This window comes from Mycobacteroides franklinii, assembly GCF_002013895.1.
Lineage (GTDB): Bacteria > Actinomycetota > Actinomycetes > Mycobacteriales > Mycobacteriaceae > Mycobacterium > Mycobacterium franklinii.
Map to the genome: position 1 here is coordinate 1 of NZ_MAFQ01000013.1, position 57,671 is coordinate 57,671.

The 57,671-nt window shown below is 65.5% G+C and carries 52 protein-coding genes and 1 pseudogene; 26 read left to right on the forward strand and 27 right to left on the reverse strand.

What is annotated here, in order from left to right; genetic code table 11:
* Positions 1-68: 68 nt before the first annotated feature.
* The 5 genes from B4393_RS20845 to B4393_RS20865 form a co-directional block, all read right to left on the reverse strand.
* Entirely contained in the window at positions 69-566 is a 498-nt protein-coding gene (locus tag B4393_RS20845; RefSeq protein ID WP_078335714.1) for a nucleoside deaminase, read from the reverse strand.
* Between the two features lie 38 nt (positions 567-604).
* Positions 605-1,075, reverse strand: a complete 471-nt coding sequence (gene cynS, locus B4393_RS20850; RefSeq protein WP_078282149.1) for a cyanase — start codon at positions 1,073-1,075, stop codon at positions 605-607.
* Between the two features lie 153 nt (positions 1,076-1,228).
* Positions 1,229-2,113 carry a transcriptional regulator CynR gene (gene cynR, locus B4393_RS20855; protein ID WP_070937631.1) on the reverse strand — a complete coding sequence of 295 codons (885 nt, stop codon included), beginning with the start codon at positions 2,111-2,113 and terminating at the stop codon, positions 1,229-1,231.
* A 95-nt stretch (positions 2,114-2,208) separates the two neighbouring features.
* On the reverse strand, positions 2,209-6,114 hold the full coding sequence (gene hrpA / locus B4393_RS20860; RefSeq protein ID WP_078335806.1) for an ATP-dependent RNA helicase HrpA: 3,906 nt from the start codon (positions 6,112-6,114) through the stop codon (positions 2,209-2,211).
* A 46-nt stretch (positions 6,115-6,160) separates the two neighbouring features.
* Complete coding sequence (locus B4393_RS20865) at positions 6,161-7,585, reverse strand: carotenoid oxygenase family protein (protein WP_078335715.1); 1,425 nt, start codon at positions 7,583-7,585, stop codon at positions 6,161-6,163.
* 163 nt (positions 7,586-7,748) lie between these two features.
* On the opposite strand from B4393_RS20865, the gene B4393_RS20870 reads away from it, so the two are divergent.
* Positions 7,749-8,486 (forward strand): SDR family oxidoreductase, encoded by a 738-nt coding sequence (locus B4393_RS20870; protein ID WP_078335716.1) that lies wholly within the window; start codon positions 7,749-7,751, stop codon positions 8,484-8,486.
* Here the strand turns inward: B4393_RS20870 and B4393_RS20875 are convergent.
* Positions 8,483-9,703: a MinD/ParA family ATP-binding protein gene (locus tag B4393_RS20875; protein ID WP_078335717.1), complete on the reverse strand. Its 1,221-nt coding sequence runs from the start codon at positions 9,701-9,703 to the stop codon at positions 8,483-8,485. The genes B4393_RS20870 and B4393_RS20875 overlap by 4 nt on opposite strands.
* Before the next feature lie 205 nt (positions 9,704-9,908).
* Positions 9,909-10,223: a hypothetical protein gene (locus B4393_RS20880; protein WP_078335718.1), complete on the reverse strand. Its 315-nt coding sequence runs from the start codon at positions 10,221-10,223 to the stop codon at positions 9,909-9,911.
* 174 nt (positions 10,224-10,397) lie between these two features.
* Between B4393_RS20880 and B4393_RS20890 the strand changes: the two genes are divergently transcribed.
* From B4393_RS20890 to B4393_RS20900, 3 genes are read left to right on the forward strand one after another with little or no spacing between them, the layout of a single operon-like run.
* Positions 10,398-11,045 (forward strand): response regulator, encoded by a 648-nt coding sequence (locus tag B4393_RS20890; protein WP_078335719.1) that lies wholly within the window; start codon positions 10,398-10,400, stop codon positions 11,043-11,045.
* 5 nt (positions 11,046-11,050) lie between these two features.
* Entirely contained in the window at positions 11,051-12,238 is a 1,188-nt protein-coding gene (locus B4393_RS20895; protein ID WP_078335720.1) for a sensor histidine kinase, read from the forward strand.
* A gap of 49 nt (positions 12,239-12,287) precedes the next feature.
* On the forward strand, positions 12,288-13,691 hold the full coding sequence (locus B4393_RS20900; RefSeq protein ID WP_078335721.1) for a mycothione reductase: 1,404 nt from the start codon (positions 12,288-12,290) through the stop codon (positions 13,689-13,691).
* Positions 13,692-13,712: 21 nt separating this feature from the next.
* Here the strand turns inward: B4393_RS20900 and B4393_RS20905 are convergent, their stop codons facing one another.
* From B4393_RS20905 to B4393_RS20915, 3 genes are all read right to left on the reverse strand, one after another.
* Positions 13,713-14,627, reverse strand: coding sequence for an epimerase (locus tag B4393_RS20905; RefSeq protein WP_078335722.1), 915 nt, complete (start codon positions 14,625-14,627; stop codon positions 13,713-13,715).
* Between the two features lie 133 nt (positions 14,628-14,760).
* Entirely contained in the window at positions 14,761-16,029 is a 1,269-nt protein-coding gene (gene lipE / locus B4393_RS20910) for a lipase LipE (RefSeq protein WP_078335723.1), read from the reverse strand.
* Between the two features lie 33 nt (positions 16,030-16,062).
* A complete protein-coding gene (locus B4393_RS20915) occupies positions 16,063-17,208 on the reverse strand; it encodes an acyl-CoA dehydrogenase family protein (RefSeq protein ID WP_078335724.1) in 1,146 nt (381 codons plus the stop codon).
* Between the two features lie 277 nt (positions 17,209-17,485).
* Between B4393_RS20915 and B4393_RS20920 the strand changes: the two genes are divergently transcribed.
* Genes B4393_RS20920 through B4393_RS20930 form a run of 3 tightly spaced genes read left to right on the forward strand, consistent with a single transcriptional unit; the run spans position 17,486 to position 19,786 of the window.
* Positions 17,486-18,124: a GntR family transcriptional regulator gene (locus B4393_RS20920; protein ID WP_078335725.1), complete on the forward strand. Its 639-nt coding sequence runs from the start codon at positions 17,486-17,488 to the stop codon at positions 18,122-18,124.
* Positions 18,117-19,373 carry an MFS transporter gene (locus B4393_RS20925; RefSeq protein ID WP_462021663.1) on the forward strand — a complete coding sequence of 419 codons (1,257 nt, stop codon included), beginning with the start codon at positions 18,117-18,119 and terminating at the stop codon, positions 19,371-19,373. The genes B4393_RS20920 and B4393_RS20925 overlap by 8 nt, the downstream gene beginning before the upstream one ends.
* A 26-nt stretch (positions 19,374-19,399) precedes the next feature.
* Positions 19,400-19,786, forward strand: a complete 387-nt coding sequence (locus B4393_RS20930) for a DUF1304 domain-containing protein (protein WP_078282137.1) — start codon at positions 19,400-19,402, stop codon at positions 19,784-19,786.
* Here the strand turns inward: B4393_RS20930 and B4393_RS20935 are convergent.
* Together B4393_RS20935 and B4393_RS20940 are read right to left on the reverse strand one after the other, a co-directional pair.
* The gene (locus tag B4393_RS20935; RefSeq protein ID WP_078335727.1) at positions 19,783-20,619 is read right to left on the reverse strand and encodes a sulfurtransferase; all 837 of its coding nucleotides are present in this window, start codon (positions 20,617-20,619) and stop codon (positions 19,783-19,785) included. The genes B4393_RS20930 and B4393_RS20935 overlap by 4 nt on opposite strands.
* Before the next feature lie 26 nt (positions 20,620-20,645).
* A pseudogene (locus B4393_RS20940) lies at positions 20,646-21,162 on the reverse strand (SDR family oxidoreductase); the annotation flags it as partial.
* 84 nt (positions 21,163-21,246) lie between these two features.
* On the opposite strand from B4393_RS20940, the gene B4393_RS20945 reads away from it, so the two are divergent.
* Together B4393_RS20945 and B4393_RS20950 are read left to right on the forward strand one after the other, a co-directional pair.
* On the forward strand, positions 21,247-21,681 hold the full coding sequence (locus tag B4393_RS20945) for a MarR family winged helix-turn-helix transcriptional regulator (protein ID WP_078335807.1): 435 nt from the start codon (positions 21,247-21,249) through the stop codon (positions 21,679-21,681).
* Positions 21,682-21,723: 42 nt separating this feature from the next.
* The gene (locus tag B4393_RS20950; protein ID WP_236743204.1) at positions 21,724-22,803 is read left to right on the forward strand and encodes a DUF1254 domain-containing protein; all 1,080 of its coding nucleotides are present in this window, start codon (positions 21,724-21,726) and stop codon (positions 22,801-22,803) included.
* Positions 22,804-22,809: 6 nt separating this feature from the next.
* On the opposite strand, the gene B4393_RS20955 is transcribed toward B4393_RS20950, so the two are convergent.
* Positions 22,810-23,370, reverse strand: coding sequence for a TetR/AcrR family transcriptional regulator (locus B4393_RS20955; RefSeq protein ID WP_078282124.1), 561 nt, complete (start codon positions 23,368-23,370; stop codon positions 22,810-22,812).
* A 71-nt stretch (positions 23,371-23,441) separates the two neighbouring features.
* On the opposite strand from B4393_RS20955, the gene B4393_RS20960 reads away from it, so the two are divergent.
* Positions 23,442-24,374, forward strand: a complete 933-nt coding sequence (locus B4393_RS20960; RefSeq protein ID WP_078335729.1) for a TauD/TfdA dioxygenase family protein — start codon at positions 23,442-23,444, stop codon at positions 24,372-24,374.
* An 84-nt stretch (positions 24,375-24,458) separates the two neighbouring features.
* Here B4393_RS20960 and phoA read toward each other — a convergent pair whose 3' ends face one another.
* The 4 genes from phoA to B4393_RS20980 all read right to left on the reverse strand — a co-directional run bounded on the left by phoA (position 24,459) and on the right by B4393_RS20980 (position 29,125).
* The gene (phoA, locus tag B4393_RS20965; protein ID WP_078335730.1) at positions 24,459-26,018 is read right to left on the reverse strand and encodes an alkaline phosphatase; all 1,560 of its coding nucleotides are present in this window, start codon (positions 26,016-26,018) and stop codon (positions 24,459-24,461) included.
* A 204-nt stretch (positions 26,019-26,222) separates the two neighbouring features.
* The gene (locus tag B4393_RS20970) at positions 26,223-27,362 is read right to left on the reverse strand and encodes a PDR/VanB family oxidoreductase (protein WP_078335731.1); all 1,140 of its coding nucleotides are present in this window, start codon (positions 27,360-27,362) and stop codon (positions 26,223-26,225) included.
* On the reverse strand, positions 27,362-28,279 hold the full coding sequence (locus B4393_RS20975; protein ID WP_078335732.1) for a metal-dependent hydrolase: 918 nt from the start codon (positions 28,277-28,279) through the stop codon (positions 27,362-27,364). Before B4393_RS20975 ends, B4393_RS20970 begins: the two co-directional genes overlap by 1 nt.
* Positions 28,280-28,288: 9 nt before the next feature.
* Entirely contained in the window at positions 28,289-29,125 is an 837-nt protein-coding gene (locus tag B4393_RS20980) for an SDR family NAD(P)-dependent oxidoreductase (protein WP_070937603.1), read from the reverse strand.
* Positions 29,126-29,615: 490 nt separating this feature from the next.
* Between B4393_RS20980 and gltB the strand changes: the two genes are divergently transcribed.
* Both gltB and B4393_RS20995 read left to right on the forward strand, forming a co-directional pair.
* Entirely contained in the window at positions 29,616-34,220 is a 4,605-nt protein-coding gene (gene gltB / locus B4393_RS20990) for a glutamate synthase large subunit (protein ID WP_078335734.1), read from the forward strand.
* Positions 34,213-35,679, forward strand: coding sequence for a glutamate synthase subunit beta (locus B4393_RS20995; protein ID WP_078335735.1), 1,467 nt, complete (start codon positions 34,213-34,215; stop codon positions 35,677-35,679). The genes gltB and B4393_RS20995 overlap by 8 nt, the downstream gene beginning before the upstream one ends.
* Positions 35,680-36,194: 515 nt before the next feature.
* Here the strand turns inward: B4393_RS20995 and map are convergent.
* On the reverse strand, positions 36,195-36,962 hold the full coding sequence (map, locus tag B4393_RS21000; RefSeq protein ID WP_078335736.1) for a type I methionyl aminopeptidase: 768 nt from the start codon (positions 36,960-36,962) through the stop codon (positions 36,195-36,197).
* Between the two features lie 75 nt (positions 36,963-37,037).
* Between map and B4393_RS21005 the strand changes: the two genes are divergently transcribed.
* The 9 genes from B4393_RS21005 to B4393_RS21045 all read left to right on the forward strand — a co-directional run bounded on the left by B4393_RS21005 (position 37,038) and on the right by B4393_RS21045 (position 46,144).
* Positions 37,038-37,304 carry a helix-turn-helix domain-containing protein gene (locus tag B4393_RS21005; protein ID WP_070939113.1) on the forward strand — a complete coding sequence of 89 codons (267 nt, stop codon included), beginning with the start codon at positions 37,038-37,040 and terminating at the stop codon, positions 37,302-37,304.
* Positions 37,305-37,329: 25 nt separating this feature from the next.
* Complete coding sequence (locus B4393_RS21010) at positions 37,330-38,661, forward strand: glycosyltransferase 87 family protein (protein ID WP_078335737.1); 1,332 nt, start codon at positions 37,330-37,332, stop codon at positions 38,659-38,661.
* Between the two features lie 9 nt (positions 38,662-38,670).
* Entirely contained in the window at positions 38,671-39,681 is a 1,011-nt protein-coding gene (locus B4393_RS21015; RefSeq protein ID WP_078335738.1) for a PHP domain-containing protein, read from the forward strand.
* 44 nt (positions 39,682-39,725) lie between these two features.
* Positions 39,726-40,319, forward strand: coding sequence for a TetR/AcrR family transcriptional regulator (locus B4393_RS21020; protein WP_078282110.1), 594 nt, complete (start codon positions 39,726-39,728; stop codon positions 40,317-40,319).
* Complete coding sequence (locus B4393_RS21025) at positions 40,316-41,878, forward strand: flavin-containing monooxygenase (protein ID WP_078335739.1); 1,563 nt, start codon at positions 40,316-40,318, stop codon at positions 41,876-41,878. The genes B4393_RS21020 and B4393_RS21025 overlap by 4 nt, the downstream gene beginning before the upstream one ends.
* Positions 41,862-42,692 (forward strand): mycofactocin-coupled SDR family oxidoreductase, encoded by an 831-nt coding sequence (locus tag B4393_RS21030; RefSeq protein WP_078335740.1) that lies wholly within the window; start codon positions 41,862-41,864, stop codon positions 42,690-42,692. The genes B4393_RS21025 and B4393_RS21030 overlap by 17 nt, the downstream gene beginning before the upstream one ends.
* Entirely contained in the window at positions 42,689-43,924 is a 1,236-nt protein-coding gene (locus B4393_RS21035; RefSeq protein WP_078335741.1) for a cytochrome P450, read from the forward strand. The genes B4393_RS21030 and B4393_RS21035 overlap by 4 nt, the downstream gene beginning before the upstream one ends.
* A 7-nt stretch (positions 43,925-43,931) precedes the next feature.
* Positions 43,932-44,543, forward strand: a complete 612-nt coding sequence (locus B4393_RS21040) for a class I SAM-dependent methyltransferase (protein WP_078335742.1) — start codon at positions 43,932-43,934, stop codon at positions 44,541-44,543.
* A gap of 110 nt (positions 44,544-44,653) precedes the next feature.
* Entirely contained in the window at positions 44,654-46,144 is a 1,491-nt protein-coding gene (locus tag B4393_RS21045) for a flavin-containing monooxygenase (RefSeq protein ID WP_078335743.1), read from the forward strand.
* Positions 46,145-46,252: 108 nt separating this feature from the next.
* Here the strand turns inward: B4393_RS21045 and B4393_RS21050 are convergent, their stop codons facing one another.
* A complete protein-coding gene (locus tag B4393_RS21050; protein WP_157901301.1) occupies positions 46,253-46,906 on the reverse strand; it encodes a TetR/AcrR family transcriptional regulator in 654 nt (217 codons plus the stop codon).
* A gap of 84 nt (positions 46,907-46,990) precedes the next feature.
* Between B4393_RS21050 and B4393_RS21055 the strand changes: the two genes are divergently transcribed.
* Entirely contained in the window at positions 46,991-47,773 is a 783-nt protein-coding gene (locus tag B4393_RS21055; protein WP_078335808.1) for an enoyl-CoA hydratase/isomerase family protein, read from the forward strand.
* Positions 47,774-47,875: 102 nt separating this feature from the next.
* Complete coding sequence (locus tag B4393_RS27600) at positions 47,876-48,040, forward strand: hypothetical protein (RefSeq protein ID WP_157901302.1); 165 nt, start codon at positions 47,876-47,878, stop codon at positions 48,038-48,040.
* Here the strand turns inward: B4393_RS27600 and B4393_RS21060 are convergent.
* The 7 genes from B4393_RS21060 to B4393_RS21090 all read right to left on the reverse strand — a co-directional run bounded on the left by B4393_RS21060 (position 48,030) and on the right by B4393_RS21090 (position 53,733).
* Positions 48,030-49,316: a D-arabinono-1,4-lactone oxidase gene (locus B4393_RS21060; RefSeq protein ID WP_078335745.1), complete on the reverse strand. Its 1,287-nt coding sequence runs from the start codon at positions 49,314-49,316 to the stop codon at positions 48,030-48,032. The genes B4393_RS27600 and B4393_RS21060 overlap by 11 nt on opposite strands.
* Positions 49,313-50,500, reverse strand: coding sequence for an amino acid deaminase/aldolase (locus B4393_RS28515; protein ID WP_078335746.1), 1,188 nt, complete (start codon positions 50,498-50,500; stop codon positions 49,313-49,315). The genes B4393_RS21060 and B4393_RS28515 overlap by 4 nt, the downstream gene beginning before the upstream one ends.
* Positions 50,500-50,988, reverse strand: a complete 489-nt coding sequence (gene rraA / locus B4393_RS21070) for a ribonuclease E activity regulator RraA (RefSeq protein ID WP_078282100.1) — start codon at positions 50,986-50,988, stop codon at positions 50,500-50,502. The genes B4393_RS28515 and rraA overlap by 1 nt, the downstream gene beginning before the upstream one ends.
* A gap of 37 nt (positions 50,989-51,025) precedes the next feature.
* Positions 51,026-51,694, reverse strand: coding sequence for a hypothetical protein (locus B4393_RS21075; protein ID WP_078335747.1), 669 nt, complete (start codon positions 51,692-51,694; stop codon positions 51,026-51,028).
* 147 nt (positions 51,695-51,841) lie between these two features.
* Entirely contained in the window at positions 51,842-52,408 is a 567-nt protein-coding gene (locus tag B4393_RS21080) for a copper resistance CopC family protein (protein ID WP_078335748.1), read from the reverse strand.
* Complete coding sequence (locus tag B4393_RS21085; protein WP_070937584.1) at positions 52,408-53,073, reverse strand: YcnI family copper-binding membrane protein; 666 nt, start codon at positions 53,071-53,073, stop codon at positions 52,408-52,410. The genes B4393_RS21080 and B4393_RS21085 overlap by 1 nt, the downstream gene beginning before the upstream one ends.
* A gap of 3 nt (positions 53,074-53,076) precedes the next feature.
* The gene (locus tag B4393_RS21090) at positions 53,077-53,733 is read right to left on the reverse strand and encodes a DUF6474 family protein (RefSeq protein ID WP_078282096.1); all 657 of its coding nucleotides are present in this window, start codon (positions 53,731-53,733) and stop codon (positions 53,077-53,079) included.
* 316 nt (positions 53,734-54,049) lie between these two features.
* Between B4393_RS21090 and B4393_RS21095 the strand changes: the two genes are divergently transcribed.
* The 3 genes from B4393_RS21095 to B4393_RS21105 all read left to right on the forward strand — a co-directional run bounded on the left by B4393_RS21095 (position 54,050) and on the right by B4393_RS21105 (position 57,144).
* A complete protein-coding gene (locus tag B4393_RS21095; protein ID WP_078335809.1) occupies positions 54,050-55,474 on the forward strand; it encodes a hypothetical protein in 1,425 nt (474 codons plus the stop codon).
* Between the two features lie 66 nt (positions 55,475-55,540).
* Positions 55,541-56,032 carry an ImmA/IrrE family metallo-endopeptidase gene (locus B4393_RS21100; protein WP_005062809.1) on the forward strand — a complete coding sequence of 164 codons (492 nt, stop codon included), beginning with the start codon at positions 55,541-55,543 and terminating at the stop codon, positions 56,030-56,032.
* Positions 56,029-57,144, forward strand: coding sequence for a hypothetical protein (locus B4393_RS21105; protein WP_078335749.1), 1,116 nt, complete (start codon positions 56,029-56,031; stop codon positions 57,142-57,144). Before B4393_RS21100 ends, B4393_RS21105 begins: the two co-directional genes overlap by 4 nt.
* A gap of 105 nt (positions 57,145-57,249) precedes the next feature.
* On the opposite strand, the gene B4393_RS21110 is transcribed toward B4393_RS21105, so the two are convergent.
* The gene (locus B4393_RS21110; protein WP_078282094.1) at positions 57,250-57,648 is read right to left on the reverse strand and encodes a transcriptional regulator; all 399 of its coding nucleotides are present in this window, start codon (positions 57,646-57,648) and stop codon (positions 57,250-57,252) included.
* Positions 57,649-57,671: the final 23 nt, after the last annotated feature.

Genomic DNA, 57,671 nt, shown 5'->3' on the forward strand with positions numbered 1-57,671 from the left:
TACTAGCGTTTCAATACATAAGGGCCAGGGACTCTAAAGGTCTCTGGCCCTTATGTATTGAGTGACCCTCAAGCGGTGAGTGCTCCGGCGACGCGCCGGTTGCCGCCGTTGCGTTCCTGCCATAAGCGGTAGACGTCCACGGCATCATCGTGTGATTCATGACGCATGGGTAGCCGCCGCTGGTCCCACGGCTTGCCGAACTCGCCGTAGAAGGTGTTGAGCTCGAAGTACTTTCGATCGTCAACATAGTGCGGTTCATAGGCATCCCTGGTGGTCAGGAAGACGACTTCGTCGGGTGAGCAGTAGTAGAGCGCCCCCAGGCACATGGGGCACGGCAGGGCCAGGATGTAGATGGTGCTTCCGGCCAGATGCTCGGTGCCCAGCGTGGTGCAGGCGTCCCGGATGGCCAGGATCTCCGCATGTGCGGTGGGGTCGTTGGTCTGCGCAACCTTGTTCGGGCTTTCGGCGAGGATCGCGCCGTCTTTCACGATGACCGTGGCGAACGGGCGTCCACCCTCGTCGACGTTGCGGCGCGCGAGGTCAATGGTTCGTTGTGCGAAGTCCATCGGGGTTCCTTATGGGGTAGTTGAAGATTGGGGCACGATCAGAACGGCACGGTCGGCAGGTACTTGCCATCCAGGGTGATGACCGCGCGGTGTCCACCATCGGGATCGGGAACCTTCTGCACGTCGAGCTTGAAGTTGATGGCACTGATGATGCCGTCTCCGAACTGCTCGTGGATCAGTGCCTTGAGGGTGGTGCCGTACACCTGGAGCATCTCGTAGAAACGGTAGATCGTCGGATCGGTGGGCACCCCGCCGGGAATCGAGCCACGGGTGGGAATGGTCTGTAACGCGGCCGCCGCGTCGCCGCCGAGGCCGAGGAGGTCGGCGACGGCTTCGGCGGCCTGTTTCGGCAGGGGGTGCTGACCGAGTACGGCGGCGGTGACGAAGGCGGGCGAGTATCCGGCGGCGTCGGCGATCTGCTGCCAGCTGAGGTCCTTGGCGATCTTGGCTTCAACTGCTGCGATGGCCAATTCCTCGCGGCTGGTGGGATCGAATTGCGCGTGGACCATGGTGCGTCATTCCTCTCGGGGGCGGGACGTAGGCGGCGAGTCCGGTGTGGACGCGGGTGCCCGTCGGCAATTCCAGAGTGCGCTACCTGGCGCTATAGAGTCCAATACTTGTATTCAATAACGACGATTGGTCTAGTGAATAGTGGTTGAACTTCAATGCTCTTGGGCGGCCACACGAACGACCTCCGCGAACGCGCGCGCCGCCGCCGAGTGATAGGCGGTGTTGCGGCGCAACAACTCCACAGTTCGGGTGGGCAGCGGCGGTGACAGCGGCACCAGGTGCAGATCGGCGTGCTCATGCGCGATCGCATCGGGAAGCACCGTGGCCAGGGAGCCGCGCCGCACGAATTCCAGCAGCGCGCTGATCGAATTGGCCTCGACGGCAATGTGAGGTGCGACCCCAAGGCCGGCGAAGTAGGCGTCGATGTCCTGTCGCGTCGCGAAGTCCGGGCTGAGCAGACCCAGCGCCTCACGAGAGAGCTGGCGTACGGGTAGCGATCCGCGTCGTGCCGCCAAGGGGTGATCCGAGCCGACCACCAGTCGGAGCGTCTCCGTGAACAGTGCACGGTGATCGATGCCCACGGGATGCGCACCCGCGAAGGCGATGCCGAGATCCAGCCGATCGGCCAGCAGGTCGGCTTCGATGCGTTCCTGGGTGCTTTCCCGCACGGTAAGCGTGATGCCCGGGTGCGCGGTGCGAAATCGATGCACCAGTGGGCCAATGAAATACGTGGTAAAGGTCGGTGTCATCGCGATGCGCAGATGCCCGCGTGATAGGTCCTGTACGTCGTGGACGGCACGTTCGCCGGCATCCAAGTCGCGCAGGGCCAGGCGGGCGTGCTGTGCGTACGCCTCGCCGGCGTCGGTCAACCGGACCGTGCGGCCGGAGCGGTCGAGCAGGATGACCCCGAGCGTGCGTTCGAGCTGCTTGATCTGCTGCGACAGCGTCGGCTGGGAAATATGCAGGGACTCGGCCGCGCGGGTGAAATTCGCATGATCGGCCACCGCGAGCAGGTATCGAATATGGCGCAGCTCCACCGACGCCACTATAGGTCGCCATAGGCCGTACCAATCGTGGTGGGCGACCACCATAGTCCGAACGCCGGGCGATTCCCGGACAATGTGCTGCGTGGTCAGCGAGCAGCGTTGATGGCCTTGAGGATTCGCTGCTCGCTGACCGCCCGCGGGGTACCGAGCTGTTGAGCCCACAGGCTGACCCGTAGCTCCTCGATGAACCACGCGATATCGCGGACATCGGGATCGTCGGCCCGCCCGGCGGGCAGATCGCGCAACAGATCGTCGTAGGCGTCCTCGACGGTGTGTACGCGTTGCATCCGTTCGCGGTCGGCTTCGACACCTTGAGGCAGGCGTTCCAGCCGCTTGCCGATGGCGGTGACGTAACGTGCCAGATCCGTCAGCCGTGCCGCCCCCGTCGCCGCGACGAACCCTGTCTCCAGCAGCCTGTCGAGCTGATCGCGCATATCGGCGACGGCATCGGACTGTGCCGCAGGCGCTTTGGTGGGCAACGCCACCTGTACCTCGCTCCAGGCGGTCACCACTTTCTCGGCGCGGCGCACGATGTCTAGGGCGGTCGCCGCCAGACTCTGCGCGGCGCGGTCCCGTAGGGCGGCGAACTCCATGCGGGTCCAGACCGGTGCGGGTGCCAGCAGATCGGTGGCTGCATCGGCGCAGTCCTCGAGCAGCGCCGATAGCGAGCCGTCCGGATTTGACGAGAGCAGCAGCCGGGAGCGTGGATCGAGACCCCGCTCTACGGTTTTCATGGGCGAGGGAATCGACAGCCGCAGTAGACGCCGGGTGCCGGCGGCCATGGCGGTCCGCTGCTCGGCGGCGGTGGCGAACACGTGGATATCGACGGAGGCGCCCGCGTCCACCAATGCCGGGTATCCGCGAACGGTGTGCCCGCCGCTGACTTGCTCTATGGTGCTCGGCAATTCGGCGAGGTCCTCGGGCCAGCCGCGCAGCCCGCTGCGCTCCCACTCCCCCGCCACCGCGGCGGCCACGGCCTGACGGGTGGAACCCGCGAGCCGCTGCTGCAGCGCATCAAGATTCTTGTCGCGCGCGACCTCCGCGCCATCGGCGGATTCGACGACGAAGGTGACGCGCAGATGCGGGGGCACCTTGTCCAGATCGAATGCATCGGTGGGCACGCGAATGCCGGTGAGTCGATGCAGTTCCTGGCCCAGGGCATACACCAGCGGCTCGGCTCCGGGCTGGAGGTTCGCCAGCACCGCACGCGCCGTGTCGGGGGCGGGAACGAAGTTGCGGCGCAGGTCCTTGGGCAGTGACCGGATCAGCGCGGTAATCAGCTCTTCACGTAAAGCCGGTACATGCCAGGCGAATTCATCACCACCCAGTCGGGCGAGAACTTCCACCGGAATGTGCACGGACACACCGTCGTCGGCCGCTCCCGGTTCGAATCGATAACTCACCGGGAGCGCGACATCACCCGAGCGCCAGGTGTCGGGCATATCCGCGGCAGCGTCCTCGGTGCGCAGCAGATCATCGCGGGTGAACGTCAACAGCTCCGGTGTCTGATGCCGCTGCTTGCGCCACCAGGCGTCAAAATGCCGTGCCGACACCGCATCTTCCGGGATGCGCGCCGCGTAGAGGGCGTAGATCTCGTCGTCTCCCACCAACAGATCGCGCCGGCGGGCCTTGTCCTCCAGCTCGGACAGCTCCTGCAGCAGCCGTGCATTGTCACGCAAAAAGTGATGCTTGCTCTGCCAGTCCCCCTCCACGAGGGCATGCCGGATGAACAACTCGCGTGCCAGCTCGGGATCGACCTGTGCGTAACCGACCCGCCGGCGCGGCACGAGCGGCAATCCGTAGAGGGTCACTCGCTCGAAGGCCATGACGGCTCCGCGCTCGGCATCCCAGTGCGGCTCGCTATACGTGCGCTGCACCAGATCTCCCGCGATACGTTCTACCGATTGCGGCTCGACGCGCGCGGCGATCCGGCCGAACAGCCGACTGGTCTCCACCAGATCGGCGACGACAACCCAGCGCGGTGGCTTCTTGGTGAGCACCGAACCGGGAGCCAGGACGAACTTGGTATTGCGCGCTCCGGAGTAGTCACGGGTATCGCCCTCGCGTAATCCGATGTGGGAGAGCAGACCAGCGATGAGCGCGGCATGGACGAGCGCAGGATCGGCGCTCTCCCCCGACTCCCGGATACCGAGGTCGCGCGCGATGCTGCGCAATTGACCCACCAGGTCCTGCCACTCCCGGATGCGAAGGTAGTGCAGGAACTCCTCGCGGCACATGCGCCGAAAGGCACTGCCGGAGAGCTGGCTGCGCTGGTCCTGGATGTACCGCCAAAGATTCAGATAGGCAATGAAATCGGAATGGTCGTCGGCGAACCGGGCGTGCTTCTGGCGCGCGGCCTCCTCTCGGTCTGCCGGGCGCTCCCGCGGGTCGGGAATCGACAGGGCCGCGGCGAGCACCAGGACCTCTCCGACGCACCCCTCGGCGTCTGCCTGCAGGATCATCCGTCCGATGCGCGGGTCCAGGGGCAGCCGCGCCAGGCGTCGCCCTAGCTCGGTGATGGCGCCGTCGGCGCCGAATGCGCCCAGCTCCTGCAGCAGCTGTACGCCGTCGCGCACACTGCGCTTGTCGGGCGGATCCAGAAATGGGAAGTTCTCGATATCGCCCAGCTGCAGCGCCGCCATTTGCAGGATGACGGCGGCAAGGTTGGTGCGCAGAATCTCCGGATCGGTGTAGCGGGGCCGGGCCTCGAAGTCCTGCTCGGAGTACAGCCGGATGCAGATACCGGGTGCGGTCCGCCCTGATCGGCCCGACCGCTGGGCGGCCGATGCCTGGGAGATGGGTTCGATGGGCAGGCGCTGCACCTTGGTGCGTCGGCTGTAACGCGAAATGCGTGCGGTGCCGGGGTCGACGACGTACCGGATGCCAGGCACCGTCAGTGACGTCTCGGCGACGTTGGTGGCCAATACCACACGCCTGCCGGTGTGCGGCTGAAAAACCTTGTGCTGCTCGGCAGTTGGCAGCCGGGCGTATAACGGAAGTACCTCGGTACCAGCGCGGAGAATGTCCCGCAGTGCTTCTGAGGTATCGCGGATCTCACGCTCACCGGACAGGAACACCAGCACGTCCCCGGGCGGCTCGCTTTCCAGCTCGCGTACCGCGTCGGCGATGGCCTCGGTCTGGTCACGTATTTCGGTTCGGACAATCTCATGATCGGGGTCGTCCGGCTCGTCTTCGGCACGCGCGCCGGAGCTGCCGGACACGGGGACTTCCAGCGGCCGATACCGGATCTCAACCGGGTAGGTTCGGCCCGAGACCTCGACGATGGGCGCATCGCCGAAGTGTGCCGAAAAACGCTGCGGCTCAATGGTGGCCGATGTAACGATGACCTTCAGATCGGGCCGCCGCGGTAACAGCTCGCGCAGATAGCCGAGCAGGAAGTCGATGTTGAGGCTGCGCTCGTGTGCCTCGTCGAGGATGAGCGTGTCGTATCGCAGCAGCCGCCGGTCCCGCTGGATCTCCGCCAGCAGGATGCCGTCGGTCATCAGCTTGACGAGGGTGCGGTCGCTGGCCTGATCGGTGAATCTGACCGTGTACCCGACGGTTTCGCCGAGCGGCGTGCCGAGCTCTTCGGCGATGCGTTCGGCGACGGTGCGTGCCGCGAGCCGGCGTGGTTGGGTGTGGCCGACGGTGCCGCGAATTCCGCGCCCCAGCTCCAGGCAGATTTTGGGCAGCTGTGTGGTCTTTCCCGAACCCGTCGCGCCCGCGACGACCACGACCTGATGCGCGGAGATCGCCCGGGCGAGTTCTTCGCGGTGCGCGCTGACCGGCAGGTCCGGATACGTGATCGTCGGAACCGCCGCGGTCCGTGTCGCGACGAGGGCCTCGGCCGCGGTGATCTGCTCAGCGAGTTTTGTCAGTGCGTCGGGATTTGTGTCACGTTGATTCTTCAGGCGACGTCCCAGCCGAGATGCGTCACGAATGGTGAGAGCGTCCAGACGGGCGCGTAACTGGGCGCGGGACACCCCCGACAAATCGGACACTCACGCAAGGATAGGGGGTGACGCCGAAAGGTCGCCTCTAGATTCTCTCGGTGAAGCTGCCATGGAACCCGGGAAAGTGATGGCCCGGTAGCACCGCGATGGCCAGAGCAGGGTCTTCGATGGTGCTGGCGTCAAGAATGTGCAGTTCTGTCCGGTGTTCACCGCTGTTGTAGACGACGGCGAGTATCCAGCCCTCGTCTTCGTCCGCGGAGTTCCGCTTCGGAACGAACAGGGGCTCGCCTGCGACGAGACCGGGTGCGAAGGTGTGGTGACGTTGGGTGTCGTTGGTGCGGTCGAGCTTTACGATCGCGGTCTCGTCGGCTTGGCTTTGGGCGGACAGGTAGGTGTAGCGGTGTTCGCGGCCGGTGCGCCGTTCGTCGTGAGTAGGGAATTCTGCAGGTGCCGTCGGGTAGTCGGTGATGTTCACACACCCACCGCGAGTGACCCGCAGCCGTGTCGGCCAGCCGAGGGTGGGCGCCTGGGTACGGAATTGCTTCAATCCGGCGGTGAGGAAGTCGAAGTCGTGATGGCGGACGATGTCCAGCACCACGTCCCCGCGGTCCTCGAAGGCATTGTCGACGTGGACATAGACCAAGGGGTCACATTCGATGGTGCGGTGCGGGCCTCCGTCGCGTGGGACCAGGATGATCTTCATCCCCTGCTCTGGCCGGTAATCGGCACTGTCACCCAACGCGGTGAAGCCCATGCCCGCCCATGCGGCACCAAGAGGATCGATAGTGATGGGTGCCAGGGCGAACACCAAATATGTTGGGGTGATGGCAAAGTCGTGCTGAATGTAGATGTGATCGGTGGGCACTTTGGCGATCTGGGTGAGTCGCCCGTTCGGGTCGACCCGGAAACACCGAAGGCATGCGACGGCGCGCCCCTCGATAGACGGCGATACGTCCAGCCCGAAATTGAACAGCTCGCCGGTGTCCGGATCGATGCGTGGGTGAGGTGAGAACCGAGAGAGCCGGGGCAGCCGGCCGTCGAATGTGCAGGGCCCGATGGTGCTCAGGTCGCCAGGGTCGATCTCCCAGGGGCGGCCGGCGTCGCTGAGCGCCAGTAGCCGGTCTGCGTGGACGACGGCATGCGTGTTCGCGGTGTCGGCCGGCGGTCGTCCGGCGTTGTCCCACAGGTGTTTTGCCTGGGTATACACGCCGCGGATGTGCGCACCCCGGCCGCGTGTTTCCTTGCGTCGCTTCGGAGTATCGACGAAGCGTGAGCGAAAACGGACCTCGCCGTCGGTGATGGTGAACTTCACCATCAGTCCGTCGCCGTCGAATGGGTGGGCTGCCCGGAAACCGCCATGGTCCCAGTCGGCAGGGCCGTTCCGGTAGAGGGTGCCGTGGAGCTCCCGCGGTACCGAGCCGGTCAGCGGTAGAACAGTCTCACCGGGGGTCTCCTGCGCAGGGAGGTACATCTTGAGGGCATCGGCCACACGGCTGTCGGCAAGGGTCATCGCGAGCTCCTTGGGCTGAGGAACGGAGTCGATCTATCTGCACACAATTGTTCGCAGATATTGCTTGATTGTTGCTGTAGGTCTGAGCGGAAGTCAATAGCGATTCGGATCGGCGAGCGTCGAAGGCGCGGTCTTTTCCGGTCCCGGGGGTAGCTTCGCCCACGTGACAGGGTTCTTGTCGGCAACCGCCTTTACCGATCGCACCGTCGTCCTGATCGGTGGGGGTACCGGCATCGGTCTGAGTGTGGCGCGGTTGGTGACCTCGGCGGGCGGGGACGTCGTGCTGGGCGGGCGCACCGCGGCGACCCTGCAGGCGGCCGCGCACGAGCTGGGGGACAGGGCGCGTTGGCATCCGGTGGATACGTCGCGGCAGACGAGCATCGACGAGTTCTTCGCCCAGATCGAGGTGGTCCATGGGCTGTTCACCACCGCCGCGACCTATGTGACCGGTTCGATCGCGGAGCTGTCCGTCGAGGAAGCGGCCACGCCATTTGAGTCGAAGTTTTGGGGTCAGTACCGAGTGGTGAAGTCGGCCTTGCCGAAGCTTGCCGCCGATGGCTCAGTGGTGTTGATGTCGGGAGCGGCCAGTGTCCGGCCCGCCGGAAACGCGCCGGCCTATGTCGCCGCGAACGCGGCCATCGAAGGCCTGGCTCGCGGGCTTGCCCATGAACTCGCACCCGTGCGGGTCAATGCGCTCTCCCCCGGCACGGTCGATGGGCACCTATGGAACCGGCGGGCGCCCGAGGTGCGTCGGCAGGCTTTCGAGCACATTGCCGCAGCGGCCACCCTGAGCCGACCCGTCACGGAAGATGAAGTGGCTCAAGCCGCCGTGTACTTGCTGCTGAACACCGGCACGACCAGTTCGACGCTGTACACCGACGGGGGCTACGCGCTGCGTTAGACGCTCCAGGCGCTGGCCAGGCCGGCCGAGACCGAGGCCGCCGCGGTGACCAGTCCATGCCAGGTCTCCGGTTGCAGCTGTTGGATATCCAGCGGGCCCGCCGTCGCGATATGCGGGTCGTACGGGACGGCCACGATGTGGTTGGGCGAGATCCAGCGGTGGAAGCGGGCGACCATCGCCGCCACCAGGCGTTCGGAGTTCCTGCGGTCCTCACGGTTGTCGTAGCCGCGAACGTGGTTGATCACCACCACCATTCGCGGGATCAGGTAGTCGTAGCCCTCGGAGATCATCCATTCGATCGCGCGGACCGCACCCTCGGCACCGACCGGGGTGGCGGCCGCCACCAGCACCACACCGTTGGCGCACCGCAGCACACCCGGCATCACCGGATGCCAGAAGTCCACACCGGTGTCGGTGATGAGCAGGCTGTAGAGGCGTTGCAAGCGGTTGTGCGCCTCGGTGTAGATCTCGGCGTTGAGTTCTCCGCGGGGACGCACCGAATGTGAATTAGCGGCAAGCACATCCAGACCGGTCTCGGAGTTCTGTCCGACGAAGAAGCGCAGATCGAAGTTGCGTTCCGGCTCGTTCTGTGCCACCACATCAGCGAACGTGGACGACGCCGACGGGTCGATCCACGAGGCCAGATTGGCCGATTGGCCCGGATCGGCGTCGGTGGCCAGCACCATGTCCTTGCGGCGCAGTTCGGACAGCACGGACCCGAGTGCGGCGGTCATCATCGTCTTGCCGACGCCACCGTTGCCGCCCAGCACTGCCAGTGAGTGGATACCCCGCCAGGGGCTGCGCACCACGGCCGTGAGCTCTCGAAGCTCGGCCTCCTCTCGGGATTCGCCCGGATTGATGACGCCAAAGCTTCCGCGGTACACCCACTTACGCCAACCAACGGACGCAGGCCGACGCGGCGAGGGCAGGATTTCCGACCGCAGTTGGGCCCCCAGCGCGTCGCCCATGGCGGGTAGGGGATCCACAAGCGGGTCATGGGGCGGTACGGCATTGACGATGGACAGGGGTCCGCGGGGCGGCAGTTGAGACGGCGGGGGGTCTTGCTGAGGCGGCTGCTGCGGTTGGTGTTGTTGTGCGGCGGCTTCAGCGCGTTGCCGTTTGGCGTGCGCGCCCAGCCTGATGGGGACGATGGGACCGGTCCGGTCGAGGATCTCGTCCTCGGAGCCGTCCGCCGAGGAATCGTTGGGCGCACTCACGGAATCTCCTCCTCCACCAGAAGCCGTTTGGCCCCAGCGCTCCGACAGTTTCGTCTTGCATCGCGGGCAGCAAGAGACCCGTCGCATACGAAGTCTCGTATGTGCGTCGCGCGGTTGGCGAGGGCCGTTACCCACCCGTGTCTGAATCGGCATCAAATGGGATGAGGTTGGTGCGCACCTGATATCAGCTACTACGGCCTGCCTATCAGCAGGCCACGTCGACGTACATGGTCTTGGTGGTTGTGGTGGTGGTGAAGACGCCCGGACGCTTGTTGCTCGGCAGGCCGTAGTCGGACCGGACGGTGGTCTGCCCGGGACGGACGCTGCTGGCGGTGCACTGGCTGAGGGCCTTGGATCCGGTCTTGCTGACGATCACGTTGTAGCCCTGGGACTGCAATTCCCTGACGGTCTGCTGGGCGTTGGAGCCGTCGGACTGCGCGGCTGCGGTCCCGAGGGCGAAGCCGAGAGGGGCCAGTGCGAGAGCGGCGGCGGCGGTTCCGGCGATGATGTACTTCTTCATGATTTCTCCTGTGCCCGTGGGACTTTAAGTTCATTCACCGGGGTTCTTGGTGATACTTCAACGATGCGGCTGCCGGGCGGGAAAGTCTGTCGGGCGACTGGCGGATAGGGGGGATGATCCTGGTGTCCCCCAATTGGGGGACACGTGCCGATTTGGCGTGCCAAGCTTGCGTTCATGCAGGTGAGCGGCGAACTCGTGCGGGTGGTCGTCGGTGACGATCACCCGCTCTTTCGTGAGGGCGTGGTGCGCGCGCTCACCAGCAGCGGCCAGATCACGGTGGTGGCGGAGGCCGAGAACGGTTCCGGAGCGCTGGAACTGATCAGGGAGCACCTGCCCGATGTCGCGCTGGTGGACTACCGCATGCCGGAGCTGGACGGCACCCAGGTCGCGGCCGCCGTGCGCCGCGACGAACTGCCCACCCGGGTGCTGCTGCTCTCAGCGCACGATGACGCGGCGATCGTGTATCGCGCGTTGGAGGAGGGGGCAGCCGGATTCCTGTCGAAGGAATCCACTCGTGCCGAGCTGGTCAGTGCGGTGCTGGACTGCGCGCGGGGCCGCGATGTGGTGACGGCCAGCCTGACGGCAGGGCTGGCCGGCGAGATTCGTAAGCGTGCGCAACCCGCGGGCCCGTCGCTCAGCGCACGCGAACGTGAGGTGCTCAGGATGATCGCCGCCGGGCAGACCGTGCCGGCCATGGCCAAGGAGCTGTTCCTGGCCCCGTCCACGGTGAAGACCCATGTGCAGCGGTTGTACGAGAAACTCGGCGTCGGCGACCGTGCGGCGGCGGTGGCGGAGGCCATGCGGCGCGGACTGCTGGAATAGCGGCGATGAGCCGGCTGGACAGGATCGCCGACTACTTTGCCGCCGAACCCATGCGGGTATCGGCCTGGCTTCGGCTGCCGCTGATCGGGTTGATCGTGCTGCTGGGCTCGGACCCGAACATCAAAATGTGGCACACCGGCGTGTACTACGGGGTGCTGGCCGTGTACACGGCGTCGGCTGTCGTGTGGGTGGCGATCGCGGTGCGGGGCCAGGTTCCCGATTGGGTGGCTCCCGCAGCCACGACGGTGGACATCGCCGCCGTGGTGATGCTCTGCCTGGCATCCGGGGCCGGCAATACCGAGCTGCTCCCGGTGTTCTTCCTGCTGCCGGTCTCGGTGGCGTTCCAGGAACGGCCAGTGGTGACGGCTGTCCTCGGAACCATCACGGCCGTAGCGTATTTCGGGATTCTGGTGTACTACATCGCCGACGGCAACTGGGACAGTATTCCCGGTGACGAGTACGTCACCTGGGCGGCGCTGCTGTGGCTGACCGTCTTCACCACCGGTATGTGCTTTGTCCTCAAACGTCGCTCCGAGCGCGTGGGCCAGTTGCTGCACACCCGGGAGCAGCTGATCGTGGAGGCGATGCGCGCCGATGAACGTCATAACCGTGAGGTGGCCGAGCGGCTACACGACGGGCCGCTGCAAGACCTGCTGGCGGCGCGTCTGCAGATCGAGGAAGTACTTGAACGCCAGCCGGATCCGGTGCTGCAGGCCGTGCACTCGTCGCTGCGCGAGACCGCCGGCGAGTTACGTGGGGCGGTGTCCTCACTGCATCCGCAGGTGCTGGCCGAGCTGGGATTGACAGCGGCAATCCGGGAGCTCGGACGACAACATGCGGCACGGGGCACCGTCGACGTCATCACCCAGCTGGACGATGTGGGCAGCCCCCCGGTGCAACCGCTGGTATACCGCGCGGCCAAGGAACTGTTGACCAACGCGGTGAAACACGGCCGTGCCTCCAGCATTCGGGTTGAGCTCACCCGAGACGGGGACCACCTGACCCTGGTCGTCGCGGACGACGGCAGGGGCTTCGATCCACGCGATCTCGTGATCTCGGTCGCCGACGGGCATATCGGGCTGGCCTCGCTGACGGTTCCCATCGAGGCCGCTGGTGGAGAGGTCGCGATCGACTCGGCGCCCGGTACGGGCACCAGGGTCTCCGTCACCGTGCCTGTTGATATGGCAGCGTAGGGGAGGCCGCTCGGCATCACGGGCCCCGCCTTCACGAGAGGGAGAACAGATGTACGACCTCGTCATCATCGGCTCCGGCAGTGCAAACTCCTTGCCGGACGACCGGTTTGCGGATCAGAAGATCGCCATTGTCGATCGCGGCGTGTACGGGGGCGCCTACGGCGGCACCTGCCTGAATGTCGGCTGTATACCCACCAAGATGTTCGTCTATCCGGCGGATCTGGCTGACGAGGCGCGTGACGGCGCCCGGCTGGGTGTGGACAGCTCGGTGAGTGGAACCCGTTGGGCCGATATCCGGGACCGGGTGTTCGGCCGGATCGATGCCATTGCGGCGGCCGGATTGCGCTACCGCGTTGAGGACTGCCCGAACATCACCGTGTTTCAGCAGGAAGCGCGGTTCATCGCGCCGGAGACCGATGCCGAGGGCGATCCGGTGCATCGTGTGCAACTGGCCGACGGGACGATCCTGCAGGCGCGGCAGCTGGTGATCGCGGCGGGCTCACGTCCGTTCATCCCGCCGCTGATCGCTGACAGTGGCGTGCCGTTCCATACCAATGACGACATCATGCGGTTGCCGGAGCTGCCGGGGCGCGTGGTGATTGTGGGTAGCGGCTTCATTGCCGCCGAGTTCGCGCATGTGTTCAGTGGTTTGGGTGCGGCGGTCACGGTCATTGCGCGCGGGCCGCGGCTGCTGCGCGCTCAGGATGAGACCATCGCGCAGCGTTTCACCGATATCGTGTCGGCGCGGTGGGATGTCCGGCTGAACACCGAGGTGGTCGACCTCTGTGAGATCGGTGGCGGCGGTGTCGAAGTGGACCTCAGCGATGGATCGACGGTGACCGGTGATGTGCTGCTGGTCGCGACCGGACGCACGCCCAACGGTGATCAACTGGAGGTCGCGGCGGCGGGATTGACGCTCGACGACAACGGCCGCGTCCCAGTGGATCAGTACCAACGCACACCGGTACGGGGCATCTACGCGCTCGGTGATGTGAGTTCGCACTACCTGCTCAAGCATGTGGCCAACCATGAAGCCCGTGTGGTGCAGGCGAATCTGCTTTCCGGATGGGACTCACCGACCACGGCCAGCGATCACCGGTTCGTGCCGGGTGCGGTGTTCACCCGTCCACAGGTGGCGTCGGTGGGACTCTCGGAGGAGCAGGCGCGTCAACGCGGAATCGACATCGCGGTCAAGGTGCAGACCTACGGCGACATCGCCTATGGATGGGCCATGGAGGACACCGAGGGTCTGTGCAAGCTGATCGCCGATCGCTCGACAGGACTGCTGGTGGGTGCGCACATCGTCGGCTACCAGGCGTCGGCGCTCATCCAGTCGTTGATCACCGCGATGAGCTTCTCCATCCCGGTACGCGAGATGGCGCGCGGACAGTACTGGATCCATCCGGCGCTGCCCGAGCTGGTCGAGAACGCCCTGCTTGGGCTGGAGCTTTAGCGTCTTTTCGGCAGCACCGCGCTATAGCAGGTCGGTGAGTGCTTCGTCCAAGGTGGGGAAGCGAAAATGAAAATTGTTGCCGGACAGTACTTCTGATGTGGCATGGCGCCCGGTAAGCCCAAGAGCGGGATCGGTGCGCAACATGACCGCACCGATCTTGAGCAGAAACGCCGGGGTGGGCGGCCCGGCCCGGCGCAGTTTCCCGCGGAGCGCGGCCATGAGTTCGGCGTTGCGTACCGGGCGATCGGTGGCTGCGACCACGATCCCGTCGGGAATCGTGACCCCGGGCTCTACCCCCAGCCCGGCGCGGACGAGCGAAAGCCAGTCCGCCACATGAATCCACGAGAACCATTGCCTACCGTTACCGACCCGGCCGCCCAGTCCGAACTTGGTGAGCGTGACCAGGCGGGAGAGTGCCACGGAGTCGGGGTCGAGCACGATCGAGGTTCGCAAAATCATGCGATGGGCGGTGTTGGCTCCGTCGAACGCCTGCTCCCACGGCTTGGCCACACCGGTCATCTGCGGCAGCCCCGGTACTGGCAGGCCGGTGCTTTCGGTACAGTGCTGTTCGCCGGCATCGGACCAGATGGCGGTGGTGCTGGCTTGAACCCAATGGGTAAGTGGCTGTTTCAGCTGTTGGCTGGCTGCTACCAGCGCGCGGGTGGGTAACACTCGGCTGTCGGTCAGCGCCTTGATGTTGCGCGATGTGGGGCGACAGTCGACCAGCTTGCCCGCCAGATTGATCAACGCGGTGTCGGGGCCGTCAAGTTCGGCGGCCCATGCACCGACCCTTTCGCCGTCCCACTGGACCTGGCGAATGGGCAGGTCCGGGTTGACGCGCCGGGTAAGAACCACCACCTCGTGACCACGACCGCTCAGGTCGGTGGTGATACGGCGGCCGAGCGCTCCACTACCGCCTGCAATGACAACCTTCATGACGATAGTCACCTGCCCTTCAACAAGTTCCGGCGCTGGAACTCGCTGTCTGGAGTATGCGCCGGCGGCCGTTGGAGCAACGGCAAGGGAGATCTAGCTCACGGGTGGTGTGGCTCACTCATCGCGCGCCCGGTCAGCCGACGAGTGGCACCTCGGCGGCGATCAGGTCCAGCAGGGCCGGATACCGCTTGGCTTCCTTGTGGTTACCCGGCTTACCGCTGCTGACCACGCCCACCGACAGGGCTCGCGCGGGGTCGGCCCACACGGCGATGTCGACCAGGCCGGTGTGTCCGAACGCAGCGGGGGAGTTGCGGCCGAATGGACCGAACCGCTTGGAGCCCAACATGTATCCCGTCCCCCAACGCATCGGCATGCCGCCGGTCGCCATATCGGGGCGCAGGCGCCGTGCGGGTGCGGCCGCGGCACGGATCGTCTCGGGTGACATGACCCGTACCCCATCGAGTTCGCCACCGCGGCACAGGATCTCGGCAAACCGGGACAGCTCGTTGGCGGTGGAGACGGTGTTGGATGAGGGCACCACGCCGGTGAGGAAGAACGGCTGATTCGACATCGGGATGATCTCGTGCATGGTGCCGCCGACCACCGTGCGGAAGGCCGCGCGCATGGGAGCGGGCAGCGGCTTACCGGTGGGATGGCTCGGCGCCACCAGCGGTACGTCCTCCGGCGCCACGCCGTAGTTGGTCCACCGGAACCCAAGGGGGTCAAGGATTTCCGTGGCAAGAATGTCCCGGATGCCCTTGCCGGTGGCGCCCAGCACGATTTCGCGCACCAGCGGGCCCCAGGTCAACGCGTGATACATGTGCACCAGACCGGGCCGGTACAGCGGGCGCAGCTGCCCGAGCTGCTCGCGGGTGTACTCGCTGTCATCCATCCGGGTGACATCGGGCCGCGGGCCGGTGGGTATCGGGATGCCCGCGCTGTGCGTCATCACGTGCCGGATGGTGATCCGGTCTTTGCCGCGGCTGGTGAAGGTGGGCAGGTACTCGCAGACCCGATCATCCAGTGATAGCGCGCCGCGTTCGACCAGCAGATGAACCACCGTTGTCGAGATGGCCTTGGCGGCCGAGTACACGCAGAACGGTGTATTGGTGGTGACGAGGATCTTCTCGGCATCGGCGGAATCGGTGGGCGCGTTGCCCCAACCGTGCCCGATGGCACGGTTGAGGATCACCTTGCCCTTGTGCCGCAGACATACCTGGATCGCCGGGTGCATACCCGCCTGGTACCAGTACCGCGCGGCTTGCCAGATTCGCTCGACGGCGGCCGGATCGATCTCGGAGTGGTCCTCGGCCTGATCGCCGCTGCCGATATTCGTCACCGAGTCCAGGTCGGCCGGAACGTGAATACGGCCGGCTCGTTCGGCTTCGTCGCTGACGGTCATGGATTCCTTCCTACCCGACCCACCTGAGCGTTCTCAGAAGCCCAGGTCGCGGCCGATGAGCTCCTTCATGATCTCGTTGGAGCCCGCCCAGATCTTGGTGACACGGGCATCCATCCAGGCCCGCGCGACCCGGTACTCCTTCATGTACCCGTAGCCGCCGTGCAGCTGCACGCAGGCGTCGATGACCTCGTTCTGCACCTGCGAGGACCACCACTTGGTCTTGGCGGCGTCGATGGCGGTGAGCTCGCGCTTGCTGTGTGCCAGCACGGCCTGGTCGACGTACACCTGTGCCGCTTCGAGCTTGGTGACGAGTTCGGCGATGAGGAACTTGTTGTATTGCAGGCTACCGATCTGCTGGCCGAAGGCCTTGCGCTCCTTGGCGTATTCGATGGTCTCCTCGAGCACGCCCGCCGCGTGCGCGATGTTGGCGACGGCGCAGCCCATCCGCTCCTGGGGGAGGCGCTGCATCATCGAGATGAATCCGTGGTTGACCTCGCCGATGACGTTTTCGGCGGGTACCCGGACGTCGGTGAAGAACAGCTCTGCGGTATCGGCCTCGGGCTGGCCCACCTTGTCGAGCTTGCGGCCGCGCTCGAACCCGGGCATGCCCTCCTCGACCGCGAATAGGGTGATGCCCTTGGCCTTCAGCTCCGGTGCGGTGCGCGCGGCGACGACGACGAGATCGGCTCGTGCGCCGTTGGTGATGAACGTCTTGGACCCGTTGATGACCCAGTCGTCACCGTCCTTGACTGCGGTCGTCTTGAGGGCAGCCAGATCGGAGCCGCCAGAGGGCTCGGTCATGCCGATCGCGGTGATCAGCTCGCCGCTGCAGAACTTGGGCAGCCAGCGTTGCTTCTGCTCGTCGGTGGTCAGCTCGACCAGATAGGGGGCCACGATGTCGAAATGGATGGACATCGAGGAGGCCAGCGCAGCGCTGGACCGGGCCAGCTCTTCCTGTAGAACCGCGTTGTAGCGGTAGTCCCCGGCGCTGCTGCCGCCGTACGCCTCGGGCACGTCGAGCCCCAGGTAGCCCTGCTTGCCGGCCTCTTCCCAGAGTTCGCGGTCGATGTAGCGCTGCTCGATGAACGTCTCGGCACGCGGGTCGACGTGGCGCTGCACAAACGCCTTCACGGAGTCGCGGAATGCCTCGTGGTCCTCGGTGTAGATGGTCCGTTGCATGGTGTTATCGAAGCACGCGTCTAAATCCGCCTGCCGGGGTGATCGGGGTGGGAACCGGGAGGCTGCCGGCCGCCGCCGCGTGTGGAGAACCATGGCTCAGTTGCCCGCGTCTATGCGACAGCTGGGCGGTGAGCATCGGTCTTCAGGGTCTTTGTCGCGTAGAGGCGGGCACAGTCTTACATCCGCCCCGACCCTGACGTGACGCTGAACACCCTGTGAGGTGCGTCTTTCAGCTTGCGACGGCAGCCGAGCGTCAGCTTAGATACATCTTGTGTCTATGATTCGCACGGTGACCGTCTCCGCAAGTGAAGAGGCGTACCGCTCCGTCAAGGAGAGCATCCTCAACGGCGACATCCCGGGCGGGGAGCTGCTGAGCGAAGGGGAGATCTCGGCGCGGATGGGGTGCAGTCGCACCCCGGTGCGCGAGGCGTTCCTGCGGCTCGAAACCGAAGGTTGGCTGCGGCTCTATCCCAAGCGGGGGGCTCTGGTGGTACCCATCACTCCCGAAGAGCGCCGGCATGTGGTCGACGCGCGCCGGGTCATCGAGGGGGCTGCGGCGGCACGTATTGCCGAGCGGGGTGCGTCCCAGGCGCTGCTGTCTGACCTCTCGGCACTCATCGACGTGCAATTGGGACGCGCCGCACAGGGCGATGCCGCCGGCTTCGCCGCGGCCGACGTGGACTTCCACCGCGCGATTGTGGCCAAGTTGGGCAACCCGCTGTTGGAGAACTTCTACGACAGCCTGCGCGAGCGTCAGCGCCGCATGTCCGCCGCGGCCATCGGAGTGGATCCGGTGCGGGTCGCGCGGTCGGTCGCCGGGCACCGTGCGCTGGTGGACGCGCTGGCGGCAGGCGATGCGCCCCGCTTCAGCATCGAACTGGTCGAGCACATGAAAGTGGTGACGGAAATTGACTAGCCGGCTGCTGCCGCGTTTGGCACCTTGGCAGCGCGTGGGCCTCGCAATGTTCGGAATCGCTTGGGGTGGTAATGAATTCACGCCACTGCTGGTGATGTACCGGCAAGCCGGTCAGTCTGCTGCCTCCGTGGACACCCTGCTGTTCGCCTACGTGCTGGGCATCATCCCGGCGCTGTTCCTGGGCGGGCCGCTCTCGGATCGTTACGGCCGCCGCGCGGTGATGCTGCCCGCCCCGTTCATCTCGATGGCCGGGTCGCTGGTGCTCGCCCTGGGCGCACAGCATTTCGCGCTTTTGTTCACCGGCCGCGTGCTGTCCGGCATCGCGCTGGGCCTGGCCATGGCCGCGGGCAGCTCGTGGGTCAAGGAGCTGTCGGCGCCGCCGTTCGATCGTCTCGGTGCCGGCGCACGGCGTGGGGCGATGAGCCTGACGGCCGGATTCGCACTCGGTGCGGCCGTGGCCGGGGCGTTGGCACAGTGGGGACCCTGGCCGCAGCACCTGGCCTTCCTGGTCAACATCGTGATCACGATTCCCGGTGCGGTGCTGGCACTCTCGGTGCCGGAATCGGCCGCCCAGCGTGCACCGGGACGGCTGATCGACGACCTTAAAATTCCGGCCGCGCGCCGCCGGCGCTTCCTGTTCGTCGTGATGCCCTTGGCGCCGTGGGTGTTCGGATCGGCTGCGGTGGCGTACGCGGTGCTGCCGACCCTGATCGCGCCGACGCTTCCGGGTGAGCGCATCGCATTCTCCGCGCTGTGCTGCTTGGTCTGCCTGGGCTGTGGTTTCGCCGCGCAGATGGTGGCGCCCAGACTCGATCGGGCGGGCACCGCGCGGCTCGGCATCATCGGGTTGGTCCTGGTCGCTGTGGGGATGGCGTTGGCCGCCGTCGCTGCCCATCAGCTCACGATTCCGCTGGTCCTGATCGCCGCGCTGGTCCTGGGTGCCGGGTATGGAACAGCCCTGGTCAGCGGGCTGCAGGAGGTCAACCGGATCGCCGGGCCGACGGACCTGGCGGGGCTGACCGCCGTTTTCTACGGGCTGACGTACCTGGGCTTCGGGGTGCCGATGATGCTGACGATGCTCAGCAACGCGATACCGGTACTGACGCATCCGGTGCTGCTGGCCGGCGGCGCGATACTGGCGACGATGTGCTTGGTGGTGCTGGCGATGAACTCGCGTACCGATATCGGTGAGGAGCACGACGCCGAGGTGGCACCGGCCGAAGAAACGCGCGAGCCGGTGTTGCGGTAGCCGGACCGCGATTAGGCTTTCGCAGCATGATCATCGCAGGGCTGGTACTCACGGGAATCGCCGCGCTCATCCACGTGTACATCTTCTATCTGGAGTCGATCGCGTGGACCAGCGAGAAGACCCGGAAGGTGTTCGGTGTCCGCACCGCCGAGGAAGCCGAGATCACCAAGCCACTGGCCTTCAATCAGGGTTTCTACAACCTGTTTCTGGCCATCGCCATCGCCGTGGGCACGGTGCTGTGGGTGCGAGGCTGCACCTCGGTGGGTGCGACGCTGGTGTTCACCGGCGCCGGGTCGATGGTCGCCGCGGGGCTGGTGTTGCTGATCTCCTCGCCGGATAAGGCATCGGCCGCGCTGAAGCAGTTGGTGCCGCCCCTGTTGGGAATCATCGCTGTGGCAGTCGGACTGCTCTAACCCGGATCCGGCCCCGTCGCGACGGGGCGTTGCGGGTCGCTCGACCACTCGGACCAGGAGCCCGGGTACAGCGTCGCGTCGTATCCGGCGATGGCCAGCGCGGCGATCTGATGCGTCGCGGTGACACCCGAACCGCAGTACACCGTGACGGGGGCGCTGCCCGCGCCCAGCTTGTCGAAGCGTTGGCGTAACTCGGCTGCCGGGCGGAAGGTGCCCTCCGGGGTCAGGTTCTCGGCGGTAGGAGCGGAAACGGCCCCGGGGATGTGTCCGGCACGTGGGTCCAGGGGCTCCTCGTCGCCGCGATAGCGCGCCGCGGCGCGGGCGTCGAAGACCAGGTTGTCCGGTGAATCAGCGTGTTCGGCAACAGCATTGGCGTCGACGGAGGCGAGGCCGTCGAGTGCGGCGATGGTGATATCACCGGGTGCGGGGACAACCTCTCCCGTCTCGACTGGTCCACCGGATCGCTGCCAGGCAGCCCACCCACCATCCAGAATCCGAACGTCGGAGACCCCGGCCGCGCGCAGCAGCCACCAGGCGCGCGAGGCCGCTTGCCCATTCCAATCGTCGTAGACGACCACGGCATCACCGTCGTGTAGGCCCCAGCGGCGGGCGCTGGCCTGAAAAGCCTCCGGCGCCGGCAGCGGATGACGGCCCCGGCCGGTGGCGGAGTGATCGGCAAGGTCCGCATCGAGATCGACGAACACCGCACCGGGCAGGTGCCCTTGCCGATAGGCCGGGTGGCCGTCGGGCGCCAGGACGGTCCACCGCACGTCCAGCAGCCGGACTTCGGAGAGCCGTTCAGCGAGTTCGGTGGCCGAGATGAGCACGTCCATACCCCAGACGGTACCGCTGCTCGGTGCTATCGCTGCGTGCTGCCCGCGTCGACGGGAAGGCTCACCGACGTGATGTACCGCGCCTCATCCGAGGCCAGGAACATTCCGCGAACGTGCTCGTGCTGGATCGTCGGGGTATCGATGTTGGTGGGGGTGCACCGTGTTGACCTGAATCTTGTGTGGCGCAAGCGCGATAGCTAGTGGAACTGACCAGCACCATGGCGCCGCCGACCGGGCGGTCAAGCGCGGCGTGGCCACGCAGATGGTATGCCAAACACCCGTCAAGTTGACGTCAAGCATTGTCTGCCAGTCACTTTCGGGCATATCCAACACCGTGCCGCTCGACGTGATGCCCGCGGCGGCGCACACGATATCGAGACCGCTGAACTCAGTGACGGCATCGTTGCGGAAGGTCTCCGTATCCCGCAGATCGCGCAGGTCCACCACGCCCGTGATGACCCGGCACCCGGCCGACTCGATCAACTCCGCGGTCTTGTCGAGATCGGTACTGGTGGCGGGCACCGTTCTCGAGGTCGAGTCGGGATGTCGCCAGCACGAGTTCCTCGAGTTTGCGGGTTGGCCCGGGCCGCTCAGCGGGACGACGGCAACTGTGTCAACATCACTGATATGGATGAGCAGGAATGGCAGCCGCTCGGCGCGTTGATGCATCGCGTGTCGGCGGCCTTGCGATCCGAGATTGCGGCGGCGCTGGCACCGCTGAATCTGCCATTCCCCCAGTACGTCTGCATGCGGGTGCTGTTCAAAAACCCGGGCTGGTCCAACGCGGATCTGGCCCGCGCGATCGACGTGACCCCGCAATCGATGAACACCGTTCTACAGGCGCTGCAGGACGCCGGTTTGGTGTCCCGGCCGGACACGGTGGACTCGGGTCGCGCACGTCCGGCGCAGTTGAGCCGGTCCGGCGCCGCCTTGCTCAAGCAGGCAGATGTGTTGGCTAGGGGCGCCGAAGAGCTTCTGCTGTCGGGTATCTCGGCGCAGCAACGCCGCGACTTCTTCCAAACCTTGCGTGATATCACGGGTGAGGATGCGACCACCTGCTGAACAGTCCGTTCGGCGGGAACACCGGGGAGTAGTTTCGGGGCCATGAAGAGGCTCGCGGCATGTGCGGTTCTTGGAGCATCGGCAATGCTCGTGGGGTGCTCCGCGCCGCCGTCACCCGTGGTTCCCTCCAGCACCGCGAGCCCGCAGATCCCCGACCGACGTACAGTCGACGGAGCGATCATCGTCACCCCGGACAACTTCGTGCGGGCGGAGACCGACCTGTACTTCGGGAACATCGTGAAGGATGGCGGTTTCGGCGCCTTCCATCACATCCGCGAATTGTCGCCGCTGGATAAGCAGCTGGTCATCCGACAGAACCGTGACACGCTCTATTCCTCGGCGGTGTTCGACCTCGATGCGGGACCGGTCACTGTCTCGATGCCTGACCCGGGGCGGCGGTTCATGTCGCTGCAGCTCATCACCGAAGACCACTACGTGCCGGATGTCTTCTACGGCAAGGGCGAGCACACGATCACCAAAGAGCAGGCGGGTACCCGATACCTCGCAGCCGCGGTGCGCACCCTGGTCAACCCGGGCGATCCGGCGGACCTCGCGCAGGTCCATACCCTGCAGGACGGTGTCTCGGCGCGGCAAGAGCATCGGGGAAGCTTCGCTGTCCCCAAGTGGGACAGCGTAAGTCAGAAGAAGGTGCGCGACGGACTGTTGGCGCTGGCCGCGACGGTCCCCGATACCAAGGCGATGTTCGGAACAAGGGATACGACCGACCCCGTGCGCCACCTGATCGGCACGGCGTCGGCCTGGGGCGGGAACCCCGAGAAGGATGCGCTCTACCTCACGGTGAATCCCGCCAAGAATGACGGCGCCACGGTGTACCGACTCACCGTGGGGGAGGTGCCGGTGGACGGATTCTGGTCCGTCACCGTCTACAACAAGGACGGATACTTCACACCGAACGCCCGGAATGCCTACTCGCTCAACAACATCACCGCACAGCGGGACACCGCCGGAAACACTGCCGTGCAATTCGGGGGATGCGCCGACGGCGTGGTGAATTGCCTGCCCATTACACCGGGCTGGAACTACGTGGTCAGGCTGTACCGCGCGCAGCCACAGATTCTGGACGGCCGGTGGGTGTTCCCGGAGGCGCAGCCCGTCGGGTAGCCGAACCTATTGCGGTGTGACAAGTTTTGCGATCTGTCGGTCGACCTCGGATCTGATGTCTGCGTCGGACATGTCATCGAGGCCGAATCCCGCACGCAGGCTGGGCCCCATCAGCCGCCAGCCAAGCTGTAGCGCTATCGCGTGTGCGCCGGCGAGCCGCGCTTCGCGGTCGTCGGCGTGACCGGGGCGAATCTGTTCCAGCAGCCATTCCATCCCCGGCTTGCGTTCCTGGAGTTCCTCGATGGGAAAACCGTCGAGGGTGGAACGAACCATCACGCGTAGTTGCAGGTCGTGTGCGGCCTCGAGTTCTTCGATGGGTGCCCCCGCCTCGCGCACAGCCGCCGCGGCGTCGGCCAGGTGCTGCAAGGTGGCGGCCAGCAGCTGACGCTTGCTCCCAAAGTGGCGGTGGACCAGGCCGTGATTCACGCCCGCACGGGTGGCGACCTCACGGATCGATGTCGCTGTGGGCCCCTTCTCGGCGAAGAGCTCGGAGGCCGCGGTCAGCACGGCCTCGACGACTTCTTCCTTGCCGACGGGACGGGTATCCGTTGCCTCCGGTGTAGTCATGTGTGTACAGTAGCGGATGACCGGGTGTAGTCAGTTGACTACATCGAATATCGGACAGAAGGAACGGGTCAATGAGCAGCGATTTGCGTGTAGTGAAGCTGGGCGAGAACATCGGCGCCCGTATCGACGGAGTGCGCCTCGGTGAGGTGGATGCCCAGACCGCGCGTGCCATCAACGAGGCGATGCTGGAGCACAAGGTGGTCTTCTTTCGTGGCCAGCACCACCTGGACGACGAGACCCAGTTCGCGTTCGCGCGATGCATGGGCGTGCCGACCTCGCCGCACCCGACGCTGAAATTCGATGGCGAGCGCGTGATGCGACTCGACTCGGAGGAAGGCGGACGTGCCAATCAGTGGCACACCGACGTGACCTTCGTGGACCGGATTCCGAAGGCCTCCATCCTGCGGGCGGTAGAGCTTCCGCCGTATGGCGGAACCACCACCTGGACCTCGACAGTCGCGGCTTACCGCCAGTTGCCCAAGGCCCTGCAGGAGCTGGCCGACAACCTCTGGGCCATGCACAACAACCAATTCGATTACGCCCAAGTAGATCCCGCCAAGGTGGCGGAGTTGCTGGCCAAGGCCGGCTCAGGATCGAAATACGTACGCGAATTCGGCGCGACGCATTTCGAGGCACACCACCCGGTGGTGCGGGTACACCCTGAGACGGGCGAGAGGGCGCTGCTGCTGGGCAACTTCGTCAAGCGCATCCTGGACGTCAGTGCCAGCGAGTCGCAGGCGTTGTTCCGCATGTTCCAGGATCGGATCACCTGGCTGGAGAACACGATTCGATGGAGCTGGGAGCTTGGCGACGTCGCGATGTGGGACAACCGCGCCACCCAGCATTACGCGATCTCCGACTACGGCGACCAGCGGCGCCGCATGCACCGCGTCACGCTTGCCGGTGACGTCCCCGTCGGCGTCAACGGTGAGAGCAGCCGGGTGATCGCCGGGGACGCCAGCGACTACTCGGTGATCGACAACCCAAAGCGGCTGGTGGCATAGTTCGTGATCGCACTGTCGGGTGCGAGCCTGCCGCGGAAATCGCGACCAAAATCCGCGTCACGCTCGCACTCGGCAGCCTAGAAATCAGGCCTGGCGCTTACCCAGCACGAACGCGGCCGCTGCGCTGAGGATGGCAGCGACCAGCGCGAGGCCGCCGGCCACCCACCAGGACGGACCGCTCGACGCGTCGGGGCTCTTGGACCCGAGCAGCGCGCCCACGATCGTGTTGAAGTTGTCGGTCTGATCGGTGAGGCCGGAGACGTTCGCGGCGCCCGGACCGTACGCGGCGATGCGCACCTGAGTTCCGGTGTGCGTCTGGGATTCGCCTTCCGGTGCAGTGGGATACATGATCCGCATGGTGGCGCCGTCAGCCGTCTTCACCGCGACCGACAGGCTTGACGGATTGTTGAAGTCCTCGGGAACGATGAGTGAGGAGTGCCCGTGATCGGCGGTCACGATCACCAGCGTGTTGCGGTCCTGGCGGGCGAATTCCACGGCGGCCGAGACGGCCTCGTCGAGGGCGATGGTTTCACCGATCTGACCACAGATGTTGGCGGCGTGATCCTGCTTGTCGATCGATGCGGACTCGACCTGCAAGAAGAAGCCCTTGTCCTTTCCCTTTTTCGAGTTCACCAGGAGATCGATGGCTTTGGTGGTCATCGCGGACAGCTGGGGTTGATCGGCGGGCAGCTCGGGGTTCTGTCGGCAGGTGGTCGCGGGCAGCTTGCCGCCGTTGGGCACCGCGGCGGGCACCTTGTCCCACTGCACCGGCAGGTTGCCCTTGCCGAAGACGCCCAGCACCGGATTGTCCAGGCTGCTCAGCTTGTTCAGATCGCCTGCGGTGGTTAGCAACTGATATCCGGCAGCCTTGGCGACCTCCCACGAGGTCTTGCCCTTGTGCTCGCCGCCGGTGATGGTTTCGTCGAAATACTTGCCACCGCCGCCGAGGCTGATGTCGGCGCGGGTGTTCACCAGCTGCTCGGAGATGGAGCCCTTGCCGCCGTTGTCGACGGCGTTACCGGCGCACTTCTGCAGGGTCTCCTTGGGGCCCTTGCAGTCCCGATCGGTGACGTGCGCGGTGAGCACTGCCGGCGTAGCGTCCTGCAGTTCGGCGGTGGTGACATTCCCCGTCGCGAAACCCTGCTTCTGCACGATCTCCAGAATCGTGTCCAACGGCTGGCCGTCCAGATCCACCGAGATCGCGCCGCTGTAGGTCTTGGTCCCGGTGGCCCACCCGGTACCGGAGGCCGCCGAGTCGGTCACGTAGTCCGGCTTTCCCTTCTCCGGCCCGTCCTTGGTCAACGCGAACGTGGTGTATTCGCCGGTGATCGGCAGCGCGTCGAGCCCGGGAAGCGTCCCAGCGGCGCCGTACTGGTAGTTGCGCGCCGAGGTGATCTCCGAGGTGCCCATGCCATCACCGATCAGCAGGATGACGTTCTTGGCGTTGCGGCCCCGCACCGAATCCCGCAGATCCGCCGCCTTATCGCCGTCGCGTCCGCCCGTGGTGCGGTTGGCGCCGCCGGTCTTGGCAATATCGCCGACGGGCACCTCGGGCGAATCCGAGGGCGGCGCGGCAGCGGCGGAGGGGGCCAGCGCCAGTACTAGCGCCGCGGATGCGGCCAGTGCGATTCTGCGGGGGCTCATGCTGCCAGCTTGCTGTGAACCGGCGTCCGGGCGCCAGCCCTACGGTGAACGCGGGATGAACCCGTGCGTTGGTCAAGCGCCGGAGTTGCCGTCCGCGGTCACCGAATATGCCAGCAGGGGCGCTGCCGAGGGGACTCGGCGGTCATCGCGACCGGGGACCATTCCGGTGGACCTACGGCCCGGCACAGTCGCCGCAGCACGGGCCTACTCGGCGGGCAGGTCCAAAACCAGGCGTCCTTCGCCGCGCGAGACGCAGGTCAGGATCTGCCCCTCTTCGCGCTGGGACTCGGTGAGGATCTGATCGCGGTGGTCGGCGGTGCCGGCGAGCACGTTCACCCGGCAGGTGCCGCAGAAACCCTGCTGGCACGAGTAGGCCACATGCGGCAGCCGTTCCTTGATGACGTCCAGCGCGGTGCGATCGGCGGGTACCTCCAGCACCGGCCCACCGGGGCCCAACTGCACCTCGAAGGGATGACCGTCCACCACAGGCGCGGCCGCGAATCGCTCGAAATGCAGTTCCACGGAAGGCATTTCGAGGAGGCGCCGCTGCAGGACGGCGAGCATCGGGGCGGGACCGCAGCAGTACACCGCGTCGTTCTCGCCCACGCCGGGCAGCAGGTCGTCGGCGGTCGGCAGACCGGACTGATCGTCGGTCCGAATGATGACGCGATCGCCAAACCGCTTGAGCTCGTTCAGGAAGGGGAGCGAATCGCGGTGCCGTCCGGTGTACACCATGGTCCATGGCTTCCCCAGTTGTTCGGCGAACGCGATCATGGACAAGATGGGCGTGATGCCGATGCCGCCGGCCACGAAGTGCAGCTTGCGCGGCCCGGGCTGGGTCATGGCCAGCGGGAACGCATTACGTGGCCCGAGGATCTGCACCGTGGCACCGATCTGGAGCGCATCGTGCACCTCGATGGAGCCGCCGCCGCCATCGGGGATACGGCGCACGGCGATGCGGTAGTGGAACGGGTCCGAGACGTCACCGCACAGCGAATACTGCCGCATCCGGCCGGACGGCAGCAATAGGTCGAGGTGGGCGCCGGGATGCCACGGCGGGAGCCGTTCCCCGTCGGGCGCGGCCAACACCAGGCTCGCGACATCCTGGTCCTTGGCCTCGATCCAGCGGTCCTTGACCACCAGCGTCAACGTCCGGTCGACGTGGTTCTCGGGTGGCTTCTTGAGAATCAGCAGGGCGCCGATGGCCCGGACGGCGACCGGGAACAGCACGGTACCCAGCGCGATGGTGGGTGAAACCGGCAGAGTGCCGTACAGCGTCGGCGGCAGCGACGGCCGCTTGCGCTGGGTCGTGGGCTGAGTCTTGCGGCGGAAGCGATCGAACATCAGTAACCGGCCGCAGCCTTCGCGGCGGGCGACGTACTCAGGTATGCCACCGCCTGCGCCGTGCTCCCCACCTGGTCGGGTGAGAAGCCCGGACGCATGAATTCCAGAGCCGACTTGGCCAGCTCGCGCCAGCGCAGGAAAGCTCCGCGCTTCATGGCCTTGTTCATCTGCCGCAGCACGCCGAAGACGCCGTAGTTGGGCAGCGAGGGGTCCTGCCGCACCAAGAACTTGGTGTAGCGCAGCATCACCCCGACGAGCAGCAGGGTCGCCAACACAAAGGTCAGCATCATGTGCCCGCGGCGGATCTGGAAGTACCGGGCGACGTCGTAGGCGACGCTGCGATGTTCGACCTCCTCGGCGCCATGCCAGCGGAAAAGGTCCACCATCTCCGCATCGGCGTTGAACTTCTCGAAGGGGTGGTTCAGCACCCAGTCGCCGAGCACGGCGGTGAAGTGTTCGATACCCGCGATGAGGGCCAGCTTCTCCACCATGACCCGGTACCGGAGCTTTTCGCTGCGCAGCTCGTTGGTCCGCTCCAGCATGTGGGTGATGTATTCGATCTGCTCAAGGGCGGGGCGGACATTGATCCCGTTCTTCTCCAGGAAGTCGCCGAGCACCTTGCTGTGAGTCTCCGCGTGTACGGCCTCTTGACCCATGAAGCCGATCATGGCTTCCCGGATCTTGTCGTCCTTCACGTACGGCAGCGCGCGGGTGAAAGTGTCGACGAAGGCCCGTTCCCCTTCCGGCAGAAGCAGATTGAAGGCGGAAATGAAGTGCGAGACGATGGGCTCGTTGGGAATCCAGTGCAGCGGGGTGTGGCTGGTGTCGAACTGGACATTGCGGGGCCGCAGCACGACCTCGCCGGGCTCGGTCGGTACGACGTGCAGGCCGGTGGTCTCAGTTGTGTTGCGCGCCATGATGTCCTCCTACTTGTTGAGCTTATTGCCGAGGGTGCCCCAGAAGAACCGGTTCAGCGCCGGGGCCAGGCGGCTGAGGTGGTACTGCATATGTGCTTCCGGGGTGACCGGGACGACCGACTTGCCCTTGGTGACGGCGTTGACGATCTCCTTGGCCACCTTTTCCGGGCCGTATCCGCGTTTGGCGTACAGCCCCGCACCTTGCTGCTGTCGCTGGGCCTCGTCGGCAGCCGAGAGGCCGGAAAACTGGGTGGTGCGAATGATGTTCGTGTTGACGATGCCCGGGCAGATGGTGCTCACCTTGACCTTGTCGCGTGCGAGCTCGCCCCGCAGCACGTCGGAGAACATGAACACGGCCGCCTTGCTGGTGGCGTAGGCGCCCATCTCCGGGATCGGCGTGTATGCGGCGGCACTGGAGATGTTGACGATGTGACCGCTCTTACGTTCGGCCATCCGTGGCCCGAAGGCGCGGCAGCCGTAGACGACTCCGCCCAAGTTGATATTGAGCACCCGCTGGAAGTCAGCGGACGGGGTGTCGAAGAATCGTCCGGCTTGGCCGATCCCGGCGTTGTTGATCAAGACATCCGGCACGCCGTGGGTGCCGCATACCTCGTCGGCGAAGGCGGTGACGGCGCCCTCGTCGGAGACATCCAGGGCATAGGGGTGGGCGGTGCCCCCCTGCTTCTCGATGAGCCCGACCGTCTCGTTGGCGGTGTCCAGGTTGATATCGGCGGCGACGATGCGGGCCCCCTGGCCGGCGAAGGCCAAGGCGGTTTCCCGGCCGATACCGCTTCCGGCGCCGGTCACCACCACCAGGCTGTTGCGCTGGGCACTGCCGGATGTCATGCATCCTCCGAATCCTGCGCACCGCTGCGCTTACGTGATGGAGGAGATTGTAAATCACTGCGAGTGCAGTGAAAAAGGCGTGATGTTCAATACGGGGTTCATCGACGTTTGTCGAGGAAACGGGCGTTGACCTACGCGTTGAGAGAATGACGCCGCAAGGTGTCGCGCCATCTAACCACCCGAGTTGGCGTCTACCGGGGTTCCTGACATATCGTTTTGATTACTTGTCGCGTCGGGGCACGAGATCCGCTGGTCAACGGTGTCCGGTGGGTGCCTCATCGTCGGAGCCGGATGCTCTTCACGCAAGCGGTTCATCGCCGCAAGCCCACGAAGCAGACGGCCGAGAAGGACGCTACGGACAAGGGCCAACGGGCCAGCCCCGGGGTACAGCACCACCCCGTGCCGGTCTGTGTGGCACCTTCGAGGAGGGCACGACGGGAGCATCCAAGCGATGCGCTCGGCCGGGCCCTGGAGACGAGACGAGCAGCCCATGCCACACCCCGCGACCGGGCTTTACAACCCGGCATACGAGCACGATGCGTGCGGTGTCGCCATGGTCGTGGATATGCACGGCCGGCGCAGCCGCGACATCGTGGACAAGGCCATCACAGCACTGCTGAACCTGGAGCACCGTGGTGCCGCGGGAGCCGAACCGAATAGCGGTGACGGCGCCGGAATCATGCTGCAGATTCCGGACAAGTTCTTTCGTGCTGTCGTAGCCGAACAAGGAACTTTCGAGCTGCCCGCGGAGGGCAGCTACGCCTCCGGTATCGCCTTCCTGCCGCAGGGATCCAAGGACGCCGCAGCCGCCTGCGAGGCCGTCGAGAAGATCGTCGAGGCAGAGGGTTTGACCGTCCTGGGTTGGCGTGAGGTTCCTCACGACGACTCTTCGCTGGGCGCCCTGGCCCGCGACGCCATGCCCACGTTCCGGCAGCTGTTCATCTCCGGCGCCTCCGGCATCGATCTGGAGCGACGCGTCTATGTGGTGCGTAAGCGCATCGAGCACGAGCTGGGCAACCAGGGATCCGGCCGGGGCAGCCTCGGCGAGGAAACCGTCTACTTCCCAAGCCTTTCCGGTCGCACCTTCGTCTACAAGGGCATGCTGACCACCCCGCAACTGCGGGCGTTCTACCTGGATCTACAGGACGAGCGGGTCGAGAGTGCGCTGGGCATCGTGCACTCGCGCTTCTCCACCAACACCTTCCCGTCATGGCCGCTGGCGCACCCCTACCGCCGGGTGGCACACAACGGTGAGATCAACACCGTCGCAGGCAATGAGAACTGGATGCGGGCCCGCGAGGCGCTCATCAAGACCGATGTCTTCGGTGAGCCGGCCCAGCTCGAGAAGATCTTCCCGATCTGTACGCGCGGTGCCTCGGACACGGCGCGGTTCGACGAGGCACTGGAACTGCTGCACCTGGGTGGCCGCCCCTTGCACCACGCGGTGCTGATGATGATTCCCGAGGCGTGGGAGCGACACGAGTCCATGGACCCGGAGCGCCGTGCCTTTTACGAGTACCACTCCTCCCTCATGGAGCCCTGGGATGGACCGGCCTCGGTCTGCTTCACCGATGGCACCATCGTCGGGGCGGTGCTCGACCGCAACGGCCTACGGCCGTCCCGTGTTTGGGTGACCAGCGACGGACTCGTCGTGATGGCCTCCGAGGCCGGCGTGCTGGATCTGGATCCGTCCACCGTCGTGCAGCGCACCCGCCTGCAGCCCGGTCGCATGTTCCTGGTGGACACCACCCAGGGCCGCATCGTCTCCGATGAAGAGGTCAAGGCCGAGCTCGCCGCTGCCCAGCCGTACAAGCAGTGGCTCGACGAGGGATTGGTACGGCTGGAGCAGCTGCCCGACCGTCCGCACCAGCACATGCCGCATGACCGAATCGTGTTGCGCCAGCAGGTATTCGGCTACACCTACGAAGAGATCAATCTCCTGGTGGCGCCGATGGCCCGCACCGGTGCCGAGGCTCTCGGGTCGATGGGTACCGACACCCCGATCGCGGTGCTGTCCAACCGCTCCCGGATGCTGTTCGACTACTTCCAGCAGCTCTTCGCGCAGGTCACCAACCCCCCGCTGGACGCCATCCGCGAGGAGGTCGTCACCAGCCTGGGTGGTGTGATCGGACCCGAGGGCGACCTGTTGCACCCGACTGCCGAGTCGTGCCACCAGATCCTGTTGCCGCAGCCGGTGCTGCACAACGACGAGCTGGACAAGCTGATCCACCTGAACCCCGCCGATCAGGTCGGCGGACGCCCGCACGGCTTCTCCAGCCGGGTGATCCGCTGCCTGTACCCCGTCGCCGAGGGCGGTGCCGGATTGCGGACGGCCCTCGAGTCGGTGCGCGCCGAGGTGTCGGCGGCCATCTCCGACGGCGCCCAGGTGATCATCCTGTCCGACCGTGAGTCGGACGACCAGATGGCGCCCATCCCTTCGCTTCTGGCGGTCGCGGCGGTGCATCATCACCTGGTGCGGGAGAAGTCACGCACCAAGGTCGGTCTGGTGGTCGAAGCCGGTGACGCGCGCGAGGTTCACCACGTCGCGGCGCTGGTCGGTTTCGGTGCCGCGGCCGTCAACCCCTACATGGCGTTCGAGTCGATCGAGGATCTGATCGACCGCGGCGTGATCTCGGGTGTGGAGCGCGACAAGGCGATTCGCAACTACATCAAGGCCGCCGGCAAGGGTGTGCTGAAGGTGATGTCCAAGATGGGCATCTCCACGTTGGCCTCCTACACCGGCGCGCAGCTGTTCCAGGCCATCGGCCTGTCGCAGGACATGCTCGACGAGTACTTCACCGGATTGGCCTGCCCCACAGGCGGTATCGGTCTCGACGAAATTGCCGCCGATGTGGCCTCGCGCCACCACCTGGCCTTCCTGGAGCGTCCTGAGGAGTGGGCGCACCGGGAACTGGAGGTCGGTGGCGAGTACCAGTGGCGGCGTGAGGGTGAGTACCACCTGTTCAACCCCGACACCGTGTTCAAGCTGCAGCACTCCACGCGCACGGGCCAGTACTCGGTGTTCAAGGAGTACACCCAGCTGGTTGACGACCAGAGCGAGCGGATGGCTTCGCTGCGCGGCCTGCTGAAGTTCAAGAGCCCCGAGGACGGCGGGCGGCCGCCTGTTCCGCTGGATGAGGTGGAGCCCGCGAGCGAGATCGTCAAGCGCTTCTCAACCGGAGCGATGAGCTTCGGCTCGATCTCCGCCGAGGCGCACGAGACGCTGGCGATCGCGATGAACCGTCTGGGCGGCCGCTCCAACTCCGGTGAGGGCGGCGAGGATCCACGCCGGTTCACCCCCGACGAGAACGGTGACTGGCGCCGCAGCGCCATCAAGCAGGTGGCCTCCGGCCGGTTCGGTGTCACCTCGCACTACTTGAGCAACTGCACCGACATCCAGATTAAGATGGCGCAGGGCGCCAAGCCCGGTGAAGGTGGCCAGCTGCCGGCGCACAAGGTGTACCCGTGGGTGGCCGAGGTGCGGCACTCCACGCCCGGCGTGGGACTGATTTCCCCGCCGCCGCACCATGACATCTATTCGATCGAGGATCTGGCGCAGCTGATCCACGATCTGAAGAACGCGAACCCGCAGGCGCGTGTCCACGTGAAGCTGGTGTCGGAGAACGGTGTCGGCACGGTCGCCACGGGTGTCTCGAAGGCGCACGCCGACGTGGTGCTCATCTCCGGGCACGACGGCGGAACGGGTGCCACCCCGCTGACCTCCATGAAGCACGCGGGTGCGCCGTGGGAGCTGGGCCTGGCCGAGACACAGCAGACGCTGCTGCTCAACGGCCTGCGTGACCGCATCGTGGTGCAGGTGGACGGCCAGCTCAAGACCGGCCGCGACGTGATGATCGCCATGCTGCTGGGCGGCGAGGAATTCGGTTTCGCGACCGCTCCGCTGGTGGTCTCGGGCTGCATCATGATGCGCGTGTGCCACCTGGACACCTGCCCGGTGGGTGTGGCCACCCAGAACCCGGTGCTGCGCCAGCGCTTCAACGGCAAGCCGGAGTTCGTGGAGAACTTCTTCCTGTTCATCGCCGAAGAGGTGCGCGAGCTCATGGCCGAGCTCGGCTTCCGCACCGTCAACGAGGCCGTTGGGCAGGTTGGCGCGCTGGATACCGAGAAGGCGATTGCGCACTGGAAGGCCAGCAAGATCGACCTGACCCCGGTGCTGACGGAGCCGGAGTCGGCGTTCATGAACCAGGACCTGTACTGCAGCGGTTCGCAGGATCACGGCCTGGAGAAGGCGCTGGATCAGCAGCTCATCGTGATGAGCCGCGAGGCGCTGGATCACGGCACCCCGGTCAAGTTCGAGACGCTGATCACCAACGTCAACCGGACCGTCGGCACCATGCTCGGTCACGAGGTGACCAAGGCCTACGGCGGCGAAGGTCTCCCGGACGACACCGTCGACATCACCTTCACCGGCTCAGCGGGTAACAGCTTCGGTGCCTTCGTGCCACGCGGCATCACGCTGCGGCTGTTCGGGGACGCCAACGACTACGTGGGCAAGGGCCTGTCCGGTGGACACATCGCGGTGCGCCCGTCCCGTGAGGCGCCCGCTGGCTTTGAGGCCGAGAAGAACATCATCGGCGGAAATGTCATCCTGTTCGGCGCTACGAGCGGTGAGGCTTTCCTCAACGGCCTGGTGGGCGAGCGGTTCGCGGTGCGTAACTCGGGAGCATCCGCTGTCGTGGAGGGCGTGGGCGATCACGGGTGCGAGTACATGACCGGTGGAACCGTGGTGGTGCTCGGGCCGACCGGACGTAACTTCGCGGCGGGTATGTCCGGCGGTGTGGCTTACGTCTACGACCCCGCCAAGCAGCTGGTGGACAACCTCAACGATGAGATGGTCGACGTGGATGCGCTCGACCCCGACGATGAGCAGGTGCTGCGCAGCTTGATCGAGAAGCATGTGGCGGCGACCGACTCTGCTGTCGGACAACGCATTCTGGCCGACTGGAGCGGCCAAAGTGACTCCTTCGTCAAGGTGATGCCGCGCGACTACCGTCGCGTGCTGGAGGCAATCGCCGACGCGGAGCTGACCGGAGGCGATGTGAACGAAGCGATCATGGCGGCTGCTCGTGGGTGACCCAAGCGGCTTTCTGACCCACACCACCCGCGAGCTACCGAAGCGGCGCCCTGTGCCGCTGCGGCTGCTCGACTGGAAAGAGGTCTACGAAGATTTCGAGCACACGGCCCTGCAGACGCAGGCTTCGCGCTGCATGGATTGCGGAATACCGTTCTGCCACAAGGGCTGTCCGCTGGGCAATCTGATTCCCGAGTGGAACGACATGGTGTACCGCGGGAACTGGCGCGAGGCCATCGAGCGGCTACACGCCACCAACAACTTCCCGGAGTTCACCGGTCGGCTCTGCCCCGCGCCATGTGAGGCCTCGTGTGTGCTGGGCATCAACCAGGACCCGGTGACCATCAAGCAGGTCGAGGTCGAGCTGATCGACAACGCCTTCGAGAATGACTGGGTCAAGCCCATTCCGTCTGAGGTGAAGACCGGCAAGAAGGTAGCGGTGGTGGGTTCCGGGCCAGCGGGATTGGCTGCGGCACAGCAGCTCACTCGCGCCGGACACGACGTCACCGTGTACGAGCGGGCCGACCGCATCGGCGGTCTGCTGCGCTACGGCATCCCCGAGTTCAAGATGGAAAAGCGTCACATCGACCGGCGTCTGGACCAAATGCGGGCCGAGGGAACGGTTTTCGAGGCCGGTGTGAACGTTGGCGTCGATATAACAGCCGACGACCTCCGCACAAACTTCGATGCCGTGGTTCTTGCCGGCGGGGCAACCGCCTGGCGCGATCTGCCGGTTCCGGGCCGCGAGCTCGAGGGCATCTACCAGGCCATGGAGTACCTGCCGTGGGCCAACAAGGTGCAGCTGGGCGATGACGTCGTGGACGCCGATGGCCAGCCGCCGATCACGGCAAAGGGCAAGCGCGTCATCATCATTGGTGGTGGCGACACTGGCGCTGACTGCCTGGGCACCGCCCACCGGCAAGGTGCGGCGAGCGTCCAGCAGTTCGAGATCATGCCCAAGCCGCCGGAGCTCCGTTCCGAGCGCGACCCGTGGCCCACCTACCCGACACTGTTCCGGGTGGCCTCCGCGCACGAAGAGGGCGGCGAGCGGATCTACGCCGTGAACACCGAGCGGTTCCTCGGCGAGGACGGCAAGGTGACCGGTCTGCGTGCCCACGAAGTCGTCTTCAACGCCGGCAAGTTCGAGAAAGTCGAGGGCTCGGACTTCGAGCTGGAGGCCGACATCGTCTTCCTGGCAATGGGATTCGTCGGGCCGGAGAAGCCAGGGCTGCTCGAGAATCTGGGCGTGGAGCTCACCGATCGCGGGAATGTGGCGCGCAACGACGCGTACGCGACGTCCGTCGACGGCGTGTTCGTGGCTGGAGACATGGGCCGTGGTCAGTCGCTGATCGTATGGGCGATTGCCGAGGGCCGTTCCGCTGCTGCCGCGGTGGACGCGTACCTCACCGGTGAGACGGCGCTACCCGCGCCGATCAAGCCGACCGCCGCGCCGCAGCGCTAGTCGCTCCTGTCGAGACGGCGCGGGGGTACGTATCTCGCGCGTATCTCGTGTCGATTCCGTGTGCAGACGCCTTCGCGTAGCGCGGTGGGCTGGAATGTTGCCAGTCCGCCCCGGGTCGGTAGCTCGCAACGATTTCGCCGCCCGATACCAGATATCTTTGCTTGACGCGGGTGTGACACGTGAGATCGGTGCGAATTTGCGTTATGCTGCTGACCGGTTCTGAAAGCTTGCCGACGCAGGAGATGTTCTCGTGCCCAACACACCCGTTACCAAGACATGGGTTGGCCGAATTACCTGGTCACTGCTCCGTCATCCCATGAAGAGTCATAGTTTCCCTGAGAAGAACGAGCGGCTCATCACCCGCGAAGAGCTCCTGCGCTTCAGTCACTGAGCGTTGCTCGCAGCGGCAGTCGGCGTGTCGAAGTATGGACACGCGCATCGTGTCGAGATCGTTATAGACCTGTAACCAGTCTGAGTGTCGGCGGTAGCGGATCCCGCAGCATCGACGATCGCACCTAACCCTGCACGGTCAGCACCTGCGGCCCGTCGCCGGTGATGGCGATGGTGTGCTCGGAATGGGCGCCCCGCGCCCCGTCGGCCATCCGGAGCGTCCACCCGTCCGGATCCACGATGAGCCGGTGGGTGCCGCGCCCGAACCACGGCTCCAATGCCAGCGTGAGGCCCGGCTCGAGCTTCAACCCCCGTCCCGCCGTCCCCTTGTTCGGGACATGGGGATCCTCATGCATGGTCCGGCCCAGGCCGTGTCCACCGAAATCGGTGTTGATCCGGTAGCCGGCACCCTCCGCGACCGTGGCCACGGCCGCGGAGATATCGCCGAGCCGATTACCCGGCCGTGCCGCCGCGATGGCTGCGTCCAGGGCCATCCGAGTGGTGTCGATCAGCCGGACATCCTCAGGGTCCGGGGTCCCGACGATGACGCTCACCGCCGAGTCGGCCACCCAGCCGTCGATGCTCACCGCGAAGTCCATGCTGAGCAGGTCTCCGTCGGCGAGTACGTAGTCATGGGGAAGTCCATGTAGCACAGCATCATTGACTGATAGGCAGATGACATTGCGGAATGGTCCGCGTCCGAACGAGGGGGAGTAGTCCCAGTAGCAGGACACCGCGCCGCGTTCGGTGACCATGTCACGTGCCCGCTGTTCCAGGGATAGCAGGTTGACGCCCGGCGCGGCCAATGACGACAACTCGGCCAGTACCGAGGCCACGAACTCACCGGTCACGCGCATGCGCCCGATTTCCGCGGGCGACTTCAACTCGATCACGCGTACCTCCTTGACGGTATTTAAATACCACCTTAGGGCTTTCGGTATTTAAATACCAAGACTAAAGTCGTGAGCATGGTTCGTCAGCCGCTCACCGCCGAACAACTCGCCGCGGGTAAGCGTTTGGGCCGACTGCTGCGCGCCGCGCGTGCCGACCGGCCGCTCGACGATGTCGCCCGCGCTTCGGGGATCTCACCGGAGACGCTGCGGAAGATCGAAACCGGCAGGCTTCCGACGCCCGCATTCGGTGCCGTCGTCCAACTCGCCGGAACCCTGTGCCTCGATCTCAACGACGTGGCGGCCGTATGGCAGGAAGAGACCAAGATCGGCGCCGCGTCCTAACCACCGCAGCCGTAAAATCGGCCGGGTGCACAGCTGGGGTGGGGAGAGGCGGCTGCCGCGTCGCGTTGTGGTGAGCACGCTGGTCGTGGCGTTATCGGCGATGGTCGTTCACAACCGCCTGGTCCCGTTCGATGTCCGTTTTTTTGGACTGACCGAGAACGGCTACGACCTGGACACCTATCGAGCCGCGGTCCGCGGGCTCTGGGATGGCAAGAGACTGTATGAGGCGCCGGCACTCAACCAGGCGTGGTTCGTCTACCCACCGTTCGCGACGCTGGTTCTGGCGCCGCTCGCGTGGGCCTCATTCGAGGTCGCGAAGTGGGTGCTGCTGGTTCTTTCCCTTTCTGCGCTGGCGCCGCTCGCGTGGCGCATCCTGCGGGCGGCCGGGATTCGTGGCGACGGCCGGCTGGTTCTGGTCAGTGCCGCGCTGGCCGTCATCGTCATCGACGTCGAACCGGTGCAGGCCACCCTCTGGTGGGGGCAGATCAACGTCCTGCTCATGGTGGCAGTGCTTCTCGACCTGCTGGGCCCGGCGCAGGCCCGATGGCGAGGAATAGGGCTCGGTCTGGCCGCGGGCATCAAACTCACCCCGCTGATCTTCCTGCCGTACCTGCTGCTCACCCGCCAATGGCGCGCCTCGGCGATCGCCACGGGAACCTTCGCCGCCACTGTGGCATTGACGTGGCCATTGTTACCTCGCGACAGCGGATGGTTCTGGAGCCATTTGGGCGACACCGCACACATCAGCCGCATCGATCACCTGGCCAACCAGTCGATCAACGGCTTCCTCGCCAGGTTCTTCTTCCCGCAGCCGCGCCCCGAGTGGTTGTGGATTGGATTGGGCCTCGTGGTCCTTGCCGCGGGTCTCGCAGTGGCGGTGTGGGCACACCGCAGAGGCGAACGAACTTTGGCCGTGGTCTTGGTCGGCCTCACCGGATGCGCGGTATCGCCGTTCAGTTGGGCCGCCCACTGGGTATGGTTCGCGCCCGCGATCATCTGGCTGGTCGCGAAAGCTTGTACTACGCAACGGCCTTGGTCTCGTGGTTGGGCGTATCGCGCCGCTGCACTATTCGCGATGGTCTTCATATGGACCCTGCACCGGCCCGGCCGCGGGCACACCACCATCTATTTCAGCGGGGTGTACTGGAATTTTCTGGATCTGCGGCCCTTCTGGGTGGGCCAACTGATGAGCGGATGGTACCCGTTGGTGTTCCTGTGCTTCATGATCGGCGCCGCGGCCTGGCTGCGTCTGAGCACCGCAGCGGCCGACGATCCGGCTGAGTTGGCCGTGCTGACGACGGACATCGAGGATTTCGTTCCCGATGATCTGGATGAGCCGATGAGGGCGCGCGCCTAAGGTCTGACTATGGACCCGGTTAGCGCGTTACGCGAGATCGCGTACTACAAGGAGCTCGCCCGCGAGGAATCCCGCCGGGTGATGGCCTACCGCAAGGCCGCCGAGGTCATCGCCGCGCTCAGCCCCGAAGAACGAGAACGTCATGGCGACAACAAGACCTGGAAAAGCCTGACGGGTCTGGGGCCCAAGACAGCGACGGTCGCCGCCGAGGCCTGGGCCGGCAAGGTCCCGGCGACCCTCGAACAACTACGCGCCAATGCCAAGAGCACCGGTGGTGGCGCGATGCGGGAAGCGCTCAAGGGGGACCTGCATCTGCACTCCAACTGGTCCGATGGATCGGTGCCCATCGAGGAAATGATGAGCGCCGCCAAGGCGCTCGGCCACGAATACTGTGCGCTCACCGATCATTCGCCCCGTCTGCGGGTTGCCAACGGGCTATCGGCAGACCGACTGCGCGCGCAGCTGAAGGTCATCGACGATTTGCGAGATCAGATGGCGCCCATGCGAATTCTGACCGGTATCGAGGTCGATATTCTCGACGACGGTGATCTCGATCAGGACCCAGAACTTCTCGATCAGCTCGACATCGTGGTGGCCAGCGTGCATTCCAAGCTTGCGATGGATTCCGCCGCCATGACGCGGCGCATGATCGCCGCCGTCACCAACCCGCGCGTGGACGTGCTGGGCCACTGCACGGGACGGCTGGTGGAGGGGGAGCGCGGCACCCGCAGCGAATCGAAATTCAATGCCGCAGAGGTGTTTCGGGCGTGTCGCGACTCCGGCACGGCCGTCGAGATCAACTCACGACCGGAGCGCAGGGATCCGCCGCGCCGGTTGCTCGACCTGGCGCTGAACATCGGCTGCGACTTCTCCATCGATACCGATGCGCATGCGCCCGGGCAGCTGGAGTTCTCCGGATATGGCTGCGAGCGCGCCCTGGAGGCGGGGGTCCCGGAGGAACGAGTGATCAACACGTGGCCCGTCGAGCAGCTGCTGGCGCGGACCAAGCAAGCCCGGTAGTCGCCTATTGACACTTTGAACACATTCGCGCAAAGTGTTCAAGCGTGAAGCTCGTGAAGACGGCGGGCCCGCGCGGTGAGGTACCTGAACCGATCGTCGCGGCCGTCGCACAGACCCTGGTCAGATCCGGAATTCAGCGATTCAGCCTGTCGGCCGCCGCCGACGAGGCGGGTGTTTCACGTGGCACCATCTACAACTGGTTCGGCGGCAAGAAGGAGGCCATCGATGTCGCCGTGGGCTTCATCGCGGGCGCCTTCATCGAGCTGTTCGCTGGGGCGGTAAGTGCCAAGACCACCCTGACCGATCAGGTCGGTGAGGCCGCGGTGCGCATCAGTGACCATCGTGCCTGGTCCGATCGCCTGGATCCGACGCTGCACGTGTCGAACGTGCTGGAGCTGGTGCTCGACGAGTGTGGCGACGACCTGATGCGCCGGTCGGTCGAGTTTTGGGTACCGCAGGTCGAGGCCGCCACGGAACGCGGCGAGATCGGTAGGGACATCGACGCGACCGAGGCGGCCGAATGGATCATGCGAACCCTGATGAGCATCGAGGTGCTGCCCGCCATCTCCGTCGACCTGAAGGATCCGGACCGGGTGCGCGACTATTTCTCCCGATTCATCCTGCGCGGACTGGCATGACAAAACTCGACTTTCAGGTCGCGATCATCGGGGCCGGCCCGGGTGGCATCGCCGCCGGCTATTACCTGCGCCGGCAGGGCATCGACGATTTCGTCATCCTGGACCGCGCCGACGACTTCGGCGGCACTTGGCGCGACAACACCTATCCGGGTCTCGCCGTCGACATCCCAATCTTGTTTTACCAATTGAGTTTTGCGCGAACCGGACGGTGGAACAAGCTGTTCGCCGACGGCGCCGATATCCAGCGCTACCACTTATCGGTGGTGGCCGAACTGGGGCTGCGCAAGCATTTCCAGAGCGGCAGCGACGTCATCGCGGAACGCTGGAACGAGGACGGAGACCACTGGGAACTCACCATCGCGGGAAAACGGCCCATCCGCGTCCGATACGTCATCAGCGCGGTGGGCGGATACATCGACACCAAACCGGGCCCAGACATCGCCGGTATCAGTAATTTTCGTGGCAGAGTCATGCGGCCCAACGCGTGGGATCACTCCTACGACCACGCGGGCAAGCGTGTCGCGGTGATCGGCACCGGTTCCAGCGGCATCCAGATCGCCCCCGCCGTCGCCAGGACCGCCGCGTCGGTCACCACCTTCCAGCGCACGCCAGCATGGATCATTCCCAAACCCAACCCGGATCTTTCACCGCGTGCCCAGCGGCTTCTGAACGCGCCATTTGTACTGACGATCATCAACGCTCTGATCGTCGCGTCGATGGACGTCGCGGAGGCCGTGCTGTTTCACCTGCTGCCGCTGCTGCCGGAATCGGTACTGCGCCGGCTGATTCCCCGGTACGACAACATGGCGAGACGGTGGTACCGCCATCTGCTGGGGGACATCGTCAGGGACCCGAAACTGCGGGAGGCCCTGATGCCCAGCTACGGCATCCTCGCGCGGCGCACCATCTTGTCGAACGACTTCCTGCAGGCCGTGGATACCGGTGCAGTTCGACTGATCACCGAGCCCATCACACGCATCACCGAAACCGGTATCGAGACGGCGGACGGCACCCAGCACGCTGTCGACCTTCTGGTGTTGGCGACCGGCTACGAGATATACACCGATCCGGAGCATTACAAGCCGGGAGTGGTGCAGGGCCGCAACGGATTCGATATCGGTGTGTACTACCGCGACAACGAGATGCGGACCTATGGTGGGTCGGCGCTGCCCGGGCTGCCCAACCGATGGATGCTGGTGGGGCCCGAGGGCAACCAGGGGCAGGGCTGGCACGCGATGGTGGAGGCCAACGCGCGCCACGCGGCCCGAATCATCGGCGAATCAAGCCGGTGTCATCGCGAAGTGGCAGAGGTCAGCCGGCGGGCGTTCGACAAGTGGGTGCGCAAGATGGCTCACCAGAGCAAGGCGATCCGACTGTATGCGACCGACTGCCAACCGCCGCTGAGCACCTACTTTGTCAATTCCAAGGGTGAGACGCGGTACTACCGTCCGCAGACGGTGAGCGAAATGAACTGGTTCTCAAGGCGTTCCCCGCTCTCCGACTACGCCTTCCGCCCCGTGTCCATCGAAGCAAAGGTGCATCATGACCAGTCAGCCTGACAAACCGCTCGCCGGACGCGTCGCGTACATCACCGGAGCGGGACGCGGTCAGGGGCGTGCGCACGCGATTCGGCTAGCCGCCGACGGCGCCGATATCGTGGCCATCGACACCTGTGACAAACCATCGCCCTACAACGAATACCCGTCGACCACACCGCAAGAGTTCGACGAGACCGTCGCCGCGGTAAGGGATCTAGGACGCGACATCATTGCCGAACGTGTCGACGTGCGCGATCTTGCCGGGCAGCAGAAGGTGATCGATGAGGCGATTACCCGATTTGGGCGTCTGGACATCGTGGTGGCCAACGCGGGAATCGCCAGCTGGGCCCGGCTCTGGGAGATCGAAGCCGACCAATGGCGCGATGTCATCGACGTCAATCTGACCGGAGTGTGGAACACCATCAAGGCGGCAGTCCCCGCGATGATCGAAGCCGGTAACGGCGGATCCATCATCACGGTGAGCTCGTCGGCCGGAATCAAGGCCATGCCGGGCTGTGGGCACTACGTGGCGGCGAAGTTCGGTGTAGTGGGCCTGACAAACTCTTTGGCAGTTGAATTGGGGGAGTATGGGATTCGTGTCAACTCCATTCATCCCTACGGAACCAACACACCCTTGGCGGCTGACCAGTCGGTGCTGAGGATGTTCGAGAAGCATCCCGCATATCTGCAGAGCTTCAGTCAGACACTGGTGGACAACGACCGGCTCGTCGAACCCGCCGAGATCGCCGAGGTGGTGGCCTGGCTCGCCGGCGATGCATCCGGTGTCATGACCGGCGCCCAAATTCCGGTCGACAAGGGGTACCTGAAGCGATGACCACCTGTCCGTTCGCGGCCGGATTCGACTTCACCGATCCGGACCTGATTCAGCAGCGCATCCCCGCCGAGGAATTCGCATACCTGCGAAAGACCGAGCCCATCTGGTGGAACACGCAGCCCCGAGGAGTGGCGGGCTTCGATGACGACGGCTACTGGGTGGTGACCAAACACGCTGATGTCAAGGAGATATCCCGTCTCAGCGAGGTCTTCTCCAACAGTGCGAACACCACCGTGGTGCGCTACAACGAGGACATCACCCCCGAGCAGCTCGAGATCCAGCGCGAGAATCTGCTGATCGACATGGACGAACCCAAGCACCGCATTCTGCGGCGCATCGTCTCACCGCTCTTCACGCCCAAGGCCGTCAACGGTTTGCACGCACGGCTTGTCGAGCGCGCCGGCGGCATCGTGGAGGCGGCCGCCGAAAAGGCCAGCGGCAATTTCGTTTCCGATATCGCCTCGGTGCTGCCGATGCACGCCATCGCGGACCTCGTGGGCATTCCGGAATCGGACCGACAGCAGGTGCTGGACTGGACCAACCAGATGTTCGCCTACGACGACCCGGCCATCGGCAAGGACACCGCCACCACAGCGACGGTTTCGATGCTGGGCTACGCCTACGCGATGGCCGAAGAGCGCCAGCTGAATCCGCGCGACGACATACTGACCGGTCTGGTGCAGGGCGCCTACGATGACCGGCCGCTGACCCCACTGGAGTTCGCCTACTTTGTCATCCAGCTGATGGTCGCGGGCAACGAGACCTCGCGCAACGCGATCACCCACGGGGTACTGGCCTTCGCCGCTAATCCCGCGCAGTGGGAGCTGTACCGCGAACACCGCCCACAGACAGCCGCCGACGAGATCATCCGATGGGCCAGCCCCATCATCGCCTTCCAACGCACCGCGTTGCAGGACGTCGAACTTGGCGGCGTCCAGATCGGCAAGGGCCAGCGCGTCGGAATGTTCTATGCCTCGGCCAACTTCGACGAGGAGGTGTTCGACGAACCGTTCACCTTCAACATCGAGCGCGACCCCAACCCGCATCTCGCGTTCGGGGGCCACGGGAGTCACTATTGCCTTGGCGCGAATCTCGCGCGACTGGAAATCGGCATCATGTTCGACGCGTTGGCAGACAGGCTGCCGGATCTGATCCCCACCGGGGAGCCCACCCGCTTCCGGTCGGGGTGGATCAACGGCGTGGTGGCGTTGCCAGCGAACTACATCGGATGAGGGCGTCGTGGTCGACAGGTCGAGCGGATATGAGGGCGTTGCCGCCGAGTTCGTCCGTGTTAGATCGACCACCGTCGGGGTGGGCAGGGTCCGCGACTGGGCCAAAGCGCTGCCCCGCGGAGCCGCCGTTGTCGATCTGGGCTGTGGGCCCGGCGTTCCCCTTACCGAGGCGCTGGTAGCGGAGGGACTTCGGGTCTACGGCATTGATGCCGCACCGTCCTTCGTCCAAGCATTTCGGTGCAATCTCCCCGACACGCCGGTTGCCTGTGAATCGGTCCAAGATTCGACATTTTTTGGCCGGACTTTCGATGGTGTCTTGGCCTGGGGGCTGATGTTCTTACTTTCTGCCGAGGATCAGCGGCACCTGATCCAGCGGATTGCCGACATATTGGCGCCGGGCGGCAGGCTGCTATTCACCTCCGCCGCGCGGATTGGGTCCGGCAAGGATGTGCTGACGGCAGTGGAGTCGCGGTCCCTTGGCGCCGAGGAGTACCGCCGGCGGCTGGCAGCGGTGGAGATTTCAGTCGTCGGTGAATACGAAGATGAGGGCCACAATCACTACTTCGATGCCGTCAAGGAAACGAAGGCGATTCGGCCCACATCGCCGATTGTCGAGTGAGCACACACTCTGATCTGCGCCATCACCGCAGACCTCGTGCACAGTGTGATCGGGATCGCAAGGGTCTAACTTTACTTTTCTCACTGAACCGTAAGCGGTAGCATCGCGGCATGTCCGAACACTTTGACGTGCTCATTGTCGGCGCAGGCATCTCCGGGATCAGTGCCGCGTGGCACATCCAGGATCGCTGCCCGTCCAAGACCTACGCGGTGCTTGAGGCCCGCGACGACATGGGTGGCACCTGGAACCTGTTCAAGTACCCGGGTATTCGGTCCGACTCGGACATGTACACGTTGGGTTTCCGGTTCTCGCCGTGGAATGACAGCCGCACCCTGGCCGACGGCCCGTCGATCCTCGACTACGTACACAAGACCGCCGCCAACGCCGGAATCGACGGGCACGTCCGATACCGCCAGAAGGTCGTCGGTGCCGCCTGGAACACCGAGACCCAGCAGTGGACCGTCCAGGTGGACCACGACGGCAAGACCATCGAGTACACCTGTTCCTTCCTGTTCTGCTGCAGTGGCTACTACGACTACGACCAGGGTTACTCACCGGAGTTCCCCGGGTTGGCGGACTTCAAGGGCACCGTGGTGCACCCGCAGCACTGGCCCGAGGACCTTGACTACAAGGGCAAGAAGGTCGTGGTGATCGGCTCCGGTGCCACCGCGGTGACGCTGGTTCCGGCGATGGCACCCGACACCGGCCACATCACCATGCTGCAGCGCTCACCCACCTACATTCTGTCGCTGCCCAACGAGAACCCGATCATCAACGGGCTGCGTAAGGTGTTGCCGCCCAAGGTGGCTTACCCCGTCGCGCGCTGGATCAACATCGGCCAGCTGATCTTCAGCTACCAGGCCAGCCGGAAGTTCCCGCGCGCCGCGCGCCGGATCATCATGGCGCAAGCCAAGCTTCAGCTGCCCAAGGGATACGACTACAAGACCCACTTCGGCCCCAAGTACAACCCGTGGGACGAGCGTCTCTGTGTGGTTCCCAACGGCGATCTGTACAAAGCCGTCCGCAAGGGCAAGGCCGATATCGTCACCGACCACATCGAGACGTTCGACGAAACGGGCATCAAGCTGAAGTCGGGCAAGCACCTCGACGCTGACATTGTCATCACCGCAACGGGTTTGAACCTGAAGTTCTTCAGCGGCGTCATCCCGACGGTCGACGGCGAGCCGGTGGACCTCCCCTCGCAGACGGTCTACAAGGGTGCGATGCTCACCGGCGTCCCGAACATGGCGTTCACCATCGGCTACACCAATGCCTCGTGGACGCTCAAGGCCGACCTGGTGTCGGAGTACGTGGGCCGACTGCTGAATTACATGGACGAGAACGGCTATGTGACAGCGGTTCCCGAGCTTGCGGACGAGACCCTCGAGAAGCAGCCCTTCATGGACTTCACCCCCGGGTACGTGCTGCGTGCGCTGGAGGAGCTGCCCAAGCAGGGTGACAAGCACCCGTGGCGTTTGAAGCAGAACTACGCCTACGACATCGGCATGATGCGGCGCAGCCGTGTCACCGAGGGCATGCGCTTCGGCAGGAAGAGGGCGGCAGCGGCTCCGGCCGCCGAGCGCGCAGCCGTCAACAGCTGAGCATTTCTTCAGAACGGCCGGGTGTCACGAGGTGACACCCGGCCGTTTCGCTTGTCGGACTCACGTTTTCGGCGCGCGTCCCGGTGAGCGTGGTTGTCTGGGAGGGGGCTACTTCTGTTCTGGTGGGGCAAGATTCGTGCTGGCAGAGATCAAGGCGGGCAGCATCGGCCGCATGGGCAGCAATCGCTGCACCGCAGCCAGGAGTCGTGCGGTCCAGTCGGTGGTCGAGGAGGGGTCCTTGATGCTGTCGATGGCCACCCCCTGACCCATCGCGACGCACAGGCGAGCAAGGTCTTGCACGCTTTCCGTGGGAAGTCCGAGATCGTCGTAGAGCTCGGTGATCACACCGGCAACGTGGTCCAGCATGGTCCTGTCGCGGGCCGCGAGCTCATCGTTGAGCGTCGAATTGTGCCGGGCGACCAAGGCGAGCTCTATTTTCAGCAGAGCCCAGCCGGTATCGCTGAGCGATTGCTCAATCCAGACCTGAAACCTTCCCAGGCGATCCGCTGAGGAACCTCCGGCGAGCGATTGGCGATAGCTCTCAATCACTTGCTCGGTGTGGCGATCGATGACCTCCAGCGCCAAGGCCTCTTTACTCGGAAAATTCGAATACACGGCGCCCCGGCTATAGCCGGCATCTTCGGCCACCTGCTCATTCGACGTCGCCGCAAAACCTTGCCGTAAGTAGAGCTGGGTCGCGGACTCCACGAGTCGGGCCTTGGTCTGAGCCTGAGCCTCAGAGCGAGTCAATCGTTTGGCCACGACCGATGAGTCTATGCGGTGGGCTTCGATCATCAGAAGAACCGCGAGGTACGGTCGGTCGATGATCCGGTGTGGGATGTCGGGGTGACCGAGCTCCTTGCCGACGTCGCGGAGGGAGTGGCGACCCTCACCCTGCACGGTCCGGCGACGCGCAACGCGTTCACCGCCGAGCTGGGGCGTGAACTGGGCGCCGCCTACCGGCGTCTCGACGAGGACCCAGGCGTTCGCGTCATCGTGCTTACCGGCACTGCGCCGGCGTTTTGTAGTGGTGCACAGATCTCGATAGGCACGGAAACATTTGCCGCCCCCGATAATCCGGATTTCTCGGCCTCGCCGGTGCAACCCGCGGCATTCGAGCTGAGTACCCCCGTCATCGCGGCGGTGAACGGGCATGCGATCGGCATTGGGATGACGCTGGCGTTGCACGCCGACGTCCGGATTCTGGCCGAGGGGGCCCGCTACGCGATACCGCAGGTGAGATTCGGGGTGGCGCCGGATGCCATGGCGCACTGGACGCTACCGCGGTTGGTCGGCACGGCGGTCGCGGCAGAACTGCTGCTCACTGGCGCGAATTTCTCGGCGCGGCGGGCCGTCGAGACAGGTTTGGCCAACCGTTGTCTGCCCGCTGATGAAGTACTGGGTGCTGCGTTGGAGCTGGCTCGCGATATCGCGATAAACGTGGCACCCGAGTCCGCGGCGCTGACCAAGCGGCTGCTGTGGGATGCGCAGATGACAGGGATGGCACCAGCCGAGGTCGCGACACGGGAGACGGCCGATCACCTGCGTCTCATGGGTTCACGGGACGCCACGGAGGGGCCGCGCGCATTCATGGAAGGTCGCACCCCGCGGTGGCGCGACCAGGGATGACGTCGTGCGCAGGGGTTGAATCACGACTGTGCGCCACCTCCTCTATATTTGGGTACTGAACGTATCCAGATAATCGTCGCGGCGACGAAAAAGGAGCTCACCATGGGACGACACCGCCTTGTCTCTGCCGGGGACGACGAGGCGGAGACGGACCCGCGGCTGTTTCACCGGGACTGGACGAATGCCGAAAACGCCGAGGCGCCTCAGGCGGTCATCGATCCGAATCCGGATGTCGCCCCGGCGGCGCCGCCCTGGTTCAGGGGCTGACCGGACCCAATAGTCGGTTCAGGTAGCCGCCGCTGAACGTACCCTCGGGGTCCAGTCGCGCGCGGATCTCTTGGAATGTTTGCCATTCGGGATACCGCTCACCCAACTGCTCGGCAGTCAACGTGTGTCGCTTGCCCCAATGTGGGCGGCCGCCCAACCCGACCAGGATGGGCTCAAGGTCGCGGAAGTAGGACTCCCATTGGCCGTGAATCGTTTGGTGCACTGCCAGATACATGCTCTCGCGACCGTAGGCGGGGGCCAGCAGTGCGTCATCGGCCTGGGTGAAACGGACCTCCAGGGGGAATGCCACCTGATGCCGATTTCGTTCGATGGCGGCCAGCGCGGTCGCGATCGCCTCGCGGGCATTCGCCAGTGGAAGTGAGTACTCCATCTCGGTGAACTTCACCTTGCGCGGGCTGGCGAAAACCGCCGCGCTCTCATCCTGAGACTCATTGGAACCCGCAAGGGCCGCAACAAATCTAGATATCCACGGGGCTGCAGCGGGCAGGCGACCGGCCGTCCACATCAGGGCCCCGAGCGCGCCGTTTTCCACCAGGTCGCGTTCCACCCAATGCTTGACGGGATTGCGCGGCCAGGGGGCCTCGTCGGTGCGCGTCGACTGCAGCAGCAAGACCCGTCGTGTATGCGGAAATAGGTACAGCTCAAGATGATCGGTATCGGCCAGCAGTGTGGGAAGCTCGGCCAACACGGTGTCCAGATCCTGCACGGACTGACGACGGTGTAGCCGGAAAGCGGGAACGCATTGCAGGGTGAACTCGGTGACCACCCCCAGCGCCCCCAGTGAGATGCGGGCGGCACGCAGCTCGTCGCCGCCGTCGATCTCGTGAATGGTGCCATCGGCAGCCATGATTCGCATCGACTCGATGGTCTGAGAGATATTGCCGAACTTCAGGCCCGTCCCGTGCGTGCCGGTCGCGGCGGCCCCGGCGAGCGTCTGGACGTCGATATCGCCGAGATTGGGCAGTGCGAGCCCATGGCGTAGCAACGTGCGGTTCAGTTCGTGCAGCGTGATTCCGGCCTGCACACGCACGCGGTCCTGATTGTCCACAGAGATGAGCTGTCGCAGTTCGGCGATATCGATCTGCACGTCGTCGGTGACGCACAGTTGGGTGAAGGAATGCGACGAGCCGATCGGCCGCACCGTTCGCCCCGATGAACGCCTCAAGGCGAAGGCGAGCTCTTCCTCGGATCTTGGGCGAGCCACTAGTGCTGGGGCACAGGATGTTTGACCGCTCCAGTTGCGCCATTCGCTCACAGGAACATCATTCCCTCACCGCGATAGGTCGCCACCGAACCGGCATGTTGACCGTCCTCGACAAGCTGTAGCTCGGTGAAATGTTCGCAGAGCTCGCCGGCCTTGGCGTGCCGGAACCACACCACATCGCCGAGCCGCAGCTCCCGTGCCCCACGCAACGGGGTCTGTACTTCCCCGGCGCCCTCAGAGGCCTCAAAAGACAAACCTGTGGGCCAGGACGGCACCGGAACCCGGCTGGGGCCTGTCGGCCCACTGGCGATATACCCGCCGCCGAGCACGGTGGCCAGCTCAGGAGCGGGTTTACGCACCACCGGCAGCGCGAACGCGGCCGCCGGATCCAGATGCAGGCTGCGGTAGTGGTCGAACAGTGCGGGTGCGAAGAAGCCCGACCCGGCGGCCAGTTCGGTGGCGAAGCGCAACCCTGCGATGCGGGCAAGGCTGCCGGTGCCGCCGGAGTTCACCAGCTCCAGCGGAGCGGCCCCATTGGCGTGTAGCCGGGTGCTCACCGCGTCCAGGACACGGGGGAGGCGCTCGCCGAGTTCGCGTAGTGACGAGGCCTGCATCGCGCGAACAGCCAACTGGTACCAAGGATTTCCCGGAACGATATCGCCCACGCCGGCGATCTGACCGTCATAGGCCATCAGCGCTGCCAGTCGCAGTCCCGGTGTTGCGCACACCAGATCGGTGAGGGCCGCTGCCTGCTCAGGGGTGCGCACCGGGGAGCGTTTGGGCCCCAGATGCACGGGGCCGCCGAGTGGCCGCCAGCCGGCATCGATATCGAGGCATACCGGGATCGGAGCGTTCGTCTCGTGCGCGACATCTGCCAGCAGGCGGACATGGTCAGCCGAATCGATCAGGGGACGGATGACGGAGCGATGCCGGGCCGCTGTGGCCAGGGCGCCGCGATCGACACTGGGATAGGCAATCAGCAGGTCATCGACACCGGCGTCGGCCAGATGCACGGCCTCTGCCGGGGTAAAGGCGAGCACCCCGTGAAAACCCGGTATCTCCAGGAACTTTCGAATCAGTGCGGTGCTGCGTATCGACTTACTGGCCACCCTGATCGGTAACCCGGATGCGGCACCGACCAGCGTCGCGGCATTGGCCCGCGCCGCATCCATATCGACCGCGGCCAGCGGCACCGGTGCCCCCCGCAGCGCTTCGGCCAGTCGGCGCACCGACATCAGGCAGGAACCACGACAACGCCGTCATGGTCGGCGTAACAGATCGCCCCCGGTGTGAAGTCGATGCCGCCGAAGCTGACGACGACATCGCGTTCCCCAGCGCCGGTCTTGTGGCCCTTCCGCGGGTTGGTGCCGAGGGCCTTGATACCGATGTCCATGGTCGCCAGCTCGGCGCTGTCCCGGACAACGCCGTTGATGACCAGACCGGACCAGCCGCTGTTCACCGCGATCCCGGCGATGATGTCGCCAACGAGTGCGCAGTGCAGCGAGCCGCCGCCGTCAATGACCAGCACTCCGCCCGAACTAGGCTCGGACAGAATGGATTTCAGCAGGGCGTTGTCATGGTGGCAGCGCACCGTGGTGATGACCCCGGCGAATACCGGGCGCGCACCGTACTGAGCAAGCTGAAGATCGCAGCTGGCCATGTCGATGCCGAGCTCGTCTCCCAGGTCGGCGGTCGGTCGGGGTGTGATCGGTGCGGTCGTCATGCCCCGAGTTTATGGCCCGACGCGTTCGGCGGACCGATCAGTCCGATTCGACGGAGTCCTCGCTGCGACGCCGACGACGCAGCAGCAGGAGAGCAAGAATCGCGATCGCGGCGCCGACCGCGATCTTCAGGTTCGGGGCCTGCCGCCCCTGCTCGGGTGCGGGGCCGGGAATCGGCGGCGGGGCCGAGTCGACAGTCGACTTGGCCTGCGCGGCGGCCTCCCTGGCCGCGGCCGCGAGATCAGGCTGGGCAGGCTCTGGTGCGGGTGCCGGCTTGGGAGCTTCCGGCTTAGGCGCCGGTGCGACGGGCTTGGGTGCCGGAGCCTCGGCCACTGGCTGGGGTGTGGGGGCAGGTGCGACCTCAGGCTTGGGCGCCGCCGGCGCGGACTCCGCGGCCGGGGCAGCGGCCGGTGGCGTCGGTTTGGGGGCTTCGGCAGGTTTCGGAGCCTGCGCCGCCGGCGCCTTGGCGGGCTTCGGTGCCGCGGGCGGCTTGGGAGCCGGCTCGGCGCTGGATGCAGGTGTGGCCTTGGGCCCGGTCTTGGGTGGTGCCGATGAGCCGGCGGGTCGCTTGGCAGGAGCGCGCTTGGCGGCCGGACGCTTCGCGGCCTTCGCGGGCCGGGCCGGCGCCGCGGGCTGCGGTGCCTCGCCGCCGGCGGCCTTCTCCGGTGTCTGGTTGGGCTCGTTCGCCGAATTGTCCTGGTCCGCCATGCGCCTGCTCCTTCGCAAGTTTCGGTCGTCCTGGGTGTTCGTGGCTCGCTCTCGGCCACGATGGGCGGCTCACACCCGAATCTCTGCCGCCCCGCCGTTGTCCATCATGCCGTTACGACGCAAAAAGGCCAGTCGAGGCCCAACTACTTACGACTGACGGCGCTGAGTCCAGAACAGCGCGGCACCCACCGAGACCACCACAGCCACCACAAACGGCCACATGGGCAGGTCGCCGTCGGTGGGATTGGCAGACGGCGCCGGGGCCGAGGAAGGTGTTCCCGACGGCTGCTGCGAAACCGCAGGTGCGCCCGCCGACGCCGGGGTACCCGATCCAGTGATGGTGAACGGCCACGAGCCGTCGACCGGATGCCCGTCCTCCGAGATCACCCGATAATTCACCGTGTACTTCCCGGCGGGGGCATCGGGCTTCATCCCGACAGAAATCGATGCGCCCGAAATTACGGGGTCGCCTGACTGCCACTGGTCGGTCTTGCCCTCCGGGCCGATGACCGTCATCGCGGAAAAGCGCTTCTGCAGCGGCTCGTTGAAAGTGGCGCTGACCTGAACGGGAGGTCCGGACAGCACGGCGTTCTCGGCCGGATCCGAGGACACCTTGACCGCGTGCGCCGAGGCCACCCCGGGTAACGCCAGGCTCAGCGTCAACGCGATGAACGCCGACAAGAACACCGATACCGACTTCCGTGGAACTGCCATCACTGTTGTCTCCGCCTATTCGTCACAGCAAGCACGAGGGCGACGGCACCGAGGATCAACCCGATCCCGCCGAACCAGCGTGCCGTCTTGTCGGGGCGAGCGTCACTGTCCCCGGATTCATGGGTAGCCGATACCTGCGGCGCGTGCGCCGAGTGGCCGTCATGGTCGGCCTTGCCCTGCGTCAGGTCCAGGGCGGGCGCGGGGTACTCCGGCTCGGAGCCGCCCGGCTGGGCCTGCTGATCCCACTTGACCACTTGGCCGTCGGCATAGGTCTGTGTCGCCGGGAAGGTCACCGAATCCGTATCCGGGAGCTTGACACGCACCCGGAACACCGCGAACTGATCGGGCCCAATCCCATTGCCGGTCACGGCTTTCCATGTCACCGACTTCACCGTGCCCTTGGCGGCATCGCGGTCGACCGCGCTGGTCCAGCCGGGCAGCAGCTCGGTGCTCGCCGAGCCGACATTTGGCAACTGCACGGTCAGCTCGGTGGTCAGCGCCTTGGTCTCGGATTCGTTGGGAACCGAGAACTCCAATGTCGCGTAGCCGCCGCGAGCGGTGTTGTCGGTGGTCACACGCACGTGCGCGGACGCCGGAACGGCAAGCGCCACGAGAGCGGCGGCCGTAGCGGTGGAGACCGCGAGCAGCCGGGGAAACACGCGCATCGCTTACCTCACCCCAAGTCGTGCGAGCAGATCCGCGTCGATGCCGTCGAGTTCACGGGCAATGGCGGCATGCGCCGCGCGACGACGGGTCGGTGGCATATGTTCCGAAGCCCCGACGGCGGTACCCAACTCCTCCAGCCGCGCACGGACGGTCGCGGTGAATTTCTTGGTCTCGGCATCCTTGGGCGCGCGGTCCAGCACGGCCTGGAGCGACTGCTCGGCACCGGCGATACGGGCTGAAAGCTCCGCGCCGAACCCTGAGTACTGGCCGAGCTCGGCGAGCGGTATGCCGAGCCGGTCGGCGCGGCGTTGATCCAAAACACCACGGACCGCTATCGCCGCCTTGTACAGCAGCGGCAACAGCACCGGGGCCAGCAGCCGTACCACCGTCAGCGTGCGTTTGATGCGGGTGGGCGAGAGCAGCTTGCCTTCGCGAACCGCCTTGAGCTGGTCTTGGGCGATCAACCGCTGGGCCTTCAGCGTCGCCAGCTCGGTCTTGCGCGAGTCGCGCCTGGCGGCCGACTCCGATCGGGCTTGCATGTGCATCCGCCGCCGGTCGTTACGCGCCGCCAACCTGGCTTCGAGCTTGGCCTTCGCCTTCAGTGCCCGCGCCTCAGCGCGTTTCGTCGAGCGGCTCTTGCGGCTGGTGAGAAAACCCATCCCAGCGGCCTCCGTTCATCGCGTTGCGAGTGTGGCGCTAACCCTAGCGCGCCGATCCTCGTCGGCCCCGTGCGGATAGGACCTCGTATTCAGGTTGTCGTGATGTGCACTGCAAAGGTTCCCGGTGGCCCTCAGCGAAGTCCCGGGGTTGACGATTAGGGCGGTACAGGGGGAACAAGAGGTGAAAGGGCCCACATTTTGTGGTGGATATTTGACCTCCGAGCAAATTCCCGGCATGCTGTTCGCCGTGGGGCGACATCGAGCAAATTCGAGCAGGAGAAGCCAGCAGCTGAAGCGTGCCTCCGCGCGCGCGGCTGTGGTGACCCTGCTCAGCTCCGGGACGCTCATGGGGGGATTCGGCGTTTTCGCCGTCACGACTCCGGCTGCGGACGCAAAACCCGGCGGCGGATCGGGTGGCGATCATGACAACGACCACGGTCTAGGTGGCGCAATCCACAAGATCACCGGCGGATTGCTGGGCGGCGGTTCCGGTGGCGGCGGTGGCCCGGGCAGCGGTGGGACCCGCAACGCACCGTCGGCCCCGAGCTTCGGCAAGAGCCTGCACGGCGGCTCCGGGTCGGAAGCCGCCGCGGGTGGCGGCAGCAACGACTCCGCCAAGGGCGACAAGGACAAAGACAAGGGCCCCGGGGCAAGCGTCCCGAAGCCTGGATCTGTCGGCTCCAACGGTAAGACATCTGATAACGCGGCGGGCAGCGCCGGTTCGGGGACCAGTACACCCGGCACCCCAAGTGGCACTTCCGGCGGGGGAATCGGCGGTATCGGGGTAACCCTGCCGCACTCGGGTGGCGCCGCGGGTGTCCACACTCCGACCGCTGAAGGTGCCGCCACGGAAAGCTCCAGTGGCACAGGGACTCACACCGAAGAGCCCGGTCCGAAGGGCGCCCTCGGCTCGGTGGCCGGGGCGTTGTCGCCCAAGACTGAGACGGCCACGACGCCTAAGACAGAGACGGCGACCTCACCCCACACGTCGACCGCGCCGGGCGCGACCGCCGAAACGCCCGCCGCCGGCTCCACACACACCGAGCATGAGACGTCCTCCGAGGAGCCCAAGGTTCCCGGCGTCACCGTCAACATGGGTGGGCGCACCATCATCATCTGGAAGAAGAAGCCGAGCACCTCGACGCACACTCCGGGCGCGGGCAGCGGAACCACCCCGGAGCATGATTCCGACGGCGATCACGATCATGTGATCGGCCTGCCGGGATTCCCCAACATCGGTGGCGTCCCCAGCCCGAACGCTCCGTCCGGTGGTGCCGCCGGAACGCGGACTCCGGGAGGAAACCCCGGCATCCACACCGGTCCCATTGCTCCGCCCTCCCTCCCCACACCGAAGTCTCCCGCCGTTGCGATCGCGACGCCGCCCGCGCCGCCGGTCATCGCGCCGCTGGCGCCGGTCGTCCCTCCGACACCACCGGTGGTCACCATCAAGCAGGCCGAGGGCGGCCGCGGCGGCGACGCCGTGGTTACCGCGGGGGGCACCAAGCAGCCCGAGGCCGTCACCAAGCCGATCCAGCAGTTCGTCGCGGCCGAGACCATCGCACCCCGCACCGGGTACACCGACTACCTCCGTCTGACGAAGACATCCGAGATCGCCGCGGTGGCCATTCCGGGTGCCGCAGGCATCGCGATGATGACCTTCGTGGGAGCGGCCCTGGGATACCGGCAAGCCAAGGCCGGTCATACGGTGCGCGCATCCGCCGCCGCCCGCTTCCTGGAGTAAGGAAGAATCGATACAGCACCCCGTGAGGGGTCTGTCCGGGAAGGCACACCGTGAGGGGAGAGGCACATGGGCGCAGGCCGTCGTGTGACCGATGCCGTCAACGCTGTGCTCGATCTGGCTCCGCGTAAGGGTGAGGTGACGTTGACCGCCCTCGTCGAGGCGGTTGGCCGCGATCGGGACCGGTCCATCGAGATCATCTCCGCGGATCTGCCACCCGGTGTGTGCGGCCAATGGCGCCAGTACGAGAACGAAGACATCTTCATCATCCAGCGCGGCCTGCCCACCTGGGACCGTACGCTCGCTCATGAACTCGGCCACGTGGTGCTGCGCCATGAAGGCATTTCGGTAGTCGAAATGGCCAGGGATGAAGCGGAATTCGCCAGCGATGACCTGATCGCCTACATGCTCTCGCAGCGCACCGGATGCATGGGTGCCACCGGCATGGAGGCCGAACAGGAAGCCGAGGACTTCGCGGCGCTGCTGCTGTACCGGCTGGGGCGGCTGCCCTCCGATCGCGCGTCCATTGTTCAGGTGAGGCTCGGGGAGGCCTTTGGGTGATCGCCTGGGTGATTGCCGGGCTGCTGGGTATGGCGACGGGATTGCGCATCGGGTGGGTGCTCGTCCACAAACAATCCCCGGTGAGCACCGGAATGATCGTTGCGCTGGGAAGCCTGGCGCTGGTGTCGGCGCTGAACTGGGAGCCGCTGACGATTCTGGTGGACAGCTCGTTGGGCTGGCCCAACATCTCGGTGGCCTTGAGCCAAGCGGCATTGACGGCGTGTGCGGCGGGCAGCTGCGTGATGATCACGAGCATGTCCGCCAGCCGTACCGCGGCGGCCAACAAACGGTGGGCGCGCTGGCAGTACGTGGGGGCGGCGGTGATCGGCGGCGCCAGCCTGGCGGTGTTCTTCTGGCGCGGTCGGCAGCCCGAGATGACCCCGCGTGAATTCCTGAGGCGTGATCTCGGCGGATTCGCATCCGGCACGGCCTGGTTGGTCCCGATGTTGTATGTCGCGGTGGCGCTGTCGGTGGTGTTGTGGGCCGGAATGGCTTACTCGAACCGCACCCGGCGGGGCCGCGCCCTGTTCCTCTTCACTGTCGGCATCAGTCTGCTGGTGCTGGCGGTGTTGGTGGTCGCCGGTGTGGCGGTGGCCAACTCCGAGTACGTCACCATCGGCACCGCGGCCACACTGATCGGCTGCGCGATGGCCATGGTGGCGGTGGGGTCGCTGCTGCCGACCTTTGAGACCTGGCTGGTCGCTCGCCGCGAGATGTTCGTACTGGCTCCGTTGTACCGGGACCTCAAGAAGCGTCAGCCGGACGCCGCGATCGGAGTGCGGCCCCGGGGACCGCTGGCCTTCCAAGTGGCAGATCGCATGGCCTACATATCCGATGCGCTCTTCTTGGAGGCGATGCATGCGCAGGGACTGGACCCCGAATCGGAGGGCGAGAGCGATATCGAGCTCGGTGTGGAACCGGTGAAGCTCGATGTACTTCCGGCAGCTCAGGCTCACGCGGTAGTGAAATGGGTTCTCACTGAGGGTGATCCGACAGAGAACTTCCCAGGCCCAGAATGGCTGCACCAGCCTGAGGGATACTCCGATCGCGAGTGGATTCTCGAGATCGCTACCGAGTACCGCAGGCTGGTGCGTGCTGAACGTCGTTCTTAAGTTGTAAAGCCCCGTCCCCGTGCGTGTTCCCCGCCGGCTCGACGAGCGGTGAACGCCAAACTGACCGGTCCTTCCCCGAAGTGGACCGGTCAGACAAGCGGTGGACTAGCTGTCGAGACCCTCTTTACGACGGTATTCGTCGACGGTCTGCGTAATGCGATCCTGCGCTTCGACGGACAGCCCCACGGTGCGGGCCGCGATCCGGCGGACGCCTTCATCGCGCATGTTCGCGAGCCAGCTCAGTTCCTGGTCGAGCTTCTCGTAGTACTCGTCGTCGGTGAAGTACGCCGGCTTGATCCGGAAAAAGTTCGCGAGCGCCTTCATGGTCGCCGACGAAGGGTTGGTGCGGTTACCTGAGCGCAGCTGCGACAGGTACGGCGCGGACATCGTGATGCCCTCGGAACGCAGAGCCGCGATCACCTCGGCAGAGGTGTGGGGGCCGCGTCCGGGCGGATATACGGTGTCGAACAACCGATTCAGACGTGCGGTGAACGTGGTGCTCATCGAGCCTTACCTCCACAAACAGA

Coding starts and splice junctions, on each gene's coding strand:
- B4393_RS20980 (WP_070937603.1), bottom strand. CDS start 29,125: ATGACATCCGGCAGTGCCCAGCGCAACAGCCTGGTGGTGGTGACCGGC.
- B4393_RS21080 (WP_078335748.1), bottom strand. CDS start 52,408: ATGGCAGTTCCACGGAAGTCGGTATCGGTGTTCTTGTCGGCGTTCATC.
- B4393_RS20845 (WP_078335714.1), bottom strand. CDS start 566: ATGGACTTCGCACAACGAACCATTGACCTCGCGCGCCGCAACGTCGAC.
- gltB (WP_078335734.1), top strand. CDS start 29,616: ATGCCACACCCCGCGACCGGGCTTTACAACCCGGCATACGAGCACGAT.
- rraA (WP_078282100.1), bottom strand. CDS start 50,988: ATGACGACCGCACCGATCACACCCCGACCGACCGCCGACCTGGGAGAC.
- B4393_RS20920 (WP_078335725.1), top strand. CDS start 17,486: ATGATTCGCACGGTGACCGTCTCCGCAAGTGAAGAGGCGTACCGCTCC.
- B4393_RS21030 (WP_078335740.1), top strand. CDS start 41,862: ATGACCAGTCAGCCTGACAAACCGCTCGCCGGACGCGTCGCGTACATC.
- B4393_RS20865 (WP_078335715.1), bottom strand. CDS start 7,585: ATGACCCTTGCCGACAGCCGTGTGGCCGATGCCCTCAAGATGTACCTC.
- B4393_RS21075 (WP_078335747.1), bottom strand. CDS start 51,694: ATGGCGGACCAGGACAATTCGGCGAACGAGCCCAACCAGACACCGGAG.
- B4393_RS21015 (WP_078335738.1), top strand. CDS start 38,671: ATGGACCCGGTTAGCGCGTTACGCGAGATCGCGTACTACAAGGAGCTC.
- B4393_RS20890 (WP_078335719.1), top strand. CDS start 10,398: ATGCAGGTGAGCGGCGAACTCGTGCGGGTGGTCGTCGGTGACGATCAC.
- B4393_RS27600 (WP_157901302.1), top strand. CDS start 47,876: ATGGGACGACACCGCCTTGTCTCTGCCGGGGACGACGAGGCGGAGACG.
- cynS (WP_078282149.1), bottom strand. CDS start 1,075: ATGGTCCACGCGCAATTCGATCCCACCAGCCGCGAGGAATTGGCCATC.
- B4393_RS21045 (WP_078335743.1), top strand. CDS start 44,654: ATGTCCGAACACTTTGACGTGCTCATTGTCGGCGCAGGCATCTCCGGG.
- B4393_RS20975 (WP_078335732.1), bottom strand. CDS start 28,279: ATGGCGCGCAACACAACTGAGACCACCGGCCTGCACGTCGTACCGACC.
- B4393_RS20905 (WP_078335722.1), bottom strand. CDS start 14,627: ATGAAGGTTGTCATTGCAGGCGGTAGTGGAGCGCTCGGCCGCCGTATC.
- B4393_RS21085 (WP_070937584.1), bottom strand. CDS start 53,073: ATGCGCGTGTTTCCCCGGCTGCTCGCGGTCTCCACCGCTACGGCCGCC.
- B4393_RS20930 (WP_078282137.1), top strand. CDS start 19,400: ATGATCATCGCAGGGCTGGTACTCACGGGAATCGCCGCGCTCATCCAC.
- B4393_RS21100 (WP_005062809.1), top strand. CDS start 55,541: ATGGGCGCAGGCCGTCGTGTGACCGATGCCGTCAACGCTGTGCTCGAT.
- B4393_RS20955 (WP_078282124.1), bottom strand. CDS start 23,370: ATGACTACACCGGAGGCAACGGATACCCGTCCCGTCGGCAAGGAAGAA.
- B4393_RS20960 (WP_078335729.1), top strand. CDS start 23,442: ATGAGCAGCGATTTGCGTGTAGTGAAGCTGGGCGAGAACATCGGCGCC.
- B4393_RS20915 (WP_078335724.1), bottom strand. CDS start 17,208: ATGCAACGGACCATCTACACCGAGGACCACGAGGCATTCCGCGACTCC.
- B4393_RS20880 (WP_078335718.1), bottom strand. CDS start 10,223: ATGAAGAAGTACATCATCGCCGGAACCGCCGCCGCCGCTCTCGCACTG.
- B4393_RS21090 (WP_078282096.1), bottom strand. CDS start 53,733: ATGGGTTTTCTCACCAGCCGCAAGAGCCGCTCGACGAAACGCGCTGAG.
- B4393_RS20900 (WP_078335721.1), top strand. CDS start 12,288: ATGTACGACCTCGTCATCATCGGCTCCGGCAGTGCAAACTCCTTGCCG.
- B4393_RS21005 (WP_070939113.1), top strand. CDS start 37,038: ATGGTTCGTCAGCCGCTCACCGCCGAACAACTCGCCGCGGGTAAGCGT.
- B4393_RS20935 (WP_078335727.1), bottom strand. CDS start 20,619: ATGGACGTGCTCATCTCGGCCACCGAACTCGCTGAACGGCTCTCCGAA.
- B4393_RS20970 (WP_078335731.1), bottom strand. CDS start 27,362: ATGTTCGATCGCTTCCGCCGCAAGACTCAGCCCACGACCCAGCGCAAG.
- B4393_RS20950 (WP_236743204.1), top strand. CDS start 21,724: ATGAAGAGGCTCGCGGCATGTGCGGTTCTTGGAGCATCGGCAATGCTC.
- B4393_RS21035 (WP_078335741.1), top strand. CDS start 42,689: ATGACCACCTGTCCGTTCGCGGCCGGATTCGACTTCACCGATCCGGAC.
- phoA (WP_078335730.1), bottom strand. CDS start 26,018: ATGAGCCCCCGCAGAATCGCACTGGCCGCATCCGCGGCGCTAGTACTG.
- B4393_RS20945 (WP_078335807.1), top strand. CDS start 21,247: ATGGATGAGCAGGAATGGCAGCCGCTCGGCGCGTTGATGCATCGCGTG.
- B4393_RS21025 (WP_078335739.1), top strand. CDS start 40,316: ATGACAAAACTCGACTTTCAGGTCGCGATCATCGGGGCCGGCCCGGGT.
- B4393_RS28515 (WP_078335746.1), bottom strand. CDS start 50,500: ATGTCGGTGCGCCGACTGGCCGAAGCGCTGCGGGGGGCACCGGTGCCG.
- lipE (WP_078335723.1), bottom strand. CDS start 16,029: ATGACCGTCAGCGACGAAGCCGAACGAGCCGGCCGTATTCACGTTCCG.
- B4393_RS21110 (WP_078282094.1), bottom strand. CDS start 57,648: ATGAGCACCACGTTCACCGCACGTCTGAATCGGTTGTTCGACACCGTA.
- B4393_RS20895 (WP_078335720.1), top strand. CDS start 11,051: ATGAGCCGGCTGGACAGGATCGCCGACTACTTTGCCGCCGAACCCATG.